This window comes from Mesorhizobium erdmanii USDA 3471, assembly GCF_000472705.1.
In the GTDB taxonomy this organism is placed as follows: Bacteria; Pseudomonadota; Alphaproteobacteria; order Rhizobiales; family Rhizobiaceae; genus Mesorhizobium; species Mesorhizobium erdmanii.
Window position 1 is genome coordinate 223,718 of record NZ_AXAE01000008.1, and the last position, 54,062, is coordinate 277,779.

A 54,062-nucleotide genomic window follows, 5' to 3' on the forward strand; every position below is an offset into this window, starting at 1 on the left:
CGATCCGCAGAAGGCGGTGATCTCCGCCAAGGCGTCGCTGAACGGCATTCCGGCCGAACTCGACCTTGTCGAACCGCTGGCCGATGATGGGCCGGCGCGCAGCCGCAAGGTGGCCCTGGTGCTAGACGACAAGGTCCGCGCCGCCGCCATGCCCGGCCTGACGCCGCTGCTGGGCGGAACGGTGAAAGTCGCTATCGACAAGAGCGGCACCGGCAATCAGAACGTCTCGGCCGATCTGACCAACGCCAGGCTGGACATTCCATGGGCCGGCTGGAGCAAGGGGGCAGGGGTCCCCGCCAACGTGACTTTCGTGATGACCAAGTCGGGCGATACCACGACGCTCTCCGATTTCAACCTCGACGGCAAGACATTCTCCGTCGACGGTAGCATCGTTTTGATCAACGGCGCCCTGTCATCGGCCAAATTCAGCAAGGTCACGCTGAACCGGGGGGACGATGTCGCCATTTCGGTGAAGCGGTCGGGCAAGGGCTATGCGGTCGACATCAATGGCAATGCGCTCGACGCCCGTTCACTGATCAAGCAGTTCACCTCTGATGTCGACGCCGCGACTAAGACGACCGGGACAGACAACATTTCCGTCAGCGCCGACGTCGAGCAGCTCACCGGTTTCCACGACGAGCAACTGTCCAACCTGAAGCTCGATTACAGCGCGGCCGGCTCAAGGGTGAATGGGCTGAAGGTCAGCGCCACGGCAAGCTCGGGCGCGGCAATCGCCGTGAGCAACACGACCGGCGACGGCCGGCGCTCGCTCAACGTGCAGTCGGCGGACGCCGGCGCGATCCTGAGATTCCTCAACATCTATGAGCATATGGAAGGCGGGTCGATCGCGCTGGCGCTGACTGGGGCCGGCGATGGGCCGATGAAGGGCAAGGTCGACACCAGCAACTTCTTCATCGTCAACGAACCGAAACTCGCCTCCATCGTCTCCACCACGCCGGCCGGTGACAACCGAAGCCTCAACCAGGCGGTCAAGGGCAATCTCGACACCTCGCGGGTGAAGTTCGAGCGCGGTTATGCCGAGATCGAGAAAGGCAGCGGCTATCTGAAGCTAGCCAACGGCGTGCTGCGCGGCCCGCGCATCGGCACGACCTTCCAGGGCATTCTCTACGACCAGAACAACAATATGGACATGACCGGCACCTTCATGCCGGTCTATGGTCTCAACCGCATCTTCGGCGAACTGCCCATCGTAGGCGCGCTTCTGGGCAACGGCCGCGACCGCGGCCTGATCGGCGTCACCTACCGGCTCAGGGGCAACGCCAACAAGCCGGTGCTCGACGTCAACCCGCTGTCGGTGATTGCACCGGGCATATTCAGGTCGATCTTCGAGTATCGATGAGCGGCCTCAGGCGGGCCGCACAAGGATGTGTTTTTTCTTGCCCAGTGAAAGCTTTACGACGTTTTCCGGACTCAGATCCTGAAGCGTGACCGCGCGGCGGTCGTCGCTGACCGGCTGATCGTTGATACGAACCGCGCCGCCCTGGATGTGCCGGCGTGCCTCGCCGTTGGACGATGCCAGCCCGGCCGTCACCAGCAGCGACAGGATACCGATGCCGGCTTCCAGCGCCGACCGGTCCGCGTCCACGGTCGGCAAGGTGTCGGCGAGCGCGCCTTCCTCGAAGGTTTTTCGCGCGGTTTCCTCGGCCTGGTTTGCCGCGTCTCGACCGTGGACGATCGCCGTCGTCTCCGTGGCCAGGACCTTCTTGGCCTCATTGATCTCGGAGCCGCCGAGCGCGGCCAGCCGCGCGATTTCGTCGAGAGGCAGGCGGGTGAATATCTTCAGGAAGCGCTCGACATCGGCATCCTCGGTGTTGCGCCAGTATTGCCAGAAATCATAGGGTGAGAAGAGGTCGCCGTTGAGCCACACCGCACCTTTCGCCGATTTGCCCATCTTGGCGCCGGAGGATGTCGTGAGCAGCGGCGTGGTCAGCGCGTAAAGCTGCGGCGTGCCCATGCGATGGCCGAGATCGACGCCGTTGATGATGTTGCCCCACTGGTCCGATCCGCCCATCTGCAGGCGGCAGTTCTGGCGCCGGGCGAGTTCGACGAAATCGTAGCCCTGCAGGATCATGTAGTTGAATTCGAGGAACGACAGCGACTGCTCGCGGTCGAGCCGCAGCTTGACGCTGTCGAATGTCAGCATGCGATTGACCGAAAAATGCCTGCCGACATCGCGCAGGAACTCGACATAGTTGAGTTTCATCAGCCAGTCGGCATTGTTGACCATGACGGCGTCGTTCGGGCTGTCGCCGAAACGCAGTATGCGGCCGAAGATGCGCTTGATGCCTTCGATGTTGGTGGCGATCGCCTCCGGCGTCAAAAGGCTGCGCTGGTCGTCGCGGAAGGACGGATCGCCGATCATCGACGTGCCGCCACCCATCAGCGCGATCGGCCGGTGCCCGGTCTCCTGCAGCCAGTAAAGCATGGTCGCCGAGATCAGGTTGCCGATATGCAGGCTGGTAGCGGTGGCGTCATAGCCGACATAGGCAGTGACCGTCTCCTTGGCGAAAAGCTGGTCGAGGCCGGTCTCATCCGAAATCTGGTGGATGAAGCCGCGCTCGCTCATCGTGCGCAGGAAATCGGATTTGAAGGCAGGCATGGTTTGTTTCCCGAAAGCGTCAGCCCGGTCTGGCGCGGGCGTATGTGAACGGGCGCGTTTAGCATCCAAGCGCGATCAGCAAAAGTGGAATCCGGTTTTGCGCCTGATCGCACGTCAACCAGGAGTTCGCGATCAGCGAAAGTGGAATCCGGTTTTGCGTCCGCTCGCCTGCGCGCGAAGGACCACAAGATGTCTTGATGATCACCGGTTGTTGAAACGGCACAACGGGCCGTCCGGCACCAATGCTTGCTTCATCGTTTCGGCTGGCGTAATGAGGCGCCGCGCCAAAGGGTCTTGCAGCCCACGACCTAGAGCGGCACCGCACGGCATCCACCAAATGCCATATTCGACGACAGAGCCCCGACGCGACATGCCGGACGCATTGATATCCATCGTCATTCCTTGCAGGAACGAGGCGGCAAACCTGCCGCTGCTGATCGATGAGATCGAGGCGGCGATGGCTGGGCGCGACTTCGAGCTGATCATCGTCAATGACGGCTCGACCGACGAGACGGCCGCCGTGCTCACCGAGCAGGCAGCGCTTCGTTCTTTCCCGGTACGGGAATTGCGGCACCAGAAATCCGCTGGCCAGAGCCTTTCGGTACGCTCGGGCGCCTGGGCGGCACGCGGCGGTATCGTCGCCACGATCGATGGCGATGGGCAGAACGATCCGCAATACATTCCGGTTCTGGTCGACGCCTTGCGGCAGGCCGGCCCCGATTTCGGCGCCGCCCAGGGGCAGCGCCTCAAGCGCCGCGACAGCAAGGTCAAGCAACTGGCGTCGCGCTTCGCCAACTGGCTGAGAAATGCCATCCTGCACGACGAGACGCGCGACACCGGCTGCGGCCTGAAGGCGGTTCATACCGATATCCTGCGCAAACTGCCATTCTTCGACGGCACCCATCGCTTCGTCCCGGCCCTGGTCATCCAGGAGGGCTATCGCGTCGTGCATTGCGACGTCGTCGACAGGTCGCGCCGGCATGGCAAATCGAATTACGGCATTTTCGACCGTGGCCTGCAGGGTGCGCTCGATCTTGGCGGTGTCTGGTGGCTGCGCCGCAGGCGCCGCAGAATGCCAAAAGTAGAGGAAATCAAGCGTGTTTAACGTGCTTCAGGAACTGGGGACCTGGCTCCACCAGGTTTTCATCAAGCAATTCGATGCCTGGATCCTGCTCGGCTTCGTGGCGCAGTTCTTCTTCACCATGCGCTTTGTCGTGCAGTGGCTGGCCTCGGAAAAGGCCAAGCGCAGCGTGGTGCCGGTCGCCTTCTGGTTCTTCTCGCTGTTCGGCGGCGGCCTGCTTCTGATCTATGCCATCCAGCGCCAGGATCCGGTGTTCATCGCCGGCCAGGCCATGGGCATGTTCATCTACATCAGGAATCTCTGGTTGATCGCCAATGAGCGCAAGGCGGCGATGACCAAGGTCGATTGAACGGCCCGCGACATCAAGACATGACCAGAGAGGCTCAAGCATGGCGTTGAACAGGAACTACATTCTTCTTTTCCTGTTCAGCCTGGTGATGACGGTTTCGGGGCTGGCATCGCTGCCGCCGATCGACCGCGACGAGTCGCGCTTCGTTCAGGCGACCAAGCAGATGGCCGAGAGCGGCGACTATGTCGACATCCGCTTCCAGGACGCCTCGCGCTACCAGAAACCCGTCGGTATCTACTGGCTGCAATCCGCCGCCGTGACTCTGAGCGGCAAAGGCGCCGAGGCGCCGATCTGGGTCTACCGCACGATCTCGACTCTGGGCATTGCCATTGCGGTGCTGGCGATAGCCTGGACGGGGACCAATCTCTTCGGCGCCAATGCCGGCATCGCCGCCGGCCTGGTAATGGCGGCGATCTTCGCCACCGCTTTCGAGGGCCGGGACGCCAAGACCGATGCGATGCTGCTGGCCTGCTGCGTGGCGGCGCAAGGTGCGCTGGCGCAGATCTATCTGGCAGCGCGCCGCAACCAACCTGTGGCCGGCCATCTCTGGTGGATTTTCTGGATCGCGCAAGGGGCGGCGATCCTGATCAAGGGGCCGATTGCGCCGCTGCTGTCAGCGCTGACCATCGCGGTGTTGTTTGCCTTCGAGCGTGACGGGCGCTGGCTGTCGAAACTCAGGATCGGTCGCGGTCTGTTACTGGTCGTGATCATCGCGTTGCCCTGGCTTGCCGCGATTACCTGGAAGAGCCACGGCGCTTTCCTGCAGCAGGCCGTCGGCAAGGATATGCTTGGCAAGGTTGCGTCGGGCGAAGAATCGCATGGCCTGCCGCCCGGCTTCTATATGCTGACCTATTCGCTGTTCATGTGGCCGTTCGGGCTGATCGCGGTCGGCGCTGGCCTCCAGGCCATCAACCGTCTGCGCGACGATGTCAGGCTGCGCTTCTGCCTGGCTTGGTACATCCCGTTCTGGCTAGTCTTCGAGCTCATTCCAACCAAGTTGCCGCACTACGTCCTGCCGGTCTATCCCGGCGCGGCGCTGCTGATCGGATGGCTGCTGACATTGCAGCCTGATGATGCCAACACCCCGCTGAAACGCTGGCAGCAATGGCTGTGGTGGTCGACGGCCTTCGGGCTGGTCATGGTCAGCCTCGGCCTGGCGGCGGTCTGTATCGGAGCGCCGATCTATCTCACCCACACTTTCTCTTGGTGGAGCATCCCGGCCGCCGCCGCGGCGCTCGGCACGGGCTATTTCGCTTTTTCGCGGCAGTTGCAGGTGCCGCTGCCCCGCATCGGAGCCACCGCCGCCTGTGCCGGTATCACCTATGCCTTGCTGTTCGGGGTCATCGCCCCGTCGCTGAAGCCGATCTGGCTGAGCCCGGCAATCAAGCAGGCGGTGATTGCCAACCAGCCTTGCGAGACGACGGTACTGGCCTCGTCGCGGTACCAGGAACCAAGTCTGGTGTTCCTGGTCGGCACCAACACTGTTCTGACCAATGTCGGCGGCGTGGCGGAACATCTGCTTGCCGATCCCGCCTGTGCTTTGGGCCTGGCGCCGATCGAAGACGAGCAGAAACTGAATGGCATGCTTTCGGTGCAAGGCAAATCGGTGAACCGCGTCGCCGAGATCGACGGCTTCAACTATTCGTCGGGAGACAAAATGTCGCTCGGCCTCTATCGTGTGGCTCCATGACGGCTCGTCGATGAATTCCCAATGCTCGTGAAACCGCGCTCTTCCGTTTCCGCCAGGCTCCTTGCGATGGGGCGCCGATCCCCTGACAATTTTCGCGACACCATGCGGATCGTGAGAAGGCGCTTTGCCGTTCGTCCCGCGCGTTACCCCAACATCGCATGGCCGGTATGGGGTCTGGCCTGGTTGTTGCTGACGGCGGCGGCATTTGTTCTCCTCGACGCGCCGGCAGGGATGGTTCACGGCCAATGGTCGGGCGCCAGGCTGGCCGAATTCCTGACCCAGTTCGCGCTCGGCGGCTGGTATCTGATCCCGTCAGCGCTTCTGCTGGTCGCTGCCAATCTGACCGATTGGCGCAGCCTTTCCCGGCGATCGCTGATGCTGGTCTACAACTGGACCTGTGTCGCTTTCCTGGTGCTGAGCTCGGTTGGGCTGTCCGGCCTGCTGGTCAATGTCCTGAAATACGCGATCGGCCGGGCGCGCCCGCTCTACTTCCAGGATTTCGGTGTCCTTGCGCTGCATCCTTTTGCCTTCGACGCGCGCTTTGCCGGTTTTCCTTCTGGCCATGCCACGACGATGGGGGCGGTGTTCGGTGTGCTTCTGCTTTTGTTTCCACGGCGCTGGACTATTGCCCTGGTGATCACCGCCTGTTTCGCCTCGACCAGGGTTTTCGTCGGCGCGCACTATCCAAGCGACACCGTCGCCGGCTTCGGCCTTGGCTGCGCCTTCGCGCTCGCTTGTGGGCTGGTTTTTGCCCGTCTCGGCTTCATCTTCCGCCCGACGCCGTCCGGATTGCCGGTCCGCAAAGCATCGTTCCGCCTGATTGCGCCGCAGAAATAGGTCCCTGCTACTTACCGTCCAGTCCGCCGTAGGACCTCACCAGCTTGACCATGTCGGAAGAGTTGGCCACTTCGCTTTCGAGCCCTTGCGCGACGCCGGCGCGATCGGCGACGGGCCGGTTCTGGCTGACCTTCCACTTGCCGTGGATCTCGCTGATCTCGATCTCCAGTCCGATGATGCCCTTGATCTGCGACTGGATAAAGGGCGCTGGCGCATCGGTGACCGCCCAGGGCGCCGCGCGAGGACCTTCCTGCGAGGCAGTCAGGTCGCCGATCTGCTGTGCCAGCCATTCCTGGTCGTCGATCACTTTGGCGCTGCCGCGCACCTGCACGATGGCATAGTTCCAGGTTGGCACCACCTTGCCGGTCTCGCGCTTGGTCTCATACCAGGACGGCGTCACATAGGCATCGGTGCCCTGGAAGACCACCAGCACGGGCGATAACGGGTTTTCCGCGATAAGCTTCCATTGCGGATTGGCCTTGGCCATATGAGCGCGCAACCTGCCGTTCGGCATGGCGGCCGCATCGAGCAGGAACGGGATGGCATTGGCCTCCGGCCCGTCGGGCCCGTTCGAGATCAGCATGCCGAGCGGATGCGCCCTTATCAGCCCGTGCAGGACATCGGGCCGCGTTTCCTGGAAATGGGAAGGCTCGTACATCGGCGCTCGCGCCTTTCTTCGCTTACCTCAGCCGCTTCGGTCGCGGGTCGGACAATTCGCCCGCCAGCCGGCGATCGAGATAGTCGGCGCATTCCTCGATCAGAAGATCGGCGTCGTTGGCGAAAAAGTGGTTGGCTCCAGGCAGGGTCTTCTGCGTGATGGTGATGCCCTTCTGCGTGTGCAGCTTGTCGACCAGGCCTTGTACATCCTTCGGCGGCGCCACCTTGTCGGCATCGCCATGGATGATCAGGCCCGATGACGGGCAGGGCGCCAGGAACGAGAAATCATAGGTGTTGGGCTGCGGCGCGATCGAGATGAAGCCCTCGATCTCGGGCCGGCGCATCAACAGCTGCATGCCGATCCACGAGCCGAACGAATAGCCGGCGACCCAGCAGCTCTTCGAATCCGGATGCAGCGACTGGACCCAGTCGAGTGCGGCAGCGGCGTCGGACAACTCGCCGGTGCCGTGGTCGAATTCGCCCTGGCTGCGGCCGATGCCGCGGAAATTGAAGCGCAGCGTGGTGAAATCGCGCTTCTGGAACATGTAGAAGAGGTCATAGACGATCTTGTTGTTCATCGTGCCGCCGAACTGCGGATGCGGATGCAAGACGATGGCGATCGGCGCGCTCTTTTCCTTGGAGGGCTGGTAGCGTCCCTCCAGGCGGCCGGCCGGACCGGTGAAAATGACCTCAGGCATGAAATACTCCACTTACGTATACGAATGCGCGGCGCCCGGAACGAACCTTCCTCTGGCCTTGACGCAGGGCGAGCGTCTTCTTAGAAGCTAGTTTAGAACTATTCAAAACTGAGTGGCCACACGTCGAGCCCGGCCACCCGCGCCGCAAGCCGCGTAAATAGGACGGCTCGCCTTGGAATTTCAAGGAAATAACGCCATACGACAACCGAATGGCTTCTGACGGGATCAACTGGACGAAAATGGCGGTAAAACGCGCCTATCTCGACTATAATGCCAGTGCTCCGCTGCTCCCAGCGGCGCGCGAGGCCATGGTCGCGGCGCTCGAGGTGATCGCCAACCCGTCATCGGTCCATGCCGAGGGCCGTGCCGCGCGGCGCTCGATCGAGACGGCAAGGCGCGAGGTCGCGGCTCTGGTGAATGCCAGGCCAGAACATGTCGTGTTCACATCAGGCGCGACGGAGGCCGCCTCGACGCTGCTGGCCCCCGATTGGCGGATGGGGCGCGGCAGCGTGCGCATGAGCCGGCTTTACGTCTGCGAGACCGATCATCCCTGCCTGCTGAATGGCGGGCGTTTCCCGGCGGCGCAGGTGACGCCCATCGGCGTCGATGCCAATGGCATTGCCGACCTTGCCGCCTTGGAGGGGGCGCTTACCCACCATGACAAGGCCGATGGCCTGCCGCTGGTGGCGATCCATGCCGCCAACAACGAGACCGGCGTCATCCAACCGATCGATCGGATCGCGGCGATCGTCAAGGCCGCGGGCGGCGTTCTTGTCGTCGACGCGGTTCAGGCGGCGGGTCGCGTTTCGATCGACATGTCAGCTGGATACGCCGATTATTTGATTCTTTCTTCGCACAAGATCGGCGGCCCCAAGGGTGTTGGCGCCATCGTCGCCGCCGCCGATCTGATGATGCCGAAGCCGCTGATTAATGGCGGCGGCCAGGAGAAGGGCCATCGCGGCGGCACCGAAAACCTCGCCGCCATGTCAGGCTTTGGCGTCGCGGCACGCGAGGCGCTGGCCGGGCTGCATAAGATCGAAGCGGTGCGCGAACGCCGCGACGAAATCGAAACTTTCATAAAAATGCTGGTGCCGGAAGCGGAAATCTTTGGAACCGGCGCGCCGAGGCTTGCCAACACGACATTCTTCGCTATTCCGGGCGTCAAAGCCGAAACCGCGCAGATCGCTTTTGATCTGGCCGGTGTCGCGCTGTCGGCCGGGTCCGCCTGCTCGTCGGGCAAGGTTGGGCCAAGCCACGTGCTGAAAGCCATGGGTTACGGCGACAGTCTGGGCGCCTTGCGCGTGTCGATCGGCATGGCGACCGGCGCTGAGGACATCGAACTGTTTCGCACCGCACTGGCGGGTATAGCAGCGCGGCAGGCCGCCAGGGAAAAGGCGGATAGGGAAAAAGCCGCTTAGCGGTTGAACGATTTTGGGCCTTCCGGCCTGGTAGAGCCGTGCGTTTCATGCTGGCCGGGTGAATTTCCGGTCGAAGCGCACTATATGGAACTTACGCTGCCGCGAGCGCTTCTTCGGTGTTCATTTCGGCGGTGCCATAGTTTGAAAACTGTCGGGCCTTGACCCCGGCGTGGATGGAGAACGCATATGCCTGCTGTGCAGGACACGATCGATCGGGTCCGAAAGATCGACGTCGACCAATACAAATACGGATTTGAGACCGAGATTGCTGTCGACAAGGCCCCCAAGGGCCTGAGCGAAGACATCATCCGTTTCATATCGGCCAAGAAGGACGAGCCGTCCTGGATGCTGGAATGGCGTCTGGAAGCCTATCGGCGCTGGCTGACGCTGGAAGAGCCGACCTGGGCGCGCGTTCACTATCCGAAGATCGATTTCCAGGACATCTACTACTACGCCGCGCCGAAAAGCACGCCCGGCCCGACTTCGCTCAGCGACGTCGATCCTGAAATCCTGAAAGTCTACGAGAAGCTCGGCATTCCGCTCAAGGAGCAGGAGATCCTGGCAGGGGTGCAGAAGACCGACGTCTCGGAACTCGAGGAAGCCAGCGACAACGTCTACAAGTCGGGCCGCGTCGCCGTCGATGCGGTGTTCGATTCCGTGTCCGTCGTCACCACCTTCAAGAAGGAGTTGGCGCAGGCCGGCGTCATCTTTTGCTCGATCTCGGAAGCGATCCGCGAGCATCCCGAACTGGTGCAGAAATATCTCGGCTCGGTCGTGCCGACATCGGACAATTACTACGCCACCCTGAATTCGGCCGTCTTCACCGACGGTTCGTTCGTCTTCGTGCCCAAGGGCGTGCGTTGCCCGATGGAGCTGTCGACCTATTTCCGCATGAACGAGAAGAACACCGGCCAGTTCGAGCGTACGCTGATCATTGCCGAGGAGGGGGCGTACGTCTCCTATCTCGAAGGCTGCACGGCGCCGCAGCGCGATGAGAACCAGCTGCATGCCGCGGTCGTCGAACTGGTGGCGCTCGACGATGCCGAGATCAAATACTCGACGGTGCAGAACTGGTACCCCGGCGACGCCGACGGCAAGGGCGGCATCTACAATTTCGTCACCAAGCGCGGTGACTGCCGTGGCGACCGTTCGAAGATCTCGTGGACACAGGTCGAAACCGGTTCGGCGATCACCTGGAAATACCCGAGCTGCATCCTGCGCGGCGACGACTCTTCCGGCGAGTTCTACTCGATCGCCGTGTCGAACGGTTACCAGCAGGTCGATAGCGGCACCAAGATGATCCATCTCGGCAAGAACACGTCGAGCCGCATCATCTCCAAGGGCATCGCCGCCGGCTTCTCGCAGAACACCTATCGCGGGCAGGTCTCGGCGCACCGCAAGGCGACCAACGCCCGCAACTTCACCAATTGCGACTCTCTGTTGATCGGCGACCAGTGCGGCGCGCACACCGTGCCCTACATGGAAGCCAAGAACTCGACGGCGCAGTTCGAGCACGAAGCGACGACGTCGAAGATTTCCGAGGACCAGAAATTCTACGTCATGCAGCGCGGCATTCCCGAAGAGGAAGCGATCGCGTTGATCGTCAACGGCTTCGTCAAGGACGTCATCCAGCAACTGCCGATGGAGTTTGCCGTCGAAGCGCAGAAGCTGATCGGCATCTCGCTTGAGGGCTCGGTCGGCTGACCGGACAGATATTCAGGAAACCAAAGAATGCTTGAGATCAAGAACCTGCATGCCCGCATCGTCGATGACGGCACCGAAATCATCCGCGGCCTCAACCTGACCGTGAAAGCCGGCGAGGTAGCCGCGATCATGGGACCGAACGGTTCGGGCAAGTCGACGCTGTCCTATATCCTCGCCGGCCGCGAGGACTATGAAGTCACCGAAGGCGACATCCTCTATAATGGCCAGTCGATCCTCGAAATGGATCCGGCCGAGCGCGCCACGTCAGGCATCTTCCTCGCCTTCCAGTATCCGATGGAAATACCGGGCGTGGCGACCATGGAATTCCTGAAGGTGGCGATGAACGAGCAGCGCAAGGCGCGTGGCGAGGAGCCGCTGAAGATCCCGGAATTCCTGAAGCGGGTGAAGGAAGCCGCCGCGTCGCTCAGCATGGACATGGCAATGCTGAAGCGACCGCTCAATGTCGGCTTCTCCGGCGGCGAGAAGAAGCGTGCCGAGATCCTGCAGATGAAGCTCTTGGAACCAAAGCTCTGCGTGCTCGACGAGACCGATTCCGGCCTCGACATCGATGCGCTGAAGATCGTTTCCGACGGCGTCAACGCGCTGCGCGCGCCCGACCGGGCATTTTTGGTCATCACCCACTACCAGCGCCTGCTCGAGCACATCGTGCCTGACAGCGTGCACGTGCTCTACAAGGGCCAGGTCATCAAGTCCGGCGACAAGTCGCTGGCGCTCGACCTCGAAGCCAACGGCTATGCCGGCGTGATCGGCGAAGCCGCGTGAGATGCCAGAAGGCAAGGTCAAACTGATGAATATGCACACACAACCGCAGCGGACACCGGCCGAGACCGCGTTGATCGACGCGTTCGGCGACCGGCTGTCGCTGTTGCCGGGCGACGGGGCGGTGATGCTGAAGCGCGACGACGCCATCGAAGCGATCAAGCACGGCCTGCCGACGCGGCGTATTGAATCCTGGCACTATACGGACCTGCGCCGGCTGTTGAACGTCGTGCCGGCCTTCGATCCGGCCGCCTTGGCCAAGGCCGTCGCGCCTATCGTCGAGGGCTCCGCCGTCCTGCCGGTGCTCAACGGCACATCCGATGCGAAGGCGCCTGCCATCGAGGGCGTTGCCGTGCAGCGCCTGTCGGAAAAGCTGATCGACGGCAGCATCGTGCTCGGGCTCGACCCCTATGGCAGCGATGATGCGATCGGTGCACTGAACACGGCTTTCGTCGCTGACGGGTATTTTGTCGACATCGCCGATGGCGTCGAGTTGGAAAAGCCGATCGAGCTGCAGAATTTGCAGGCCGGCGGCCAGACCCATGTGCGCCTGCCCGTCCGCGTCGGCGCCGGCGCCAAAGCGGTCATCGTCGAGCGTCAGGCGGGTGAGGGGGCTGCCCTGGTCAGTTCCGTCAGCCAGCTCGTGCTCGGCGAAGGCGCCGAGGTGACGTGGCTGATCGTCCAGGAGCAGCCGGACACGGCGACGCATCTGGCGCAATTCAAGGCCCATATCGGCAAGAACGCGAAATTGACGCTCTTCGTCATGAACGCAGGCGGCAAGCTCGTGCGCCAGGAGATCATGGTCAAGACGACGGGCGAAGGCGCCGACTTCAAGCTGCGCGGCATCAATCTTCTGGCTGGCGACGCCCATACCGATGTGACCATGGTGCTCGACCACGCCGTGCCGCACACCACCTCGACTGAGATCATCCGCAACGTGGTGACGGGCAAGGCGCGCGGCGTCTTCCAGGGTCGTATCAACGTCCATCAGTACGCGCAGAAGACCAACGCCAAGATGGCCTGCAACACGCTGCTTCTGTCGGACGACGGCGAGTTCTCGACCAAGCCGGAGCTCGAAATCTTCGCCGACGACGTCGTCTGCGGCCACGGCGCGACCGTCACCGAGATCGACCACGACCATCTGTTCTACCTGATGGCGCGCGGTGTCGACGAAAAGTCCGCGCGAGGATTGCTCGTCAAAGCCTTCGTCGCCGAGGTGATCGAGGAACTGGACGACGTTACGATTGTCGAGGCGCTGGAAGCACGGCTGGACGATTGGTTTTTGACACACGGGTGATATGATGAACGCTCCAGGCAAGATCGGAGATTTCTACGACGTCGAGGCGATCCGTCGCGACTTCCCGATCCTGTCGCGTGAAGTCTACGGCAAGAAGCTGGTCTATCTCGACAACGGTGCCTCTGCGCAGAAGCCGCAGGTGGTGCTGGATACGATTCAGCATGCCTATTCCCAGGAATACGCCAACGTCCATCGCGGCCTGCATTTCCTGTCCAACGCAGCGACCGACGCTTACGAAAAGGCGCGCGAAACGGTACGCCGCTTCCTCAACGCACCGAGCACCGACAACATCGTCTTCACCTCGAACACGACCTCGGCGATCAACACGGTTGCCTATGGCTATGGCATGCCCAATATCGGCGAGGGCGACGAGATCGTGCTGTCGATCATGGAGCACCACTCCAACATCGTGCCCTGGCATTTCATCCGCGGGCGGCAAGGCGCCAAACTGGTCTGGGTGCCGGTCGACGATCTCGGCGTCTTCCACATCGAGGAATTCGAGAAGCGTTTGACCGACCGCACCAAGCTTGTCGCCATTACCCAGATGTCGAATGCGCTGGGCACGGTGACGCCGATCAAGGAGATCGTGCGCATCGCGCATGCGCGCGGCATTCCGGTCCTCGTCGACGGCAGCCAGAGCGCCGTGCACATGCCGATCGACGTGCAGGATCTCGATTGCGATTTCTTCGTCTTCACCGGTCACAAGGTTTATGGTCCTTCGGGCATCGGCGTGCTCTACGGCAAGAAGGACATTCTCGCCGGTATGCGCCCGTTCATGGGCGGCGGCGAGATGATCGAGGAGGTGACGGAAGACATCGTCACATACAACGAGCCGCCGCATCGCTTCGAAGCCGGCACGCCGCCGATCGTCCAGGCGATCGGGCTGGGTGCGGCCCTCGATTACATGGAAAAAATTGGCCGCGAACGCATCGCCGCGCATGAGGAAGACCTCAAGATTTATGCCCACGAGCGGCTGCGCGCCGTCAATTCGCTGCGCATCTTCGGCGACGCACCCGGCAAGGGCGCCATCATCTCGTTCGAATTGCAAGGTATCCATGCCCATGACGTGTCGATGGTGATCGACAGGCAGGGCGTGGCTGTCCGCGCGGGCACCCATTGCGCCCAGCCGCTGTTGAAACGTTTTGGCGTAACCTCCACATGCAGGGCATCGTTCGGCATGTATAATACAAGGGCCGAAGTCGACGCTTTGGCCGAGGCGCTTGAAAAAGCGCGTAAATTCTTCGGGTGATGACGACCATGGACGATGTGAGCACGACCGCTGGGACCGCGCCGGAAACGGCTGCAAATGGCATTGTTTCGGCCTCGGCCATTCCCGCCGACGAACTGGCGCGGCTGACCGACGACATCGTTTCGGCGCTGAAAACCGTCTACGATCCGGAAATCCCGGCCGACATCTACGAGCTTGGCCTCGTCTACAAAATCGACATCGAGGACGACCGCTCGGTCAAGATCGACATGACGCTGACCGCGCCCGGCTGCCCGGTGGCCGGCGAAATGCCGGGCTGGGTGGAAAACGCCGTCGGCGCCGTCGAAGGCGTGTCTGGCGTCGAGGTCAACATGACCTTCGACCCGCCGTGGACACCGGACCGCATGTCGGAAGAGGCACAGGTGGCGGTAGGTTGGTACTAGGCAGGCAAAGGCTGGCGCACTTGCGCCTGTGGTAAAACTTCACCATTTTAGGTGAGGAATCATTCGGCAGGCCTTGAACCTGCATGGAATGGAGAAGGAAAAAGAATGGGACGCTTCGCCGTCATCACGATGACAGAAAAGGCCGCCGACCGGGTGCGCGAGATCGTCGCCACACGCGACAACGCGCATGGCATCCGTCTTGGCATCAAGAAGGGCGGCTGCGCCGGCATGGAATACACGGTCGACCTGGTGACCGAGCCCAACACCAAGGACGACCACATCGAGCGCGACGGCGCGCATGTCTATGTCGCGCCGGAGGCCGCCCTTTTCCTGTTCGGCACGCAGATGGATTTCGAGCAGACGACATTGCGCACCGGTTTCACCTTCCACAACCCGAACCAGAGTTCGGCCTGTGGCTGCGGCGAATCCGTCGAACTGAAGCCGGCCGACTTGAAGGCGCTGGCGGAAGCACGCGCCTCTGCCTGATCTTCCTTCGCCCCGTTTACGGGGAGGTGAGGAATGGTCCGCGTAGCGGACGAAAAGCCAATTGCTTGGCTTTTCGAATGATGAACGGTCCGAAGGGCCGGATGAGGGGCAGCGCCAAGTTCTGAGAAGCTGACGCCGCCCCCTGTCACTCCACCCACATGCCGGTCCGCTTGTGCCAGTCGGCGATCGACTCTTCCGGGTAGACATCGAACACCTTGTCGCGCTTGCCGATCACGGGTTCGACCCAGTTCGCCTTGTATTTCAGCATCAGATGCACCTTTTCAGGCGGCTTCGGCAGGTCGCTGTCGATCGCCGACGCGAAGGGATGCACTAGCTCCGGCCAGGTCGGGTCATAGAGCCACAGCGCCGACCCGCATTTCTTGCAGAAATTGCGCTCGCCGGTCGAGACCTCGCAGTTAGGATGCTCGTCATCCTCGATCTCGGCGCGGTAGACGCCGAGGCTCCTCTTGCCCCTGATGTTCAGCGTTTCGTAGTCGGCGCCGAGATTGATGGCGAAGCCGCCGCCGCCCTGTTGCTTGCGGCAGATCGAGCAGTAGCAGAGCATGAACGGCACCGGCGTGTGGCTTTCCACCTCGAAACGCACGGCGTTGCAGCGGCAGGATCCCTTGAGCAGAAGCGGCATGACAAACACTCCGACGGAATGACCTCAATCTGTCAGCATGATTTTGGTCGCGCGATGACAATGTCAAATGCCGATGCCATGATCGCGGCATGGACAATGAACGCATCGCCGAACTTTTCGAGGGCCTGGGCCCGGTCAGCATCCGCAAACTGTTCGGCGGCAAGGGCATCTATTTCGACAGCGTCATCGTCGCCATCGTGCTGCGCGGCGAATTGAAGCTGAAGGCAGACGAGGAGACGATCCCCGATTTCGAAGCCGCCGGTTGCCAGCAATGGACCTATACCGGGTCGCGCCACGGCAAACTGGTCGCCATGCCCTATTGGAGCATCCCCGACAGCGCTTTCGACGATCCGGACGAGATGACGGTGTGGGCACGCCGCGCCTATGAGGCGGGGCGGCGAGCCGGGAAGTAGTCGCGCTAACTACAGCGCCTTGGCGATCACGGCCGCCAGCCTTGCATTGTTTTCGACCAGCGCGATGTTGGTCTTCAGGCTCCGGCCACCGGTCAGCTCCAGGATTTTTCCCAGCAAATACGGTGTCACCGCCTTGCCCGTCACGTTGAGCGCCTCGGCGGCTTTCTGCGCGGCCTCGATGTAGCCGGCCATCTCGCCAGCCGGGATTTCGTGATTTTCCGGCACCGGATTGGCGACCAGCAGGCCGCCGCCGAGACCCAGCGCAACCCTGGTTTGGTAGAAATGCGCGATCTCTTCCGGTTTGTACAAGGTCAGCGGCGCGCGAAACGGCGACTGCCGTGACCAGAAAGCCGGCATGGTCTCGCAGCCGTGGCCGACGACGGGCACGCCGCGCGTCTCCAGGACTTCCAGCGTCTTTTCGATGTCGAGAATGGCCTTGGCGCCGGCCGACACGACGATGACCGGCGTGCGCGCCAGCTCGTCGAGGTCGGCCGAGATATCAAAGCTCTTTTCCGCGCCCTTGTGGACGCCGCCGATGCCGCCGGTGGCGAACACTTTTATCCCGACCATGTGGGCCGCGATCATCGTCGCGGCGACTGTCGTGCCGCCCGTGCGCCCCTGCGCGACGGCGAAGCCGAGGTCGGCGCGCGACAGCTTCATGGCGTCGCCGGTCATGGCCAGCGATTCGCGTTCGCCGTCGGAAAGGCCGATCTTGATGCGGCCTCCGACCACGGCGATCGTCGCCGGCACGGCGCCGCCGTCACTGATGATCTTCTCGACATTGGCCGCCATGGCGCCATTGTCGGGGTAGGGCATGCCATGGGTGATAATGGTGCTTTCCAGCGCCACAACCGGGCGTCCGGCTGCCAGGGCTTGCGCCACCGGCGCGTGAACGTCGATGAAGGGGCGGGCGGTCTCTGGCGTCATCTCTAATCTCCAACCCGGTGTGCGTGCATCCATCGGGACGCGCACGCGGCACTCCGGCACTATGAATTTGCCGGTCTCATGCCACTTCCCTGGCATCCGGCACAAGGGCCAGCGCTTCCGCGAAGCTTGCCGCGGTGAAATCGGCAACGGCGTCCGCGCTTTCGATGGCCAGCGTCGCCGCCGCGACGCCTTCCCGCAACGCCGCCCGCAAGGGCAAGCCGCGCAGCAGGGCCGCGATCGTTGCCCCCGCCAGTGCATCGCCGGCGCCGGTGACATCGGCAACTCTTCGCGGCGGCGGCGGCAGGATCGAGAAGACGCCGGCCGCGTCGAAACCCAGCACCGGTGCGCCGCCCGCCGTCACGACGCCACTGGTAAGGCCGCTGCATCGCAACCCGTCGACGAGATCTCGCTCGGTGACATTTGCATGAGCTCCGGCCAGCGCCAGGGCTTCCCGCCGGTTCATGAATAGCTGGGCCAATTCGCCGAGCACCGGTATCAGCCGCGTCACCTTGGCCGGCGAAATGGCGATGGCGAATACGGGTTTGCCGGCGGCAAGCGACACCAGGCGTTCCAGTGCCGCCGAAGGCAGATTGGCATCGCACAACACGGCGTCGGCGGCGGCGATCGCCTCGCGGACCTTGGAGCGCCTCATCTGCTTGGGGAACGCCAAATCGTACAGCGCCATGTCGGCAAAGCCGACGATCAGCTCGCCCTCGCGATCGATCAATGCCGTGTAGCTCGGCGTCGTACGGTCGAGAAAGACCGCCGACAGATCGGTAATGCCGGCTTGCGCGATGGCTCTCGAAATGCTGTCCGCCGCGGCGTCGCCGCCGCGCATCGACATCAGCGAGCCCGATACGCCGCGCCGCACCGTGCTGCGCAGCGCGTTGAAGACGCCGCCGCCGACATCCTCGCGCATCATGCCGGGATTGGACGCGGCCGGCACATAAGCGCCGGACACCTGGCCTCGCCGGTCGATATGGGCGCCGCCCACGGCGAGTATCTCTATGGATTTCAACATGCCGGCGATACGCCCATTGTTATTGCAGCCGCACAAGCGCCAGGCTGCAGGATGGTGTTCTCGCACGCAAGGCGGCGATTCGGCGAACCGAAACAGCGAAGCCCGCTGGACCAATGCTGGACGCATTCCTGTTCGATGGGATGTCTCCCCTTCGAACATGTAAAAATTGCTAGGAAAAGAAGCCCGCTCCCCGTTCGATTCGGATAGTGCGCTATTGCGCAGGATGGCGCTGCTGGCCCCTGCGTCGCACCCCCGAAACAATCCTGTCAAGATGCTATTCCCATCTGTTCACAAACTGTGGATAATGACTACAAGTGACACCATATGAAGAACGAGTCGTCGGGGGAGGCTATGCGGATATGGGGGCCGTTGTCGGCTGCGATCCACATCGGCTCGATAATAGCCATCGCTCTGCTGGTTTTCAGAGCGCAGCTCGTTGACCCGGCGCTCTACGCTGAAGCCAAGAGCCAAGCTGGCCTCGATGCAATCCATATCGCCTCTCAACTCGGGCGGCTTGATGTGGTGTCGCTTTGCTTGGCGATGTTTGGACTACTGATTGGCATTGCCGCCATCTTCGGCTTCATAGAAGTACGGTCTGGAGCCAGGGACGCGGCAAGCGATGTGGCTAAAGCAGAGGCTAAGGCGCATATGGACAAATACCTCAATGAGGAAGCCCCGACCATAATTCGGACCTACGTTGAGCTTATAATTCCTCCGAATAAGGGCCCCTCTGGGGATGATGTAGCGGAGGCATATAGCGAGAGGGAAAAGCCGAAAGAAAAGCCATGAGCAAGGTAACCGACATCATCAAAAAATATACGCTAACAGCGCCAGTCGATGTCGAGAGAATTGCGTCGGAGCTTGGCCTAGATATTGTTTTCAGCGCTCTCGGCGACAAGATTTCTGGAAAAATCCAGAAGGTGGACGCCGACCAATACCTCATCGTCGTGAACGACGATGAATCGCCCGTACGTCAGCGGTTCACAATCGCCCATGAGATCGGTCACTTCCTTTATCATCGCGATCTTATCGGCGATGGCGTAGCGGACAGTCCTGCCTACAGATCGCCAGACGAAAAGATTTACGAAACAACGCCGCTTGAGCGCCGGCACGAGACTCAAGCAAATCAGTTTGCGGCGAATATCCTCATGCCTCATGATCTTATCCGCCACATAGAGGCGAGACACCCGGGGATAACGTACCCCGAGTTGGCGAAGAAGCTTGATGTGTCATTGCCAGCCTTGCGCGTCAGGAAGGGCCTATCACCCTACCCGGATGCACTTGAGGAGTTTAACGTTGTCGAATGAAACTGAAATTGACCGCCGCTTTGATCGGCTTCTAAGAGCGATGGCTACCAAGCCAGCCCTCACCGTTCCGGGCGCGGGAACGATTGCAGCAAGAGGTCAAGCATCAGGTGCGGTTCCTGACGAAGGTTCTGCCGGTATTCGAACTCCCAAAGGTAAGTCTGCAACCACTTCTTCGAAACCGAAACGTAAGTCCCGGCCATCGAACGCCTAACGTGCGACCAGAAAGCTTCGATGTTGTTGGTGTGAACCTGCCCGTTCACGTACTCGCCGGCACTGTGATTGACGGTGCCGTGCATGTAGCCGTTTTCCGCCAATTCACCGTATGAGAGCATTTCGTCGGTAGCGATGCGCGAGCCCTGTTTAACCCACTTGAAAATGGCAGGCATGATGTGGCGAGCCTTGCGGCTGGGGAGAACTTGCGTAACCACATCGCCGCCGCGCTCGATGGCACCAAAGATAACCGCCTTATCGTCTTCGCCGCGCTTATCGACGCCGCCGAAAAACATCTCGTCGGCCTCCACAATGCCGCCATCCTTGCCGCCAAGTGGGTTGTCGCCATCGACATAGCCCATGTACTGGCGGATCAGGTTGCACATGCGCCAAGCCGTCTTGTAGGTCACGCCAATGGTGCGCTGAACTTCCTTCGCCGAGACGCCGTTGCGGGATGAGCAGAACAGGAACATGACGGTAAACCAGTCGCGCAATGACGTGCGCGTGGCTTCGAACGGCGTGCCAGCGGTCGGATAGACCTGCGCACCGCAGAAGTCGCACTCGTAGCAGCGGCGAGCCTTCACGCGGTGGAATTTGGCCACGCGATGGCACTTGGCGCATTCATGCCGTTCGCCGTACCGCGTCACCATGAGGTGTTCGAGGCAGGCGTCTTCAGAAACGAATCGCTCTTGGAACTGACGAAGGGTGGGGAGTTTGTTGCTCATGTCTGATTATGTAGCATTTCCCACTACATGTTTCAAGGGGATACATCCGTGTTCGATCATTTGGTACGAAAAAAGAACAAATCGGGATATCTTTTGTTTTTCAATTATTTGAGCCCTCTTGCCAAACGAGAACAAAAAAGGTACAAATTCACAGGGATTACGGATTGTCCGGCCTTCATTGACGACCAAGGGGTGATGTATCATGGCTCAGAATTCTTTGCGGCTTGTAGAGGACAAGGCAGTGGACAAATCAAAGGCTCTGGATGCGGCGCTGTCGCAAATCGAGCGGGCTTTCGGCAAGGGCTCGATCATGCGGCTCGGCGCGAACGAGCAGGTCGTCGAGATCGAAACGGTGCCGACCGGTTCGCTCGGCCTCGATATCGCGCTCGGCGTCGGCGGCCTGCCGCGCGGCCGCATCATCGAGATCTACGGCCCGGAAAGCTCGGGCAAGACGACGCTGGCGCTGCACACGGTGGCCGAAGCCCAGAAGAAGGGCGGCATCTGCGCCTTCGTCGATGCCGAACACGCGCTCGATCCGGTCTATGCCCGCAAGCTTGGCGTTGACCTTGAAAACCTCCTGATCTCTCAGCCCGACACCGGCGAGCAGGCGCTGGAAATCTGCGACACGCTGGTGCGTTCGGGCGCCATCGACGTGCTGGTGGTCGATTCGGTCGCGGCGCTGACGCCACGCGCCGAAATCGAGGGCGAGATGGGCGATTCGCTGCCCGGTCTTCAAGCGCGTTTGATGAGCCAGGCGCTGCGCAAGCTGACCGCCTCGATCTCGCGCTCCAACACCATGGTCATCTTCATCAACCAGATCCGCATGAAGATTGGCGTCATGTTCGGTTCGCCCGAGACCACGACCGGCGGCAATGCGCTGAAGTTCTACGCGTCGGTGCGCCTCGACATCCGCCGCATCGGCTCGGTCAAGGATCGCGACGAGGTCGTCGGCAACCAGACCCGCGTCAAGGTGGTCAAGAACAAGCTGGCGCCGCCCTTTAAGGTGGTCGAGTTCGACATCATGTATGGCGAGGGCGTGTCCAAGACCGGCGAACTGGTCGATCTCGGCGTCAAGGCCGGCGTGGTCGAGAAGTCGGGTGCCTGGTTCTCCTACAATTCGCAGCGTCTTGGCCAGGGCCGCGAAAATGCAAAGCTGTTCCTGCGCGACAATCCCGATACCGCACGCGAGATCGAACTGGCGCTGAGACAGAATGCCGGGCTGATAGCCGAAAAATTCCTCGAAAATGGTGGTTCTGAAGGGAACGGCGACGACGGTTTTGAGGACGAAGCCGGCGCGATGTAGGCAACGGACAGAGTTCGGCCATAAAGTCGGTCTATGATCTGAAGCTTAAGTAATTGAGTTCTTTGGTACCGCGTTCAAAACCGCCGGCCTCGCGCCGGCGGTTTTTGTTTTTGGGCGCCGTGAAGCCGGCCTGACAGCGCCTCGGTTGGCCCAATTTTGTGTTTCTGGACAGGCTCGGGCGTGCCCGCTAAAAGGCCAAGTCTATCTCTGGACAAGCAGGGACCAGTCTCCGCCGGCCTTGCCGGCGGTTTTCGCGAAAAGGCAGCAGTCATGAGTGGCGTGAACGAGATCCGGTCGACATTTCTCGACTATTTCCGCAAGGAAGGCCACGAGGTCGTGGCCTCGAGCCCGCTCGTGCCGCGCAACGATCCGACATTGATGTTCACCAATGCCGGCATGGTGCAGTTCAAGAACGTCTTCACGGGTCTGGAGAAGCGGTCCTATTCGCGCGCCACAACCGCCCAGAAGAGCGTTCGCGCCGGCGGCAAGCACAACGACCTCGACAATGTCGGCTACACCGCGCGCCATCTGACTTTCTTCGAGATGCTCGGCAATTTCTCCTTCGGAGACTATTTCAAGGAGCGCGCCATCGAGCTTGCCTGGAACTTGATCACCAGGGAATTCGGGCTCAAGAAGGACAAGCTGCTGGTCACCGTCTATCACACGGACGATGAGGCGGCCGGCTTCTGGAAGAAGATCGCCGGCTTCTCGGACGATCGCATCATCCGCATCCCGACCTCGGACAATTTCTGGGCGATGGGTGACACCGGACCTTGCGGACCGTGCTCGGAAATCTTCATCGACCGTGGCGAGCACATCTGGGGCGGCCCTCCCGGAAGTCCCGAGGAGGACGGCGACCGCTTCCTCGAATTCTGGAATCTGGTGTTCATGCAGTATGAACAGGTGACGAAGGAAGAGCGCGTCGACCTGCCGCGCCCGTCCATCGACACAGGCATGGGCCTGGAGCGCATGGCCTCCATCCTGCAAGGGGTGGAAAGCGTCTTTGAGACCGACCTGTTCCGGCACCTGATCGATGCGGCGTCCTCCGCCCTCGGGCGCGCTCCGGATGCGGAAACGGTCGCGTCCTACCGCGTCATCGCCGATCATCTGCGCTCGTCCTCCTTCCTGGTGGCCGACGGCGTCTTGCCGTCGAACGAAGGCCGCGGCTATGTGCTGCGCCGCATCATGCGCCGCGCCATGCGCCATGCACAGTTGCTCGGCGCCAACGAGCCGCTGATGTGGAAGCTGGTGCCGGCGCTGGTGCGCGAGATGGGCCAGGCCTATCCGGAACTGCTGCGCGGCGAACAGCTGATCACAGAGACGCTGAAGCTCGAGGAAACCAGGTTCCGCAAGACGCTGGTGCGCGGCCTCGGCCTGCTCTCGGAGGCGACGGAGACACTGCACGCCGGCGACATGCTGGACGGCGAGACGGCGTTCAAGCTCTACGACACCTACGGCTTCCCGCTTGATCTCACGCAGGATGCGCTGCGCCAGCGCAACATCTCGGTCGATCTTGCCGGCTTCACCAATGCGATGGAGCAGCAGAAGGCAGAGGCGCGCAAGCACTGGGCGGGGTCAGGCGAGGCCGCCACCGAGACAGTTTGGTTCTCGGTGCGTGAAAAGGCCGGCGCCACCGAATTCCTCGGCTACGAGACCGAACAGGCGGAGGGCCTGATCCAGGTGCTGGTCAAGGACGGCAAGGCGGTCGACAGCGCCGGCAAGGGCGACGCCGTCGCGGTGGTCGTCAACCAGACGCCGTTCTATGGCGAGTCCGGCGGCCAGATGGGCGACACCGGCATTATCTCGGGCGAAGGCTTCTCGATAGACATTTCCGACACGCAGAAGAAGGCCGATGGGCTGTTCGTGCATCTCGGCAAGGTGGCGAGCGGCACCGTCAAGACGGGCGCTGCCGTCGAGCTGAAGGTCGATCATGCACGCCGCACCAGGCTACGTGCCAATCACTCCGCCACGCATCTGATCCACGAGGCGCTGCGCGAGGTGCTGGGCACCCATGTCGCGCAAAAAGGCTCACTGGTGGCGCCCGAGCGCCTGCGTTTCGACATCTCGCACAACAAGCCGATCTCGGCCGAGGAGCTTGAGGAAGTCGAGCGCATGGCCAACGAGATCGTCGTGCAGAACAGCCCGGTGACCACGCGCCTGATGTCGGTCGACGACGCTATTGCCGAGGGCGCCATGGCGCTGTTCGGCGAGAAATACGGCGACGAGGTGCGTGTCGTGTCGATGGGCACGGGCCTGCATGGCGTCAAGGCCAAACGGCCCTATTCCGTCGAACTCTGCGGCGGTACGCATGTCAGGGCGACCGGCGATATCGGCTTGGTGCGCGTCGTATCGGACAGCGCGGTCGCCGCCGGCGTGCGCCGTATCGAGGCATTGACCGGCGAAGCCGCTCGCAAGCATCTCGACGAGCAGGACAGGCGTCTGAAGGCGGCGGCAGCCGTGCTGAAGATTTCACCGGCCGACGTGCCGGCGCGCGTCGAGGCGCTGCTCGACGAGCGCAAGAAGCTCGAGAAGGAACTGACCGAAGCACGCAAGAAACTGGCGCTGGGCGGCGGTGCCGCGGCCGGTGCGCCCTCGGAGAATGAGACGGTCGCGGGCGTCGGCTTCCTCGGCAAGTCGGTCTCCGGCGTCTCGCCGAAGGATCTGAAGCCGCTGGCGGACGCCGGCAAGACCTCGCTCGGCTCCGGCGTCGTCGTCTTCGTCGGCGCCGGCGAGGACAACAAGGCAAGCGTTGTGGTCGCCGTCACCGACGATCTCGTCGGCCGCTTCAGCGCCGTCGACCTGGTGCGTGTCGCCTCCGCCGCCTTGGGCGGGCAGGGCGGCGGCGGGCGCCCGGATATGGCGCAGGCCGGTGGCCCCGACGCATCGAAGGCCAATGATGCGATCGCGGCTGTAAAGGCGGCGCTCGAAGCCGCCTGAAAGCCATGACATGAAAATTCTCGTCCTCGGCGGCTATGGTTTGATCGGGGACGCTGTCGTTGGCCGTTTGCTTCGCGACGGTCACCATGTGACCGGTCTCGGTCGTGATATCAGGGATGCGCAACGGCGCCGGCCGGCGGCTCGCTGGATCGCGGTAGACATGTCGAAACTGCTTGCCGCCGAGGACTGGCTGCCGGTGGTCGCGGGCATGGACGCGGTGGTCAACGCGGCAGGCGCGCTGCAGGACGGTCCGCGCGACCGCCTCGACGCAGTCCACCGGGGCTCGGTGGTGGCACTCGTGGCGGCCTGCGAACAGACTGGTGTGTCCCGCTTTGCGCAGATCTCGGCGGTCGGCGCCGATCTCTCTTCGGCTGATGTGTTTTTCAGCACCAAGGCGCAAGGCGACAAGGCTGTCGCAAGTTCTTCGCTGGAGTGGACGATCCTGCGCCCTGGCCTGGTGATCGCGCCCGCCGCCTATGGCGGGACGGCACTGCTGCGTGCCCTTGCGGCATTTCCCGGTTTCATTCCGGCCGTCATGGCGCGACAGCCGATTCAGACCGTGGCGGTCGCTGACGTCGCCGAAGCCGTCTCGCGCGCGGTCACCGGATCGCTGCCGTTCCGTTCCGTTCTCGATCTCGTCGAAACCGAAGCGCGCTCGCTCGCCGATGTTCTCCTGGCCTTTCGCGGCTGGCTTGGCCTGCCACGGGTGAGGGTCGTGCCGGTGCTCGCCATTGTCGGCAGGCTTGCCTCCGTCCTTGCCGACGGCCTTGGCCGGCTTGGCTGGCGCTCGCCCTTGCGCAGCGCGGCCCTTGCCGCGCTGGCACGCGGCGTCACTGGCGACGCAGAGCCCTGGAACCAGGCCGTCGGCCAGCCGCTGCAACCGCTGGAGGCTACGCTGGCCGCCATGAGCTATGCTGGAATTTGGGTGACGAGGCTGATCAAGCGGCGCTCTGCGGCTTCATTTCGATGACCTCGATCCCGTCCTGGAACCTGGCACCTGCGAGCAGTTTCGGCAACTGATTTTGTCCCTTCAATCGACGCCAGGATTTGGCGGCGGCCATGACGAGCTTGAAGACCATCAGCCTGGCGGTCTTCGACGACAGGGATCCCTTCGTGCGCACCGTTCGGTGGCGAACGGTGGCAAAGACGCTCTCTATCGGATTCGACGTTCGCAGATGATCCCAGTGTTCGGCGGGGAAGTCGTAGAACGCCAGCAACGTCTCGCGATCCTTCGTCAGGCAGTCGACCGCCTTGTTGTACTTCGTGCCGTATTTCTCGGCGAACACATCGATCGCCATTTCGGCTGCTGAGCGTGTCGGCGCGCCGTAAATCTCGCGCAAATCCGTCTTCATGTTGGCCTGCACCGAGAGCGGCACCTTGTTCAGGACGTTGGCTGTCTTGTGCACCCAGCAGCGTTGGTGCCTGGTGCCGGGAAGGAGCTCGTCGAGCGCCTTCCAGAAGCCGAGTGCGCCGTCGCCCACGGCAATATCGGGCGCGATCTTCAGGCCACGCCGCTTCACGTCGACCAGCAACTCGCGCCAGCTTTGCGCACTTTCGCGAATGCCGGTCTGGAAACCGACGAGTTCTTTCCTGCCCTCGGGCGTGGCGCCGATCAGGACCAGCATGCATTCGGCTTGGTCTTCCATCCGCGCCTGCAGGTAGACCCCGTCCGCCCACACATAGACATAGCGGCGCGCCGAAAGATCGCGCTTTTGCCAACGCTCATAATCGGCGTTCCACTCTGCCGTCAGCCGCGTGATCACCGAGGGTGACAGGTTCGGCGCGTCCTTGCCCACAAGCGCGCTCAGCGCTTCCTGAAAATCGCCCGTCGAAACGCCGCGCAGGTAGAGAACGGGAAGCAGCGCATCCAGACTTCGCGTCCGACGCGCCCATTTCGGCAGGATCGATGAGGAGAACCGCACCCGGTCCGCTTCGCCGTTCGCGCCGCGATCCCGGACCTTCACCCGGCTGACAGGCACCGGCCCGATCCCCGTCTGGATGCTCCGCTCCGGGGCGTGACCATGCCGGACAATCCGGTCACGACCATCGGCAAGCTTGAGATCCTTCATCTCGGCAAGAAACGCCTCGGCTTCCATCTCGATCGCCTGCGCAAGCAATTTGCGCGCGCCGCTGCGAAGCACATCTGTCAGGGGATCATCGATTTCGTCGGGCTGACGAAGGCGAACAATGTTGATAGTCTCGTTCATGGCGTATCGCTCTCCTTGAGAGGTTCTGGCAGGCTTCATCACCCGCCTCGATACGCCGCTCTCCTCAAACCGTCATCACCCAGTTTCCGCCATAGCTCGCCGCCATGCCGGCCCACGTTCAGGAGCGATGGTTCGCCCGGCTTTGGTTGCTGAAGCCGATCGTGTTCGCGGTTCTTTCGCTGTTCTGGCTGGTTTCCGGCGTTGTCGGCCTGGCCAGGCTGGATGCGGCTGCCGACATTCTGGTCTCGCATGGCCTGTCGCCAACGCTTGCGCTCGCAATGGTTCTTGCCGGAAGTGTCGCCGACATCGCTGTCGGGGTCGCGGTTCTCGTGCGGTCCTTCGCGCACCTTGCGCTGGTGGCCATGATTGCCATCACCTTGCTTTATCTTGTCGGGGCGACCGTGTTTGCACCCGATCTGTGGCTCGATCCTTTGGGCGCCATCATCAAGGCCGTGCCGGCGCTGTGCCTTGTCCTCGTGGCGTTGGCGATCCTGGAAGAGCGATGAACCTTTGGCTCGACACTCTGCGCTGGCTGCATGTCATCGGCGCCACGGTTCTCTTCGGCACCGGCGCCGGCATAGCCTTCTTCATGCTGATGGCGCAGCGCACCGGCCGCGCCGATATCGTTGCCCATGTTGCCGGCACGGTCGTCATTGCCGACACCATTTTTACGGCAATGGCCGTCATCGTCCAGCCGAGCACCGGTGTGCTGTTGGCGCAGGCCGTGGGTTGGCCGCTCTCCGAAGGCTGGATCGTGCTGTCCCTGCTGCTCTATGTCGTGACCGGCCTGTTCTGGCTGCCGGTGGTCTGGATTCAGATCCGGATTCGCAATATGGCGCGGCAGGCGGCCATCGAGAATCGATCCTTGCCGCCTGAGGAAAAGCGCCTGTTCCGCATCTGGTTTGCGAGCGGCTTCCCGGCTTTCGCCGCCGTGCTTGCCATTCTCTGGCTGATGGTCACCCGGCCCGGGATAGGGCTTTAGCCGATCGCTTTCAGCCGGGCCCGTCTGGCCGGCTGCTCAATCTGCCTTTTCGGTCTTGGCGAAACTCGCGCGTTCGGCCATTCGCGCATACCAATCCTCAATATCCGCAAACCGCGCCAGCAGGCTTTGCCCCTCGGCGACCTTGACGAAATAGCCGATGATCGGCGCCGCGTGCAGGTCGGCCAGCGTCAGCTGGTCGCCGAGCAGCCATGGTCCCGGGGCTTTCAGCGAAGAGAGCGTCCGGAGCGCCGTGCTCGCATGCGAAAGCCCGCTGGCGATCATCGCCTCGTCGGGCGCCTCTTTCTCCAGCCGCTCGACGGCGACATCCCAGACCATCGATCGGTAGGCATAGGCATCAAGCATGCCGATAATCTGATTCATCCGCGCGCGGGCACGCGGGTCCTTCGGCTGCAACGCAGGGCCGTCGAAGGCCTCGTCGGCATAGCGTGTGATTGCACCGGTCTCGAACAGCCGAAACCCGTCATGCTCGAAGGCCGGGATGCGGCCGAACGGGTGATGTTCGAGATACCAGCCAGGGATGCCGTCGGCGGCAAAGACATCGACCGGCACGAGCTCGTAGTCGATGCCTTTTTCCTCCAGCGTCATCCGCGCGATGCGCACATAGACGCTATGGTCCGCGCCATAGAGGATTGGCTTGGTCATCGGTCACGGCCCCTTGCCTTCTCCCAAAAGAAGAAGGCTCCTCGCGGAGCCTTCGGTATGTCGAAAATCCAGATTACGCCATCGCTTTCTGCAAATTCTCGTCGATCTTGTCGAGGAAACCGGTGGTCGACAGCCAGGGCTGGTCCGGGCCGATGAGCAGCGAAAGGTCCTTGGTCATGAAGCCGCTCTCGACCGTCTGGATACAGACCTTCTCCAGCGTGTTGGCAAAGCGCGTCAATTCGGCATTGTCGTCGAGCTTGGCGCGGTGCGCGAGGCCGCGTGTCCAGGCGAAGATCGAGGCGATCGAATTGGTCGAGGTTTCCTCGCCCTTCTGGTGCTGGCGGTAGTGGCGGGTGACGGTGCCGTGCGCGGCTTCCGCTTCCACCGTCTTGCCATCCGGCGTCATCAGCACCGAAGTCATCAGGCCGAGCGAGCCGAAACCCTGCGCCACCGTGTCGGACTGCACGTCGCCGTCATAATTCTTGCAGGCCCAGACATAGCCACCCGACCATTTCAGGGCGGAGGCCACCATGTCGTCGATCAGGCGGTGCTCGTACCAGATTTTCTTTGCCTTGAACTCGGCCTCGAATTCAGCTTCGTAGACTTCCTGGAAGATGTCCTTGAAGCGGCCGTCATAGGCCTTGAGGATGGTGTTCTTGGTCGACAGGTAGACCGGATAGTTGCGCAGCAGGCCGTAGTTCAGCGAGGCGCGGGCGAATTCACGGATCGATTCGTCGAGATTGTACATGGCCATGGCGACACCCGAGCCGGGCGCGTCGAACACGTCGTGCTCGATCACCTGACCGTCCTCGCCGACGAACTTGATCGTCAGCTTGCCCTTGCCGGGGAAGCGGAAATCGGTGGCGCGGTACTGGTCGCCGAAGGCATGGCGGCCGACGATGATCGGCTTGGTCCAGCCGGGCACCAGGCGCGGCACGTTCTTCATGATGATCGGCTCGCGGAAGATGGTGCCGCCGAGGATGTTGCGGATGGTGCCGTTCGGCGACTTCCACATCTTCTTCAGCTTGAACTCCTCGACGCGCTGTTCGTCGGGGGTGATCGTCGCGCATTTCACGCCGACGCCGTATTTCTTGATGGCGTTGGCCGAATCGATCGTCACCTGATCGTTGGTGGCGTCGCGATGCTCGATGCCGAGGTCGTAATATTCGAGCTTCAGGTCGAGATAAGGGTGGATCAGCTTGTCCTTGATGAACTGCCAGATGATGCGGGTCATCTCGTCGCCGTCGAGTTCAACGACCGGGTTCGCCACCTTGATCTTCGCCATGGAAAGAATGCCTCGTTGCTGGGATATGGGACGGCCTTGCCCGCGTGGCGTTCGGCCGGGGGATGCCGCCCGTATATCAAAGCGCTTTTGGCCGCGCAAACGGCGATCGGTCACGAATGTGAGGCTGTCGCCGCCATCATTTGCGAATGCTTCATTTTCGCGGCCGAATATGGCAGGGGACGCTGAAATGCCGCAAACAGCAGTTCATTGACAATCATGCCCGTCACCAAAGATCCTGAGCGCATCCCATCCGCCGGCCCGGCCATCATCCTCGTCGAGCCGCAGCTCGGCGAGAACATCGGCATGGTTGCACGCGCCATGGCCAATTTCGGCCTGGCCGAACTGCGCCTCGTCAACCCGCGCGACGGCTGGCCGAGCGAAAAGGCGCGTGCCGCCGCTAGTCGTGCCGACCATGTCATCGACGCCGTGAAGGTGTTCGACGATCTGGCCTCGGCGCTTGCCGACCTGAATTTCGTTTTCGCCACCACCGCCAGGCAGCGCGACGGCTTCAAGGCCGTCCGTGGGCCGGTCGAGGCGGGCAGGGTGCTGCGATCCCGTCATGGAATGGGGCAGCGCACCGGCATTCTGTTCGGCCGCGAGCGCTTCGGCCTCTACAATGACGAAGTCGGCCTTGCCGACGAGATCGTCACCTTTCCCGTGGATCCGGATTTCTCTTCGCTCAACATCGCCCAGGCCGCCCTTCTGATGTCCTATGAGTGGATGAAGTCGGGTCTGGAGGACGAGACCAAGACCAATTTTGCCGGCCCGGAGATGAAGCCGGCCAGCAAGGAAGAACTGCACGGCCTGTTCGCCTATCTCGAAGGCGCGTTGGAAGCGCGTGGCTATTTCCGGCCGGCGCCGAAGAAGCCGAAAATGGTCGACAATCTGCGCGCCGTGCTGACGCGGGCCGGCTTTGCCGAGCCGGAGCTCAAGGTGCTGCGCGGCATCATTTCGTCACTGGACAGGTTTTCGCCGGCCATGCCTCGCGGCGACGGTTCCCCGGGCGACGATCCAAGGCGGCTTCCGGCCGCCGCCGCGCGCGCCGGCAAGGCCGAAGCCGAGCGCCAGACGCATCGGCCTGCCGGTGACGATGAGGACGCGCCGCCGCTGGGCGGCATGGGAACCGACAATGACTGACCAGCCGATCCTGATGTTCGATTCCGGCGTCGGCGGGCTGACCGTGTTGCGCGAGGCGCGCGTGCTGATGCCGGATCGGCGCTTCATCTATGTCGCGGACGATGCGGCTTTCCCCTTTGGCGCCTGGGAGGAACCGGCGCTGCGCACCCACATACTCGATCTCTTCGCCAGACTGCTCGACCGGTTTGCACCGGCGATTTCCGTCATTGCCTGCAATACCGCCTCGACGCTGGTGATCGATGCGTTGCGCGACAGATTTCCCGGCCACCCCTTCGTCGGCACTGTGCCGGCGGTCAAGCCGGCGGCGGAGCGCACGCGCTCTGGCCTGGTTTCGGTACTGGCGACACCGGGCACGGTGAAGCGGCAATACACGCGCGACCTGATCAGCAAATGGGCGCAGAAATGCCATGTCCGCCTGGTTGGCAGCGACAGGCTGGCGGGACTTGCCGAAGTCTATATGCGCGAGGGCTTTGTCGACGAGGAAGCCGTGCGCGCCGAGATCGCGCCCTGTTTCATGGAACATGACGGGCGCAGGACCGACATCGTCGTGCTGGCCTGCACGCATTATCCGTTCCTGGTCAACCGCATGAGAAAGACCGCGCCCTGGCCGGTCGACTGGATCGATCCGGCCGAGGCGATCGCCCGGCGCGCCCTTTCGCTGTTGCCGCCGATCGAGCCGCTGTCGCAAGGCGAACCCGACATCGCCGTCTTCACCTCAGGCAAGGCGGATTTCGCCGTCAGCCGGCTGATGCAGGGCTTTGGACTGGTCGCGGAAACATCCGCCCGCTCAAACAGCCTCGAAGGCGATGCTGCGTTGATCCGGGTCGGCCAGGACCAGCCTTAGCGTGAGACCGTCGCCCTGTCTGAGCCCGGAGGCCTTTACGGTGGCAACGACAGGCATATCGGCAAGCTGAACGCGCACGCCATTCTCGACGAAGTCGGTGGCAACGGCCTTGAACGTTTCCCCCTCGCGTCCCCTGAGCATCACCGCCTCGGCAAGGTCGATGGCCGCATGGTTGATCTGCGAGGCACGGGCATCAGCGCGCCCCATCACCTTCGGCAATCCGGTGAACGCCTCGGTCACAGCCTGCGGAACCGGCAGGCCATTGGCGATAGCCAAAACGCAGCGCACGACGTAGCGATCGGCCAGCCGCCTGAGCGGCGCGGTGGCGTGGGCATAGGTTGCCGCCATCGCCTCATGCCAGGGAACGACGCCTTCCTGATAGGGGTGGTAGGAGGCGCCGTTGCCTGCGCGGCGGATTTCCAGCATCAGCGCGGCCTGTTTCGGATCGGTTGGATCAAGCGTCCGCTGATAGTCGCGCAAGTCGATGGAGGCCGGCCAGGACAGCCCGAGAGCCTGTGCCGCGTTGCGCAATCTTTGCACTTTGGACGCATCCGGCCCGGACATCACCCGGAACAACCCGGTCTTGTGCGCCAGCATGGCGTCGGCAATCGCCATGTTGGCAGCCAGCGAGAGCGCGGCGTTGTCCTGCTCGGTTTGCAGCACCGGCCTGAACGAAAGCCGGAATGTGCCATCGGCGAGCCTTTCCACCTCTTGCTCGGGCGGGTCTACGCGCGAAGCGCCGCGGCGCTCTTCGTTTGCCGCCATGCGCCGCGCCAGTTCGGCGAAGCCGGGCGGGACGTCGGAGGCCTTTACGCTGTCATAGGCGAGCTTGGCGCGGCTTTGAATGATGGCCCGCTCCGCCCCATCCAGTTTCACCGCACCGTCCTCGGCGACCCGGACGGTGAAGATGACCGCCGGACGTGGTCCATCCGGCAGCAGGCTTGCCGCACCTTCGGCAATTGTCGGTGGGTAGAGCCCGGCCTTGCCGTCCGGCAAGTAAAGTGTCTCGCCCCGCGTCCAGGCTTCGCGATCGATGGCGTCGCCGTCCTCGACGAACCAGCCCACGTCGGCAATGGCGTAATGCAGCAGAAGATCACTGCTGCTCGCCTCGATCGAGAACGCCTGGTCGAGATCGGTGGAGGCCGCTGGATCGAGCGTCACGAACGACATCGCCCTTCGGTCGGCATGCTGGTTCGGCACTCGTCTGGCCGCGGCCTCCGCCGCGGCCATTACGTCAGCCGGAAACCCATCCGGCACGTGGAATTCGGTGCGGATTTTCGCCAGGCCGGTCGAGAGGGCTTGTGAGGGGTCTGTCAGGGACTTCATGCCGCCGTCCTACACTGGCGCTCTGGACACGGGAAGGGAACCGCCGCCGAAGCGCGGCGTTTCTCGTGACAGCAAAGGAGAAACCGTCATGCCAGCCACCTCGAAAGCCCAGCAGAAAGCCGCCGGCGCCGCTCTCTCCGCCAAGCGCGGCGAGACGAAGAAGAGCGAACTCAAGGGCGCATCACGCGATATGTACGAATCGATGAGCGAGAAACAACTGGAAGAATTCGCCGAGACCAAGCGCAAGGGTCTGCCGGAGAAGAAGTCCTAAGGCATGTCGCCCAAAAGTGGCCCCTTTTGGGAGAATGACATGCGTAAAAACAAAGAGCTGAAGCGCGGCCCATGAATTCGTTCAGACGCGACGCGCTGTAGCGCGGCCATTATTGATGGTGGTGGAAACAGCGCTTCACCTTCGTCGTCACATTGTGTACGCGGCCGTTGCGCCAGACCCGCCTGGTGACCGTCTGCCAGTGACAGTCCTTTTTTGCGCCGGCGACCGCCAATTCCGGCGAAACAAGTACGGTCGAGCCTGCAAGCAGCGCGACCAAAAGCAAGGCTGCGGTCTTCATAGGGCTGCTTCTCCATTGCGGACGCTCGATTTCTAGCGAATTGCGGCGATCCTCCCCAATCACGAAGTCGGGAACGTCAGTGGATGTGCTGGCTGAGCCTAAATTAGGCGTCGTTCGCTTCGTGGTAGGCAGCCGTTCAATGCGAAAGGGCCAGCGACGGATCGCTGGCCCTTCCTGGGATCTTGGTATCTTCCAAGATATCAAAGCATGGTCCCGGCCAGAGCCGGTTTCACCAGCGGTGGCAGCGCCGTATCCTCTCGACGATCACCTTGCGGTGGCCATGCCGCCACACCACTCTCTTCTTCACGATGATACGGCAGACTTGTTTGTGGCCGTGCCAGTGACGCGCCATGGCCGGTTCCGGCGCCACCGCCATCGAACCTGCAAGCACCGCAGCGCCCGCCAAGGTAAGGAAAAACTTCTTCATGCTGATTGGTCTCCTCTAGCGACAGATCCCTTCCTGGTGCCGTTGGCGCAAAACCTCCCGCTACATCCGGCATCGCTCAACGTCGTGGACGCTATAGGGTTGCGTTGCGCTGCGCCACTCACAAGCTTGACACCGGTTAAATCTCGGTTTAACCAGCCGCCAACGCCGGGCAGCGATGTCCGGTGTTTGTTTTATATGCGCAAGACCGGTTGCCTTGGTTCCTGGTCTTGTTTGAACTGACGTGTCCCGTGGGTTTTCCGCCGCGTTGCGTGGGAAAGCCCTGTCAGGTCTCGAAAACGGAGGCCAGAGGAGGGCGCGTTTCCTTCACCCGGACCATGAGGTGCCGGGTGTATTGTCTTGAAAAGGGAATGCGATGAGCAAGCGCGAATCCGCGAAATACAAGATCGACCGCCGTCTCGGCGAAAACATCTGGGGCCGCCCGAAGTCCCCGGTCAACAAGCGTGAATACGGCCCCGGCCAGCACGGCCAGCGCCGCAAGGGCAAGCTTTCCGACTTCGGCCTGCAGCTGCGTGCCAAGCAGAAGCTGAAGGGTCACTATGGCGACGTTTCGGAAAAGCAGTTCCGCAAGGTCTATGAAGAGGCCGACCGCCGCAAGGGCGACACCTCGGAAAACCTGATCGGCCTGCTCGAGTCGCGTCTTGATGCGGTCGTTTACCGCGCCAAGTTCGTGCCGACCATTTTCGCAGCGCGTCAGTTCGTCAACCACGGCCACGTCAACGTCAACGGCAAGCGCGTCAACATCGGCTCGTACCGCTGCAAGCCGGGCGACGTCGTCGAAGTGCGTGAAAAGTCGAAGCAGCTGGTCATCGTGCTCGAATCGGTCGGCCTCGCCGAGCGTGACGTGCCGGACTACATCGAAGCCGATCACAACAAGATGGTCGCGACCTTCTCGCGCATTCCTGGCCTGGCGGACGTTCCGTTCGCCGTCCAGATGGAACCGAACCTGGTCGTCGAATTCTATTCGCGCTAAGCGAACGCTTTTCCGCGATACCGAAAGGCCGCCCTTCGAGGCGGCCTTTTTGTTTCGTACTTCCGCTTTGCCGTTTCGATTCTCCGGCCGATGCGCTAATCCGGGCGGACATTACATTCCCGGGGCCGCCGCGCCATGAACATGCAGCCAGACATAGAGACGCTCGAGCCGGTCGCCGAAGGCGGCTCCCATCCGCTGTTTGCCGATGTGCCCTCCTCGGTCGAGTTCAACAAATTGCGCAAGCGGCTGCTGCGCCTGACGCGTCAGGCGATCGAGGACTTCTCGATGGTGGAACCGGGCCAGCGCTGGCTGGTCGCCCTGTCGGGCGGCAAGGATTCTTACGGCCTGCTTGCCTTGCTGCTCGACCTCAAATGGCGCGGGCTGCTGCCGGTCGAACTCTTGGCCTGCAATCTCGACCAGGGCCAGCCGAATTTCCCAAAACACATCCTGCCCGACTATCTCAACGCCAACGGCATTGCGCACCGCATAGAGTACCAGGACACCTATTCGGTGGTCACCGACAAGCTGCCGCAGGGCAGCACTTATTGCTCGCTCTGCTCGAGGCTGCGGCGTGGTCATCTCTACCGCATCGCGCGCGAGGAGGGGTGTTCGGCGCTGGTGCTCGGCCATCACCGCGAAGACATCCTCGAAACCTTCTTCATGAACCTCTTCCATGGCGGCCGTCTCGCCGCCATGCCGCCAAAGCTGCTCAACGACGAAGGCGACGTCATGGTGCTGCGGCCGCTGAGCTATTGCGCCGAGATCGACCTCGAAAAATTCGCCGTGGCGATGCGGTTCCCGATCATCCCTTGCGACCTCTGCGGCAGCCAGGAAGGCCTTCAGCGCAACGCCATGAAGGCGATGCTGGACGACATCGAGAAGCGCATGCCCGGCCGCAAGGACACGATGTTGCGTGCGTTGTCCAACACCAGGCCGTCGCATCTGCTCGACAGGAAGCTGTTCGATTTCGCCGCCCTGAACCAGACCCTCATCACAGGACAAGACCCATCCGATGACATTTGACGATACCGCGATTGACTGGCTGGCCAGCCTGCTGGCCGAGGCCGCCGACACCGAGATCATGCCCCGCTTTCGCCGGCTGGGCGATGGCGACATCAGACAGAAGACCTCCGCCGCCGACCTGGTTACGGAAGCCGATGTCAACGCCGAGCGGCTGATCACGGCCAGGCTGCGCCGGCGCTATCCCACGGCCATGGTCGTCGGCGAGGAAGCCTGTCCGACGATCCGGCGCTGCTCGATGGTCTGGGCGATGCCGACCTGGCCTTCGTCATCGACCCGGTCGACGGCACCTTCAATTTCGCCTCCGGCGTGCCGCTGTTCGGCGTCATGCTTGGCGTCGTGGTCAAGGGTGAGACGGTCGCCGGCATTATCCATGATCCCGTCGGCAAGGACTGGCTGATCGGCGCCAAGGGCGCCGGCAGCCATATTCGCCATGCGCATGGCACGCTGGAGACGGTGCGGGTTGCGGCGAGCGCACCGATCTCCGAGATGACCGGCGCGGTCTCCTGGCAATACATGGCCGAGCCTGATCGCACGCGGCTCGCCTGCAACCAGACCAAGACGCTGTCGCAGTTCAACTACCGCTGTGCCGCCCACGAATACCGTTTGCTGGCGAGCGGCCATGGCCATTTCGTCGTCTACAACAAGCTGATGCCGTGGGACCACCTGGCCGGTGTGCTGATCCATGCCGAGGCCGGCGGTCATGCCGCGCGCTTCGACGGCAGCGCCTACCTGCCGTCGCATGTCGGCGGCGGCCTGCTGGTCGCTCCCGACCGGGAGAGCTGGCAGGAGTTGCGCCGCGAACTGTGGGCCAAATAGGATTGATTCCAGCGCCGGTGTTCAAATAGCCGCGCATCCGGCCTGCAAGCAAAAATCAATGCAGGTCGGTGACATGCCCTGAGACCGGTGGGTTGTGCGGCTGGAACATCTTGCCGCGCTCGGCGATCAGGATCATCAGCAGCGCCGCGACCGAAACGCTGCAAAAGCCGGCGGCAAGCGGCGTCACCGTGCCGTTGAAAGCCTGGCCGATCAGCGTGCCGAGGATGCCGCCGAGAAACGTCTGCATGAAACCCAGGATGGACGACGCCGTGCCGGCCAGTTGACCAAGCGGCTCCATGGCCAATGCGTTGAAGTTGGCGCCAAGCGCGCCGAAGGGAAGCATGGCGCCTGCAAAGAAGGTGATGAACAGCCAGAGCGGCATCTTGATTTCCAGCGAGACCACCAGCCAGGCCAGGCTGATCACCAGGAACAAAAGCAGCGCGCTCTGCGACAGGCGACGCATGCCGATACGACCGACGAGGCGTGAGTTCAGAAAATTGGAGAAGGCGAGTACGCCGGCGACGCCGGCGAAGATGACCGGGAACATCTCGCCGACGTCGAAGATGTCGACATAGATCTGCTGTGCCGAGGCGATGAAGCCGAACATGGCGGCAAAGATGAAGGTGCTGGCAAAGGCGTAGCAGAGCGCGATGCGGTTGGTGAGCACGATGCGGAATCCACCGAGGACCGAGGCGACCGTCAGGGACCGGCGATATTCGGGGCGCAGCGTTTCAGGCAGGCGCAGCAGCGACCACGCCGACACGATCAGCGCGCCAACGGCCATGGTGACGAAGATGTAGTGCCAGGTCGCGAACAGCATGATGAACTGGCCGATCCCTGGCGCAATGACCGGTATCGCCATGAACACCATGAAGATCAGGGACATCACTTCGGCCATACGCCGGCCTTCGAACGTGTCGCGCACGATCGACACCGCTATGACGCGCGTCGCGGCCGCGCCGATGCCTTGCACGGCGCGACACATCAGCAGCGTTTCAAAGCTTGGCGCGATGGCTGCGGCGGCGGCTGCCGCCACATAGATGATCAGCCCGGCGACGAGCGGTGAGCGGCGGCCGAAACGGTCGGAGATAGGCCCGAAAAACAATTGGCCGCCACCAAAGCCAAGGATGTAGGCGGTGACCACATATTGCCTGTGGTTTTCATTCTCGACGCCCAGCGAGGCGCCGATCTGCTGCAGCGCCGGCAGCATGATGTCGATGGCCAGCGAATTCAGCGCCATCAGCGCGGCGCAGAGCGCAATGAACTCCCAGCGCGGAATAGGCAGTTTGCTTGCCGATTGCGGCGTTGACGATTGCTGGTCCACGGCAAATCCGATCTCTCAAGCAAAATGCGCCGGCGGGCCGGCGCACTGGCTCGTCTGGTCCCGATATCGGGACGTAAAGAAATTGCCGAGGTGGGGCTGCCCCGGTGTTCAGTGCAGTCGTAACGACATGCCCAAAACCGAAATCAGGCGGCGCCTTTGACGCTGACGCCCTTTTCGACCAGGAAGGTTTGCAATTCGCCGGCCTGGAACATCTCGCGCACGATATCGCAGCCGCCGACGAATTCGCCTTTGACGTAGAGCTGCGGGATCGTCGGCCAGTTGGAGTATTCCTTGATGCCCTGGCGCAGCTCGGCCGAGTCCAGGACGTTCACGCCCTTGTAGTCGGCGCCGATATAGTCGAGGATCTGGACGACCTGGCCGGAAAAACCGCACTGCGGAAAACCAGGCGTGCCCTTCATGAAAAGCACGACGTCGTTGCCCTTCACTTCATTGTCGATGTAGTCGTTGATACCGCTCATGGAATATCCTTTCACGCCCGTGGGAGTCAGGCTCGAAGCATGTCCTTCAAATAAACCCATAGATTGCCCGAAACAAGACATTAGCCGCGCCATGGCCGAAATGGCGCAAAGGATGGGCGGGTTTGGGCCAAGCGGTTGTTGGCGGGAACTGCCTCAGTCGGGAACGCTGGTCTGGAGGGCGAGTGCGTGCAGCACACCGCCCATATTGCCCTTCAGCGCGTCATAGACCATCTGGTGCTGCTGGACGCGGCTCTTTCCCCGAAAGCTCTCGGCCACGACCTCGGCCGCGTAATGGTCGCCATCGCCGGCGAGGTCGCGGATCGTCACGCGGGCGTCCGGTATGCCATCCTTGATCAGTTTTTCAATGTCGTGGGCATCCATTGCCATGGCAGAATTCCTGTTTCGGGCGGGCGGCGGCGCCCGTGCGACGAGAGTCGTGACAAACCTAAAGCCTTTCCGGCCGCGATTGAAGCCGTTCCGTCCCGCACCGGCGTGATTGTCACCTACGACGTGGTCTCATCCGGGTGGACTGCATCGGCGGCCGGGTCGTCATCGCGCATCGAGAAGGCGCGGCCAAGGCTGAAGACCAGTATGTAGAGCGGGATGTTGACCGCCAGGTTGGCGATGGGGAGATAGCTCGTCATCTGCCAGGCGGGTGAGAAGAACGGCCGGCCGTAGCCGTCGCAGAGCAGCGAAGAGCCATACTCCCACAGGGCTCCCAGGATGGCGCCCACGGCGAAAAGCTTGATGCAGATGACGACCCGGCCTGTCCTTGCGGGGTCCGGCAAGAGCCGGCTCCAAAGCACGAGACAGACGATCGGAACCGCATAGATAAGATTCTGCAGCACCAACATGGGCAGCGTGCCATTGGCCGAAGCCAGGAACTGCTCGCGCCTTTCCAACAGCGGGCAAACCTCGCTCGACGTCGTCGACAACAGGAAAAAGACGAATGGGCCGAGAAACCAGAAGAAGAACAGCGACGGCCAGAAAACGACTGCAAGCAGCGCCCGGACAGCCAGTTTCCTGCGATTGAGCATGATCTTTTTCCGAAAACCGGGTTCCACTTTTCGGGATCATGCTTCAGTCAACTGGCCTGATCCATGAAGCGGGGGAACCAGCCTTCGTGGGCCGCGGTCAAGTCGCCGACCGGGATGGCCCTGGCGTCGCCGAGCTTCAGAGCGTCGCCGCCGGTCGAGCCGATCCACGGCGCGAAGATGCCCAGCTTGCTTTGGTCCTCGCGGATGGCGTCCCATTCCTTGCTCTGCGGGTCGAGCGACAGGGTGAGGAGATAGCGGCCCTGGTCCTCGCCGAACCAGACCGGGATCGGGTCGGTGCCGGCCAGACCCGGAATGGTGGCTCCAATGCCGGATGCCATCGCCATTTCGGCCAGCGCCACGGCAAGACCGCCGTCGGAAAGATCATGCGCCGCTGTCACCACGCCCGACGCGATCAGCGCGCGCACGTGGTCGCCAACGCGCTTTTCATGCGCGAGGTCGACAGGTGGCGGCGGTCCGTCGGTACGGCCATGGATGTCTCTGAAATAGGCGGACTGGCCGAGATGGCTGCCCCATGTCGCCGGTGCGCCGACCAGCAGGATCATTTGACCCTCTGCGGCAAAGCCGATCCGCGCCATCTTTGACCAGTCTGATATCAGCCCGACGCCGCCGATCGTCGGCGTCGGCAGAATGCCCTGGCCATTGGTTTCGTTGTAGAGCGAAACATTGCCCGACACGATCGGGAAGCCGAGCGCGCGGCAGGCATCGCCAATGCCTTTTACCGCGCCGACCAGCTGGCCCATGATCTCGGGCCGTTCGGGATTGCCGAAATTGAGGTTGTCGGTCGCCGCCAGCGGCAGCGCGCCGGTGGCGGTGAGATTGCGCCAGCATTCGGCCACCGCCTGCTTGCCGCCCTCATAGGGATCGGCCTCGCAATAGCGCGGCGTCACGTCGGACGAGAAGGCGAGCGCCTTGGTCGCATGGCCTTCCACCCGCACCACGCCGGCATCGCCGCCGGGAAGCTGCAGCGAATTGCCCTGGATCAGCGTGTCGTACTGCTCCCACACCCAGCGGCGCGACGACAGGTCCGGTCCGCCGAGCAGTTTAAGCAGCGCATCGGCGACATCGGCCTGCGGAACGTCATTTGCGGCCAGCGGCGCCGGCTTCTTCGGCTCGATCCAGGGCCGGTCATATTCCGGCGCCTTGTCGCCAAGGTCCTTGATCGGCAGGTCGGCGACCTGATCGCCTTGATGCAGCACGCGAAAACGCAGATCGTCGGTGGTTTTGCCGACGATGGCGAAGTCGAGGCCCCACTTGTGGAAGATCGCCTCGGCTTCCTTCTCCTTCTCGGGACGCAGCACCATCAGCATGCGCTCCTGGCTTTCCGACAGCATCATTTCATAGGCGCTCATGCGCTCTTCGCGCACCGGCACCTTGTCGAGGTCTAGCTCGATGCCGAGGTCGCCCTTGGCACCCATCTCGACCGCCGAACAGGTGAGGCCGGCCGCGCCCATGTCCTGGATGGCGATGACGGCGCCCGAGGCCATCAGTTCGAGGCAGGCTTCCAGCAGGCACTTTTCGGTGAAGGGATCGCCGACCTGCACGGTCGGGCGCTTCTCATCGATCTTGTCGTCGAATTCGGCGGACGCCATGGTGGCGCCGCCGACGCCGTCGCGGCCGGTCTTGGCGCCCAGATAGACGACCGGCAGGCCGACGCCCTTGGCTTCCGACAGGAAGATGGCATTGCTTTTGGCGAGGCCCGCGGCAAAAGCGTTGACCAGGATGTTGCCATTGTAGCGGGCGTCGAAATTGACTTCGCCGCCGACCGTCGGCACGCCGAAGGAATTGCCATAGCCGCCAACGCCTGAAACCACGCCGGCGACGAGATGCCGGGTCTTGGGGTGATCAGGCGCGCCGAAGCGCAGCGCGTTCATTGCCGCGATGGGCCGGGCGCCCATCGTGAAGACGTCGCGCAAAATGCCGCCGACGCCGGTCGCGGCGCCCTGGTAGGGTTCGATGAAGGAGGGGTGGTTGTGGCTTTCCATCTTGAAGACGACGCAGTCGCCGTCACCAATGTCGACCACGCCGGCATTTTCGCCCGGCCCCTGTATGACCTGAGGTCCCGTGGTGGGCAGCGTGCGCAGCCACTTCTTAGAGGATTTGTAGGAACAGTGCTCGTTCCACATCGCCGAGAAGATGCCGAGTTCGGTAAAGCTAGGTTCGCGTCCGACGAGATCGAGGATGCGCTGATACTCGTCCGGCTTCAGCCCATGGGCGGCAATGAGCTCGGGGGTGATCGGCACGGAATTGGAAATGGTCATGGGCGGCGATTTGTGTCCATGGGAGTGTTGGGATTTGAGTCCCCTCTTATCGCAAGCTTTGCACCCGATACACCCGTCGATCGACGAAAAAAGACAGAAAGCACAAGGTGACGACCGGGATGGCCTTCGCAACGGGGAATGCACGGCCCAATGGAACGCCACGATGTGCCGGCCGTTAGGTTTCAATCACTCAGGAGAACGGACCATGGCTACCAAGCAAGGCAAGAAAGACAACCGCCTCTCGGATAAAGAGGCCATGCATATCGCGGAGACCACCGACGTTTCGCCTGGGCAGGCCAAGGAACTGGCCAAAAAGCACGGCAAGGACAAGGCCAGGAAGGAAGCCCGCAACTTCAAGGCCGAAGGCTGAGCCGAGCTTAGGCTCCCTAGGAGAAGCTGTCGTAGCCGGCACGGCCCTCGTCGAGAAGGCGCCGCAGGACCGCAACACCGTCGGCGACATCCCCGCGATGCCTCGGCTGCGAAACGCCGAAGCGGATGCCGTGAAAGACCTGCTCGGAGCGGCCGGCCTTGAACTCGTCCTCGTCGTCGATCAGCACACCGTGTTCCTGGCAGGCATTCTTGAAGGTGCCGGAAAGCCACGGGTCGGGCAAAGTCAGCCAGACAAAGGGCACCTTGTCGTGTGACTTGAACGCGAAGCCGGCCAAAGTGTCGCGCACGATCGCGATGCGGGCGCTGATTTCGGCGATGCTGCGTTTGCGGATATCGCTGGCCTGGCCGGACAGCACCAGACGGGCATTCACCTCCGCGAGCAGGAAAGGCATGCCGCCGGTCATCATCTTGTGGGCGACGCGGATGCGGTGGCGATAGGCGGGAGGGCAGGAGAGCCAGCCGCCGCGCACGCCGGCCGCCACCGATTTCGAAAGGCCGCTGGCGACGATGGTGCGTTCGGGCGCGAATTCGGCAAGCAACGGTGTCGGGTCGTCGGTAAGGTTGCCGTAAAGGTCGTCCTCGACCAGGACGACATTGTATTCGCGCGCTATGCCGGCAATCGCCTCGCGGCGCGCGTCCGACAGCGTCACCAGCGTCGGATTTTTGGCCGTCGGCATCAGGAAGATCATCCTGGGATGTTTTTGCGCGCAGACGCGCTCGAAGTCGGCCGGGTCGAGACCTTCGTCATCCGATGCCACCAATGTCGTCCGCCGGCCGATCAACCCGGCACTGCGCGAGATCTGCGAATAGGTCAGGTGTTCGAAGGCGACATAATCGCCCGGCGTGGTCAGTGCCGCGATCGCCGCCATTACCGCGGCATGCGTGCCGAGCGTCGGAACGATGCTGTCGGCGGCCGGGCGGAAGGCGTTGCGCGACAGCCAGCGGGCGCCGGCTTCGTACCAGCGCCCAGGGAAATCGCGCGTATAGCTCGAGATTTCATGGGGGTGATCCTGCGCGGTGCGCGACAGCACATCGGCGATAATGACGCCCTGGCCGACATCGGGCGCGGCTGTGCTGTCGAAACGCAGCTTGTCTTGTGGCGCATCGACGTAGCGCGTGCCTTCCATGCCGACGTCGGGCGCTTCCGGCTTCACGCCGCCGGCGGGCTGGCCGAGCACATAGGTTCCACGGCCGACTTCGCCGCTCACCAGGCCGCGCTCGCGCAGCAATTGATAGGCCCGGCCGACCGTCCCGACGGTGGTGCCAATGTCGTAGGCGAGGTCGCGCTGCGGCGGCAGTTTCGTTCCGGCGCCGATCACGCCCTTGTCGATGCCCGCTTCGACCGAATCTGCAAGGCGTTGATAAAGCGGCCCGGCGCCCGCTGTCAGATCTGGAAGCCAATTTGTCATGGTGACAATTTTCTATATTGCACCGAAAGATGAGTCAATACATGTCAGTCGCGCGCCAAAAGGGTGCAATTGCGACATTTGGTAGGAAGAAAATGGATACAATCGCGACAATCCATCATGCAAGGGCCGCGTTTCCCGGCGAGGCCCTGCGCCCGTCCGGCCAGCGCGGCTTTGTCGGCCGCCTGGTGCGCGTGGTCAGGTCGCTGGCACGATGGCTCGACCATTTGCTGGAGCGTCGGCGCAGCCGGCTGGCATTGCTGGAGATGACCGACGATCAGCTCAAGGATATCGGCATTTCCCGCTGCGATGCTCATCGCGAGGGCATTAGGCGTTTGTGGGACTAGAGACCAGCTTAACGCACGCGTCTGGCCCCGATGCCGCGATCGATAAAAACGGCGACGACGCAGATCACCAGGAACAGCGTCATGATGGCCAGCGCCGCAATGGCGACACTGGCTGCGCCGTTCTTGGCGACGTCAAGGAAGGGGTAGGGCACCTCGCCGGCGATCGGCGCCCGCGCCAGCGCATAGGCCAGATAGGCGATGGGATAGAGCACCCACCAGGAAATGTCGCTCCATCTCGTTCTGCCGTCGGCGCCTGCCGTCAGCCACCATAGCACGAACAGCACCGGCGCCACATAATGCAGCAGGACGTCGCAGAGCAGGAACAGGCCCTGCGGCTGCCAGAGGCGCGCCAGGACCGTGGCATAGACGATGCAGACCACAGTGATCGAAACCGCGAGACCCGCTCGCATCCGGGGGGCGGCGAAGGCCGGCAGCCACGCATAGCCGGTTGACGAGAGCAGCGAGGTGTGCACCAGCACCGCGCCGATATTGGTCAGGATGGTGAAGAAGCTGAAGTAGAAGACGACCGAGCCGAGCAGGCTGCGCCCAGCCTCCATCGACGCCGGAATGGTAATGCTAAACTGCAGGACGAGGCCGGCCAGACCGACGGCCAGGCCCACCACCTGCAGGAAGCGACCCATGGTCAGGCGGTCGCGGCGCAGGCCGGATTGCCGGCTTGCCAGCGGGCAATGTCGGAGCCGATGCGCGCACCGAGCGCATCGTTCATCAGTGGTCCGAACACATCGACGCGGCTCGAATTGCCTTGCGCCTGGACGACCAGCAACGGCTTGCCGCCATAGTGCTTGGCCGGCACCAAGAGGAAACGCGGCGTGCCGCTGTACGAATTCAGCTCGTTTGCCATCTGATACTGCTTGAAGGCCGGGTCCTTGCTGGCGATCCAGCATTTGTGGGCTGAAATCGCCACCTGTTCCATTGCCAGCAGCGCGGCACTCTTGCCCGAGGGCACCGGCGTGCTCTTCGGGCTCGATTGGCACGACGCCAGGGCAAAGCCTGCCGCGGCGACGAGTACAATTGTCTTGCTCTTGATCAAGCGGCACCCATCTCGAGTTCGGACAGGAAGATTTTCAGGCCGTCGGTCATCTCGCCCCATACGCGCGACAGAGCCGGATGCTGCGATGCGATCTGTTCATAAGCATCGAATTTGGGATAGGCGTCGAGCAGGTCGGCGCGGCCAGTCATGGCCCGGAAATTGTTGAAGATGAACCGCGTTGGCGTCAGCCAGGCATCGGCGAAGCTGATGTCGTTGCCGAGCGCGAAGGGGCCTTGCGCCATGCGCGCCTCGATCGCCGCCAGCCCGTGGTGCAGGCGGACGAACTGGGCGTCGATCTCGGCATTGTTGCGCTTCGGCACGAAATGCAGCTCGAAAAGCTTCATCATCGGCGTCAGCACGTCGAGATCGGTGATGCGGGCAAACATGCGCACCAGCGCGCGATCCTTGGAATCGGGCGGCAGCAGCGCCGGCTCCGGAAACCGCTCCTCGAGATATTCGGCGATGACCACCGATTCGACGATGGTTTCACCCGAGCCGGTGATCAGCACCGGGATCCGGTTCATCGGCGAGATGGCACGAAATTCTTCGGGGATCGGAAAGCCCGGCGGCGGGGCCATGATCTTGAGCGGCACGTCCTTGATATAGGCCAGCGCCCGCACGATCGATGAGTAGGGCGACAACGGCCGCGAATAGAGTTTCATGACCGTCTCTCCCTGAAATTATCATTTTGAATCACCGCAATTCTTAAGGTTGCGGCTGCAAACTTCAAGCGGCAATGCCCAAAGCGCCTTCGAAGAGCGCACGACCGTCGCTGCCGCCGTGAGCAGCCTCGATCAGGTTTTCGGGATGCGGCATCAGCCCAAGCACATTGCCCTGTTCGTTGATGATGCCGGCAATGTCGTTGATTGAACCGTTGGGATTGGTCCCTTCCGCATAGCGGAACACCACTTGGCCTTCGCCTTCGAGGCGGGCAAGGGTTTCGGCGTCGGCGAAGTAGTTGCCGTCATGGTGCGCCACTGGCGAGCGGATGATCTGGCCCGGCCGATAACGGCGGGTGAACATCGTGTTGGCGTTGGTGATCTCGAGCTTGACCTGCCGGCAGACGAACTTCAGCGAGGTGTTGCGCATAAGCGCGCCCGGCAGCAGGCCGGCCTCGACCAGAATCTGAAAACCGTTGCAGACGCCGATCACCATAACGCCCTTGGCGGCCTTTTCGGCGACCGCCCGCATCACCGGCATGCGTGCGGCTATCGCGCCGCAGCGCAGATAATCACCGAAGGAAAAGCCGCCAGGAATGGCGATGAGGTCGACATCGGGGATTTCGGTATCGGTCTGCCAGACGGTGACCGGCGGTTTGCCCGAAATCTTGGTCAGCGCCGCGATCATGTCGCGGTCGCGGTTGAGACCAGGCAGGAGGACGACGGCTGATTTCATATCAGGCGATCTCCACCGCGTAATTCTCGATGACCGTATTCGCCAGCAGCTTGTCGCACATGGCTTTCAGGTCGGCCTCGGCCTTGGCCTTGTCGCTTTCCGCCAGTTCGACATCGAACACCTTGCCTTGCCGCACCGCGCCGACGCCGTCGAAGCCCAGGCCGGACAGTGCGTGTTCGATCGCCTTGCCTTGCGGGTCGAGGACGCCGTTCTTGAGGGTGACGGTAATGCGGGCCTTGATCATGCTGGGCAGGTTCCTGTTCCAATTCTCGGTTAGTGCGGTTTGCCCTTGAGGCCGTCGGTCGAGGCGACAAGCACCGGGCCGGTCGGGCGTGGCGGCTCGTTCTCGTTCATGATGCCGAGGCGGCGGGCGACTTCCTGGTAGGCTTCGACCAGGCCGCCCATGTCGCGGCGGAAACGGTCCTTGTCGAGCTTATCCTGCGTCGCCACGTCCCACAGGCGGCAGGAATCCGGCGAAATCTCGTCGGCGACGACAATGCGCATCATGTCGCCCTCGAACAGGCGGCCGCACTCGATCTTGAAGTCGACGAGCTGGATGCCGACGCCCATGAACAGACCGGAAAGGAAGTCGTTGACGCGGATGGCCAGCGCCATGACGTCGTCGATCTCCTGCGGGCTTGCCCAGCCGAAGGCGGTGATATGTTCTTCCGACACCATCGGATCGTCGAGCGCATCGGCCTTGTAATAGAATTCGATGATCGAGCGCGGCAGAACAGTGCCTTCCTCGATGCCGAGGCGCTTCGACAGCGAGCCGGCGGCGACATTGCGCACCACCACTTCGAGCGGGATGATCTCGACTTCCTTGATCAACTGCTCGCGCATGTTGAGCCGGCGGATGAAGTGGGTCGGAATGCCCATGCGGTTCAAATGATTGAAAATGTACTCGGAAATGCGGTTGTTGAGCACACCCTTGCCGTCGATGACCTCGTGCTTCTTCTTGTTGAACGCGGTCGCGTCGTCCTTGAAGAACTGGATCAGGGTACCGGGTTCCGGTCCCTCATAGAGGATCTTGGCCTTGCCTTCATAAATGCGGCGGCGATTTTTCATCTGATTTTTTCTCTGGATTTGCGGGCAGGCGGCAAGCGACCAGTTCCTGTCCGTCCGCCTAAATTAGTGCGGCGACGGCGGGGTTCAATGCCGGGTCTATCCCAATCACATCGTTTGCTCAATCGGCAAATCCTTCCAATCAACCGCTTTCGGGACTGAAATGCCGCAGCGCAGCATATGACGAAGCGTATTGACCGGCTCGCGACCTTTTGGTTTGTGCTTTGGCAACACACATATCACCTTGCCAACGAATCGGATTTGACCCGGAGGGACGCCATGAGCAGCATGAAAGACCGCGAAGAGGGCTTCGAGCGCAAATTTGCATTCGACGAGGAGCTCCGGTTCAAGGCTTCGGCGCGCCGCAACAAGGCGCTCGGCCTGTGGGCCGCCGAAAAGCTCGGAAAGTCGGGCGTCGACGCCGACGCCTATGCCAAGGAAGTCGTTGTTTCCGATATCGAGGAAGCCGGCGATCACGACGTGTTCCGCAAGATCCGCAAGGATTTCGATGCCGCCGGTATCGAGCAGTCGGACCATCAGATCCGTCGCACTATGGACGAACTGATGGCGCAGGCGATCGAGCAGATCAAGAACACCTGATCCCGGCCGGAGCAGCTTCCGCAAAAGCGTCCCACGGTTTTACGACGGAACCTGCGACAAACAAAAGAGAAGCAGGTTCCGCAAAAGGATGACTGGACCAATCGACCGCCCGGCCAAGCCGGGCGGTTTTTCTTTGCCTTTGCCTTGGTTTCCGGCTGAAACTGCATTGGAGCGGCGTGCGCCCTTTCGGGCGCACAAAGGACGCTAGCGCCATTCGCGTTTTTGCATCTCCGAAGATCGATCCGGTTCTCGGGCCGATGCGACGTTAACGAGGAAAGAGATTAGATGTCACTGAAGTCCCGCCTTGCCGCTGATGAAACGCTGGTCACCGCCTGGTCGGGCGTGCCGGACGCGCTGACCGTCGAAATCCTCGCCAAACAGGGCTTCGATGCCGTCACGCTCGACATGCAGCATGGCGGCCATCACGAGGACAGCGTGCTGCGCGGTCTGATGCCCGTGCTTGCCGCCAACAAGCCGGCGTTGGTGCGCATCCCGGTTGGCCGTTTCGACATGGCGAGCCGGGCGCTCGATTTCGGGGCCGAGGCGGTCATCGCGCCGATGGTGAACTCGGTGGCCGACGCAAAGCTGTTCGCAGCGGCGATGAAATATCCGCCGCTTGGCGAGCGCTCGTGGGGGCCGACCTATGCTTTTCCGCGCCACGGCAAGGGCGACTATGCCGAATGGCTGCGTGACGCCAATCAGCGCACCATGGCCTTCGCCATGGTCGAGACGCGTGCCGCGCTTGACGCGCTCGACGGCATTCTCGACACGCCGGGCATTGACGGCATTTTCCTCGGGCCCTCTGATTTCTCGATCGCCTGGAGCAACGGTGAGATCGTCAATTCGACGCTTGAAAGCATGATGGAGACGATAGCATCGGTCGCCGAGCGCACCCGCAAGGCCGGCAAGCATGCCGCGATCTATGTCGTCGAGCCGGCGATTGCAGGCCGCGTCGTGTCGATGGGCTATCGCCTGCTCGCCACCGGATCCGAGCATGCGCTGATTTCGCTGGGGGCAAAAACCCTGCTGAAGGGCATACGGGACTCGATCGGATCCTGAGTTCCGGCAGGGCGAACGATCGTCACAGCCCCGGATGCTCAGGCGCTCGCCGCGGCAGGTGTCGCGGCGAGCGTGCCGTCGCGCCTCAGCCTGTTGAACAGGGCGCCGAGCGCTCGGACCCACCAGTTGTTGAAGGCCATCAGCGGCAATGCCGCGAGGAGCGAACCCAGTATGGCTGCGGCGGCGCCGAGAGCGGCGGAACCGCTGACCAACAGGACCCATGAAGCCAGTGAGCAGATAACAGGTACATGCACCAGGTAGAGGGGGAACGAGAGGTCGCCGAGGAAACGTGCCGTCTTGCCCGAGAGCCATGATGGCGGCTGATCCGCACTCAGCACCGCATAGACCAACATGATGCTCGCCGGGATGGCCACGCAGGCTTGCCGCAGGCCGACATCATCCGAGACCGTGGTCTCGAGCACGGCAAAGGGGCGGTATATGCCGACGGCATCCCCCGCATAACCCAGCAAGGCCAGGGAGATCGTCACCATGGCACCTCGCACCCACCAATTCGGGCGAAATCCCAGGGCGAGAAGCGGATAGAGCAGCAGGCTGGCCGGAAAGGCACAAAAGAAGAAACTGGCTTGCAGTGCCAGGAACACGCCTGTTGCGATGCAAAACCATGAGAACAATGCCCAGCGATCTCGGAGGAAAAAGAAGATCGGGGCGAGGGCGAAGGTCAGCATGCTGCCCCAGAACTCGACCGTCATGGTCCACAGGCTGCTGTCATAGTATTTGTCGCCGTAGATGAACGTCCGCCAGGCCCCTTGCAGGAACGCGTCGGCGAAACTCGCTGTCTCCGGCGACAGCACCTTCGTGGCATTGCCGAATCCGCCAAGCCACCCGGATTGGGTGACCGCGGCCGCATCCTCGAAGAAATACAGATCGAGCTTGAAGATCGCGCAGGATGCGAGGACCGCGACAAGCACGGGTCCGGCCAAACGCGGCAAGCGCTTTATCGCACCCAACAGCAAGTCCTGCGCCTTGCGCGATTGGAAATAACGGCCGACGAGCACGTAGGACGAAAGGACGAAAAACAAGTAGACGGCGGAGCCGCCATTGAAGGCGATGAAACCTGGACTTGTCTTGAGGGATTGCGCGGCACCCGCTGCACCCTCCGCCGACGGCGCAAAAGCACGCAAAGTATGCCCACTCAGAACGACCAGCGCTGCGACACCTCTCAAGAATTCGAGTGAAGCGTCCTTGCGCAAGCGCTTGCCTTCGTTTTGAGCGTGAGGAATTTTTCTTTAGCAATATTGAATATGTACGCACGACGAAAAGTGTTCGCTGCGCGTCATGAAATTATCGCGAGTCACCTTAATTTATTGTTTATCGGAACTCGACGGTTTCTTCGGGAATTCTCTGCGCCGACTTTGGGTCCGTATCACAGGTCCGTCAGGAACTTGGCGAAGGTCATCGATCCTTCGGGCCAGGGGCCGAAGCCTGAATCCTGGTTGAGATGGCCGGTCTCGCCAGCATCGATGAACAGCGATCCCCAAGCGCCGGCAATGTCCTCCGCGACATCGAAGGCGCAGAACGGGTCGTTGCGGCTGGCGATCACGATCGACGGAAAAGGCAGCGGGTCGCGCGGGTAGGGGCCGAACGTCATCAGGTGCCGTGGCCTGATTTCTGGGTTGGCGACGTCGGGCGGCGCCACGAAGAAGGCGCCAGCCACCGGCTTGACGAATTGTGGAATGGCCTGCACGGCTGCGGCGACGCCCAGCGAATGCGCGACGATGACGACCGGCCGCTCGGCTTCGTTGACCGCTTTGGCAACGCTCGCCGTCCAGTCCTCGCGCACCGGCTTCGACCACTCCGCCTGCTCGACACGCCTTGCCGTCGACAGTTTCGACTGCCAACGGGTCTGCCAATGCTCTGGCCCCGAATTGGTGTAACCCGGAACGATCAGGATATCTGTGTCTTTGACTTTCATGGCGCTGAGATAGCGAGCGCGATTGCCTCATGCAACCGTCGACGGACAAGCTTCTGCGCATAACGGTGAACACCATGTTCGCTTTTTGCCGTCTTGTGTGAACAATCGCGATGGACGATCTATCGTCGGGAGAGAAACAGCCGTGGAGGACCGCGATTTTGGCGCTGACACGACGTACAATGATCGGCGGCGCCGGGCTCCTGGCATTGGGAGCTTCATCAAGCGTTGCCGCAACGGAGACAATGATGAGCGAACTGCCATTTGCCGCCACCAGGCCGGTGAGCGTTGCCCGCGTCGGGCTGAAGGCGCGTGATACCGAAGGCCTCGCCGCCTATTACCGCAGGGTCGTCGGCCTGCAGGAATTGAGCCGTGCCGATGGCGCGATCACCCTGGGCGCTGGCAGCCGTCCCCTGCTGGTGCTCGAGCCGGATGCTTCCGCCAAGCCGGACGATCCGCGCAGCGCCGGCCTGTTCCACACGGCCTTCCTGCTGCCCAGCCGCGCCGATCTCGGCCGCTGGATCAACCATGCAATATCGGACAAGATCGCCATCGAGGGCGCTTCGGACCATCTGGTCAGCGAAGCGCTGTACCTGACCGATCCTGAAGGCAACGGCATCGAGATCTATGCCGACCGTAATCCGCGGGACTGGAAGTGGAACGGCGACAAGGTCGCCATGGCGACAGAGCGGATGAACGTTCCTGCTGTCGTCGGCGAAGTGCCGGCCGGCGATGCGGGCTGGCAGGGCGCGCCGGAAAACAGCATTGTCGGCCACGTCCATCTGCGTGTCGGCAGGCCGGAAGAAGCCGAGGCCTGGTGGAACCAGGAATTCGGCTTCGACACGGTGGCCAAATATGGTGGCCAGGCCGTGTTCCTGTCGTCCGGCCACTACCACCACCACATCGGCGCCAATGCCTGGCAAAGCGCCGGCGCCGGGCGCCGCGACCCGGCCCGTTCGGGCCTCGCCTGGGTCGAGATGCGTTCGGACAATGTGGCCGGTGAGATCACCCGCGAGGATCCGTGGGGCACAGTGATCAGGACCGTGCCGGGCAAGGCCTGATTTGGGCGCAGACACAGCTTCCTTCTCTCCGTAAAACGGGGAGAAGGAAGATCAGGCTTCCCCGAACACCCGCCTGAAGATCGTGTCGACATGCTTGGTGTGGTAGCCAAGGTCGAATTTCTCGCGGATTTCCGCCTCCGGCAGGGCAGCGGTCACTTCCTTGTCGGCCAAAAGTTCCTCAAGAAAATCAGCGCCTTGCTCCCACACCTTCATGGCGTTGCGCTGCACCAGCCGGTAGGAGTCCTCGCGCGACAGGCCAGCTTGCGTCAGTGCCAGCATGACGCGCTGCGAATGCACCAGGCCGCGGAACTTGTTCATGTTCTTCAACATGTTCTCGGGATAGACGACCAGTTTGTCGACGACGCCGGTCAGCCGTGACAGCGCGAAATCGAGCGTCACAGTGGCGTCCGGCCCGATCATGCGCTCGACCGAGGAGTGCGAGATATCGCGCTCATGCCAGAGCGCCACATCCTCCATTGCCGGCAGCGCCATGGAGCGCACCATGCGGGCAAGGCCGGTGAGGTTTTCCGTCAGCACCGGATTGCGCTTGTGCGGCATCGCCGACGAGCCTTTCTGGCCGGGCGAAAAATACTCTTCCGCTTCCAGCACCTCGGTGCGCTGCAGATGCCGGATCTCGGTCGCCAGCCGTTCCATCGACGAGGCGACGACGCCGAGCGTGGCAAAGAACATGGCATGGCGGTCGCGCGGGATGACCTGCGTCGATACTGGCTCCGGCTTCAGCCCGAGCTTTGCCGCGACGTGCTCCTCGACGTAAGGCTCGATGTTGGCGAAGGTGCCGACCGCCCCGGAAATGGCGCAGGTGGCGATATCCTCCCGCGCATGCACCAGCCGCTCGCGGCAGCGCGAGAATTCGGCATAGGCCTGCGCCAGCTTGATGCCGAAGGTTGTCGGTTCGGCATGAATGCCGTGGCTGCGGCCGATGGTGACGGTGTCCTTGTGCTCGAAGGCGCGGCGCTTGAGCGCGGCAAGCAGGCCATCGATGTCGGCGAGCAGGATATCGCTGGCGCGCGTAAGCTGGACGGCAAAGCAGGTGTCGAGAACATCCGAAGACGTCATGCCTTGGTGGATGAAACGCGCGTCCGGTCCGACGAATTCGGCGAGATGGGTCAGGAAGGCGATGACGTCATGCTTGGTGACGCGCTCGATCTCGTCGATCTTCTCGACGTCGAATTTCGCGGCACCGCCCTTTTCCCAGATGGTCTTCGCCGCTTCCTTCGGGATGACACCGAGTTCGGCCAGCGCGTCGCAGGCATGGGCCTCGATTTCGAACCAGATGCGAAACCGGGTTTCCGGCGACCAGATGGCGACCATTTCCGGTCGGGAATAGCGAGGGATCATCGGTCAGTCCTGATGTGTCTAGGGCAATTCCAGGAAAAGTGTGCAGCGGTTTTCCGTCCGGAATTGCGAAAAAAGGAGTTAGAGCGGTTCGGCGGTTCTGCCAAACGCTGAACCGCTCTGGGTTAGCCCGCGTCCTAACAGAGGCGGACAAAATGCTCAACGCCACTGCTGCGTAAACCAGAGGCTGACGGCAGCCAAGGCGATGAAACCGAGCGGAAAATAGAGCCTGATACCCAGCACCACGAACTGGTAGAGCG

General features: G+C 62.3%; 59 protein-coding genes and 1 pseudogene (2 of these 60 running past the window's edge). 31 read left to right on the forward strand and 29 right to left on the reverse strand.

Annotation, left to right across the window (positions count from 1 at the left end; all coding sequences use genetic code 11):
• Nucleotides 1-1,360, forward strand: the 3' end of a protein-coding gene (locus tag A3AU_RS0103690) for a YhdP family protein (RefSeq protein WP_027051597.1). 2,021 nt of this gene lie to the left of the window's left edge; only the last 1,360 of its 3,381 coding nucleotides appear in the window; the start codon falls outside the window, past its left edge; it ends in the stop codon at nt 1,358-1,360.
• A gap of 6 nt (nt 1,361-1,366) precedes the next feature.
• On the opposite strand, the gene tyrS is transcribed toward A3AU_RS0103690, so the two are convergent.
• Nucleotides 1,367-2,620: a tyrosine--tRNA ligase gene (gene tyrS / locus A3AU_RS0103695; RefSeq protein WP_027051598.1), complete on the reverse strand. Its 1,254-nt coding sequence runs from the start codon at nt 2,618-2,620 to the stop codon at nt 1,367-1,369.
• A 370-nt stretch (nt 2,621-2,990) separates the two neighbouring features.
• Between tyrS and A3AU_RS0103700 the strand changes: the two genes are divergently transcribed.
• From A3AU_RS0103700 to A3AU_RS0103715, 4 genes are all read left to right on the forward strand, one after another.
• Nucleotides 2,991-3,725: a glycosyltransferase family 2 protein gene (locus A3AU_RS0103700; RefSeq protein ID WP_027051599.1), complete on the forward strand. Its 735-nt coding sequence runs from the start codon at nt 2,991-2,993 to the stop codon at nt 3,723-3,725.
• Nucleotides 3,718-4,050, forward strand: a complete 333-nt coding sequence (locus tag A3AU_RS0103705; protein WP_010909058.1) for a lipid-A-disaccharide synthase N-terminal domain-containing protein — start codon at nt 3,718-3,720, stop codon at nt 4,048-4,050. Before A3AU_RS0103700 ends, A3AU_RS0103705 begins: the two co-directional genes overlap by 8 nt.
• Nucleotides 4,051-4,090: 40 nt before the next feature.
• Nucleotides 4,091-5,740, forward strand: coding sequence for an ArnT family glycosyltransferase (locus tag A3AU_RS0103710; protein ID WP_027051600.1), 1,650 nt, complete (start codon nt 4,091-4,093; stop codon nt 5,738-5,740).
• 66 nt (nt 5,741-5,806) lie between these two features.
• Entirely contained in the window at nt 5,807-6,577 is a 771-nt protein-coding gene (locus tag A3AU_RS0103715) for a phosphatase PAP2 family protein (RefSeq protein ID WP_245235408.1), read from the forward strand.
• Nucleotides 6,578-6,584: 7 nt separating this feature from the next.
• On the opposite strand, the gene A3AU_RS0103720 is transcribed toward A3AU_RS0103715, so the two are convergent.
• Complete coding sequence (locus tag A3AU_RS0103720) at nt 6,585-7,235, reverse strand: FMN-binding negative transcriptional regulator (RefSeq protein WP_027051602.1); 651 nt, start codon at nt 7,233-7,235, stop codon at nt 6,585-6,587.
• Nucleotides 7,236-7,257: 22 nt separating this feature from the next.
• A complete protein-coding gene (locus A3AU_RS0103725) occupies nt 7,258-7,932 on the reverse strand; it encodes an alpha/beta hydrolase (RefSeq protein WP_027042409.1) in 675 nt (224 codons plus the stop codon).
• Nucleotides 7,933-8,171: 239 nt separating this feature from the next.
• Here A3AU_RS0103725 and A3AU_RS0103730 point away from each other — a divergent pair, with 239 nt between their 5' ends.
• The 7 genes from A3AU_RS0103730 (at nt 8,172) to sufA (ending at nt 15,267) form a co-directional block, all read left to right on the forward strand.
• Nucleotides 8,172-9,350, forward strand: coding sequence for a cysteine desulfurase family protein (locus tag A3AU_RS0103730; RefSeq protein ID WP_032916845.1), 1,179 nt, complete (start codon nt 8,172-8,174; stop codon nt 9,348-9,350).
• Between the two features lie 186 nt (nt 9,351-9,536).
• A complete protein-coding gene (sufB, locus tag A3AU_RS0103735; protein ID WP_027051604.1) occupies nt 9,537-11,054 on the forward strand; it encodes a Fe-S cluster assembly protein SufB in 1,518 nt (505 codons plus the stop codon).
• A 27-nt stretch (nt 11,055-11,081) separates the two neighbouring features.
• Complete coding sequence (gene sufC / locus A3AU_RS0103740; RefSeq protein ID WP_015318168.1) at nt 11,082-11,837, forward strand: Fe-S cluster assembly ATPase SufC; 756 nt, start codon at nt 11,082-11,084, stop codon at nt 11,835-11,837.
• Nucleotides 11,838-11,862: 25 nt separating this feature from the next.
• Nucleotides 11,863-13,131 (forward strand): Fe-S cluster assembly protein SufD, encoded by a 1,269-nt coding sequence (gene sufD, locus A3AU_RS0103745; protein ID WP_051355277.1) that lies wholly within the window; start codon nt 11,863-11,865, stop codon nt 13,129-13,131.
• Between the two features lie 4 nt (nt 13,132-13,135).
• A complete protein-coding gene (locus tag A3AU_RS0103750) occupies nt 13,136-14,380 on the forward strand; it encodes a cysteine desulfurase (RefSeq protein WP_027051606.1) in 1,245 nt (414 codons plus the stop codon).
• Nucleotides 14,380-14,781 (forward strand): SUF system Fe-S cluster assembly protein, encoded by a 402-nt coding sequence (locus A3AU_RS0103755; protein WP_418001059.1) that lies wholly within the window; start codon nt 14,380-14,382, stop codon nt 14,779-14,781. Before A3AU_RS0103750 ends, A3AU_RS0103755 begins: the two co-directional genes overlap by 1 nt.
• A gap of 105 nt (nt 14,782-14,886) precedes the next feature.
• A complete protein-coding gene (gene sufA, locus A3AU_RS0103760) occupies nt 14,887-15,267 on the forward strand; it encodes a Fe-S cluster assembly scaffold SufA (RefSeq protein WP_027051608.1) in 381 nt (126 codons plus the stop codon).
• Between the two features lie 145 nt (nt 15,268-15,412).
• On the opposite strand, the gene A3AU_RS0103765 is transcribed toward sufA, so the two are convergent.
• On the reverse strand, nt 15,413-15,910 hold the full coding sequence (locus A3AU_RS0103765) for a GFA family protein (protein ID WP_027051609.1): 498 nt from the start codon (nt 15,908-15,910) through the stop codon (nt 15,413-15,415).
• A gap of 89 nt (nt 15,911-15,999) precedes the next feature.
• On the opposite strand from A3AU_RS0103765, the gene A3AU_RS0103770 reads away from it, so the two are divergent.
• Complete coding sequence (locus A3AU_RS0103770; protein ID WP_027051610.1) at nt 16,000-16,323, forward strand: TfoX/Sxy family protein; 324 nt, start codon at nt 16,000-16,002, stop codon at nt 16,321-16,323.
• 9 nt (nt 16,324-16,332) lie between these two features.
• On the opposite strand, the gene A3AU_RS0103775 is transcribed toward A3AU_RS0103770, so the two are convergent.
• Both A3AU_RS0103775 and A3AU_RS0103780 read right to left on the reverse strand, forming a co-directional pair.
• Nucleotides 16,333-17,250 (reverse strand): pseudouridine-5'-phosphate glycosidase, encoded by a 918-nt coding sequence (locus A3AU_RS0103775; protein WP_027051611.1) that lies wholly within the window; start codon nt 17,248-17,250, stop codon nt 16,333-16,335.
• 76 nt (nt 17,251-17,326) lie between these two features.
• Nucleotides 17,327-18,271 carry a carbohydrate kinase family protein gene (locus A3AU_RS0103780; protein WP_027051612.1) on the reverse strand — a complete coding sequence of 315 codons (945 nt, stop codon included), beginning with the start codon at nt 18,269-18,271 and terminating at the stop codon, nt 17,327-17,329.
• A gap of 324 nt (nt 18,272-18,595) precedes the next feature.
• Here A3AU_RS0103780 and A3AU_RS0103785 point away from each other — a divergent pair, with 324 nt between their 5' ends.
• Both A3AU_RS0103785 and A3AU_RS01000000134885 read left to right on the forward strand, forming a co-directional pair.
• Nucleotides 18,596-19,060: a hypothetical protein gene (locus tag A3AU_RS0103785; RefSeq protein ID WP_027051613.1), complete on the forward strand. Its 465-nt coding sequence runs from the start codon at nt 18,596-18,598 to the stop codon at nt 19,058-19,060.
• Nucleotides 19,057-19,578 carry an ImmA/IrrE family metallo-endopeptidase gene (locus A3AU_RS01000000134885; protein WP_051355273.1) on the forward strand — a complete coding sequence of 174 codons (522 nt, stop codon included), beginning with the start codon at nt 19,057-19,059 and terminating at the stop codon, nt 19,576-19,578. Before A3AU_RS0103785 ends, A3AU_RS01000000134885 begins: the two co-directional genes overlap by 4 nt.
• Before the next feature lie 59 nt (nt 19,579-19,637).
• Here the strand turns inward: A3AU_RS01000000134885 and A3AU_RS0103795 are convergent, their stop codons facing one another.
• Nucleotides 19,638-20,513, reverse strand: a complete 876-nt coding sequence (locus A3AU_RS0103795; RefSeq protein ID WP_027051614.1) for an IS1595 family transposase — start codon at nt 20,511-20,513, stop codon at nt 19,638-19,640.
• A gap of 202 nt (nt 20,514-20,715) precedes the next feature.
• On the opposite strand from A3AU_RS0103795, the gene recA reads away from it, so the two are divergent.
• From recA to A3AU_RS01000000134890, 3 genes are all read left to right on the forward strand, one after another.
• Complete coding sequence (gene recA, locus A3AU_RS0103800) at nt 20,716-21,816, forward strand: recombinase RecA (RefSeq protein WP_013895892.1); 1,101 nt, start codon at nt 20,716-20,718, stop codon at nt 21,814-21,816.
• 270 nt (nt 21,817-22,086) lie between these two features.
• Nucleotides 22,087-24,753: an alanine--tRNA ligase gene (gene alaS, locus A3AU_RS0103805; protein WP_027051615.1), complete on the forward strand. Its 2,667-nt coding sequence runs from the start codon at nt 22,087-22,089 to the stop codon at nt 24,751-24,753.
• A gap of 10 nt (nt 24,754-24,763) precedes the next feature.
• Entirely contained in the window at nt 24,764-25,723 is a 960-nt protein-coding gene (locus A3AU_RS01000000134890) for an NAD(P)H-binding protein (RefSeq protein WP_245235409.1), read from the forward strand.
• Here A3AU_RS01000000134890 and A3AU_RS0103815 read toward each other — a convergent pair.
• Nucleotides 25,692-26,960 (reverse strand): IS256 family transposase, encoded by a 1,269-nt coding sequence (locus A3AU_RS0103815; RefSeq protein ID WP_027051616.1) that lies wholly within the window; start codon nt 26,958-26,960, stop codon nt 25,692-25,694. The genes A3AU_RS01000000134890 and A3AU_RS0103815 overlap by 32 nt on opposite strands.
• A 161-nt stretch (nt 26,961-27,121) precedes the next feature.
• On the opposite strand from A3AU_RS0103815, the gene A3AU_RS0103820 reads away from it, so the two are divergent.
• Both A3AU_RS0103820 and A3AU_RS0103825 read left to right on the forward strand, forming a co-directional pair.
• Nucleotides 27,122-27,466 (forward strand): DoxX-like family protein, encoded by a 345-nt coding sequence (locus tag A3AU_RS0103820; protein ID WP_245235410.1) that lies wholly within the window; start codon nt 27,122-27,124, stop codon nt 27,464-27,466.
• Nucleotides 27,463-27,942, forward strand: a complete 480-nt coding sequence (locus tag A3AU_RS0103825) for a DUF2269 family protein (protein ID WP_027051618.1) — start codon at nt 27,463-27,465, stop codon at nt 27,940-27,942. Before A3AU_RS0103820 ends, A3AU_RS0103825 begins: the two co-directional genes overlap by 4 nt.
• Nucleotides 27,943-27,978: 36 nt before the next feature.
• Here A3AU_RS0103825 and A3AU_RS0103830 read toward each other — a convergent pair whose 3' ends face one another.
• Entirely contained in the window at nt 27,979-28,605 is a 627-nt protein-coding gene (locus A3AU_RS0103830) for a glutathione S-transferase family protein (RefSeq protein WP_027051619.1), read from the reverse strand.
• Between the two features lie 73 nt (nt 28,606-28,678).
• Nucleotides 28,679-29,890 carry an NADP-dependent isocitrate dehydrogenase gene (locus tag A3AU_RS0103835; RefSeq protein WP_027051620.1) on the reverse strand — a complete coding sequence of 404 codons (1,212 nt, stop codon included), beginning with the start codon at nt 29,888-29,890 and terminating at the stop codon, nt 28,679-28,681.
• A 216-nt stretch (nt 29,891-30,106) separates the two neighbouring features.
• Between A3AU_RS0103835 and A3AU_RS0103845 the strand changes: the two genes are divergently transcribed.
• A complete protein-coding gene (locus tag A3AU_RS0103845; RefSeq protein ID WP_027051621.1) occupies nt 30,107-31,027 on the forward strand; it encodes an RNA methyltransferase in 921 nt (306 codons plus the stop codon).
• Complete coding sequence (gene murI / locus A3AU_RS01000000134895) at nt 31,020-31,871, forward strand: glutamate racemase (protein ID WP_032916777.1); 852 nt, start codon at nt 31,020-31,022, stop codon at nt 31,869-31,871. Before A3AU_RS0103845 ends, murI begins: the two co-directional genes overlap by 8 nt.
• On the opposite strand, the gene A3AU_RS0103855 is transcribed toward murI, so the two are convergent.
• Entirely contained in the window at nt 31,815-33,197 is a 1,383-nt protein-coding gene (locus tag A3AU_RS0103855; RefSeq protein ID WP_027051622.1) for an RNB domain-containing ribonuclease, read from the reverse strand. The genes murI and A3AU_RS0103855 overlap by 57 nt on opposite strands.
• A gap of 88 nt (nt 33,198-33,285) precedes the next feature.
• On the opposite strand from A3AU_RS0103855, the gene A3AU_RS0103860 reads away from it, so the two are divergent.
• Nucleotides 33,286-33,468, forward strand: coding sequence for a DUF3008 family protein (locus A3AU_RS0103860; RefSeq protein ID WP_027051623.1), 183 nt, complete (start codon nt 33,286-33,288; stop codon nt 33,466-33,468).
• Nucleotides 33,469-33,577: 109 nt separating this feature from the next.
• Here A3AU_RS0103860 and A3AU_RS0103865 read toward each other — a convergent pair whose 3' ends face one another.
• Together A3AU_RS0103865 and A3AU_RS0103870 are read right to left on the reverse strand one after the other, a co-directional pair.
• On the reverse strand, nt 33,578-33,766 hold the full coding sequence (locus A3AU_RS0103865) for a hypothetical protein (RefSeq protein WP_027051624.1): 189 nt from the start codon (nt 33,764-33,766) through the stop codon (nt 33,578-33,580).
• A 229-nt stretch (nt 33,767-33,995) separates the two neighbouring features.
• Nucleotides 33,996-34,193: a hypothetical protein gene (locus tag A3AU_RS0103870; RefSeq protein ID WP_027051625.1), complete on the reverse strand. Its 198-nt coding sequence runs from the start codon at nt 34,191-34,193 to the stop codon at nt 33,996-33,998.
• A 373-nt stretch (nt 34,194-34,566) separates the two neighbouring features.
• Between A3AU_RS0103870 and rpsD the strand changes: the two genes are divergently transcribed.
• The 3 genes and pseudogenes from rpsD to A3AU_RS1000000136765 all read left to right on the forward strand — a co-directional run bounded on the left by rpsD (nt 34,567) and on the right by A3AU_RS1000000136765 (nt 37,023).
• Nucleotides 34,567-35,184, forward strand: coding sequence for a 30S ribosomal protein S4 (gene rpsD / locus A3AU_RS0103875; protein ID WP_013895883.1), 618 nt, complete (start codon nt 34,567-34,569; stop codon nt 35,182-35,184).
• A 135-nt stretch (nt 35,185-35,319) separates the two neighbouring features.
• Nucleotides 35,320-36,207, forward strand: coding sequence for a tRNA 2-thiocytidine(32) synthetase TtcA (gene ttcA / locus A3AU_RS0103880; protein ID WP_027051626.1), 888 nt, complete (start codon nt 35,320-35,322; stop codon nt 36,205-36,207).
• Nucleotides 36,197-37,023: pseudogene (locus A3AU_RS1000000136765) on the forward strand (inositol monophosphatase family protein). The gene ttcA and the pseudogene A3AU_RS1000000136765 overlap by 11 nt, the downstream one beginning before the upstream one ends.
• 55 nt (nt 37,024-37,078) lie before the next feature.
• Here the strand turns inward: A3AU_RS1000000136765 and A3AU_RS0103890 are convergent.
• The 5 genes from A3AU_RS0103890 to purL form a co-directional block, all read right to left on the reverse strand.
• Entirely contained in the window at nt 37,079-38,263 is a 1,185-nt protein-coding gene (locus A3AU_RS0103890) for a multidrug effflux MFS transporter (protein WP_418001061.1), read from the reverse strand.
• Between the two features lie 227 nt (nt 38,264-38,490).
• The gene (grxD, locus tag A3AU_RS0103895) at nt 38,491-38,826 is read right to left on the reverse strand and encodes a Grx4 family monothiol glutaredoxin (RefSeq protein ID WP_013532137.1); all 336 of its coding nucleotides are present in this window, start codon (nt 38,824-38,826) and stop codon (nt 38,491-38,493) included.
• Nucleotides 38,827-38,979: 153 nt separating this feature from the next.
• The gene (locus A3AU_RS0103900; RefSeq protein WP_015318146.1) at nt 38,980-39,213 is read right to left on the reverse strand and encodes a BolA/IbaG family iron-sulfur metabolism protein; all 234 of its coding nucleotides are present in this window, start codon (nt 39,211-39,213) and stop codon (nt 38,980-38,982) included.
• Nucleotides 39,214-39,329: 116 nt separating this feature from the next.
• Nucleotides 39,330-39,863 carry a hypothetical protein gene (locus A3AU_RS0103905; RefSeq protein ID WP_032916781.1) on the reverse strand — a complete coding sequence of 178 codons (534 nt, stop codon included), beginning with the start codon at nt 39,861-39,863 and terminating at the stop codon, nt 39,330-39,332.
• 47 nt (nt 39,864-39,910) lie between these two features.
• Nucleotides 39,911-42,142 (reverse strand): phosphoribosylformylglycinamidine synthase subunit PurL, encoded by a 2,232-nt coding sequence (gene purL / locus A3AU_RS0103910; RefSeq protein ID WP_027051629.1) that lies wholly within the window; start codon nt 42,140-42,142, stop codon nt 39,911-39,913.
• Nucleotides 42,143-42,347: 205 nt separating this feature from the next.
• Between purL and A3AU_RS1000000139700 the strand changes: the two genes are divergently transcribed.
• Nucleotides 42,348-42,512, forward strand: a complete 165-nt coding sequence (locus A3AU_RS1000000139700; protein ID WP_167335221.1) for a hypothetical protein — start codon at nt 42,348-42,350, stop codon at nt 42,510-42,512.
• Between the two features lie 16 nt (nt 42,513-42,528).
• On the opposite strand, the gene A3AU_RS0103920 is transcribed toward A3AU_RS1000000139700, so the two are convergent.
• The gene (locus tag A3AU_RS0103920) at nt 42,529-43,941 is read right to left on the reverse strand and encodes an aminotransferase-like domain-containing protein (RefSeq protein WP_027051630.1); all 1,413 of its coding nucleotides are present in this window, start codon (nt 43,939-43,941) and stop codon (nt 42,529-42,531) included.
• Between the two features lie 92 nt (nt 43,942-44,033).
• On the opposite strand from A3AU_RS0103920, the gene A3AU_RS0103925 reads away from it, so the two are divergent.
• Entirely contained in the window at nt 44,034-44,285 is a 252-nt protein-coding gene (locus tag A3AU_RS0103925) for a DUF1127 domain-containing protein (RefSeq protein ID WP_027051631.1), read from the forward strand.
• A gap of 8 nt (nt 44,286-44,293) precedes the next feature.
• Here the strand turns inward: A3AU_RS0103925 and A3AU_RS0103930 are convergent, their stop codons facing one another.
• From A3AU_RS0103930 to purC, 6 genes are all read right to left on the reverse strand, one after another.
• Entirely contained in the window at nt 44,294-44,926 is a 633-nt protein-coding gene (locus A3AU_RS0103930) for a Pr6Pr family membrane protein (protein ID WP_027051632.1), read from the reverse strand.
• Nucleotides 44,927-44,928: 2 nt separating this feature from the next.
• The gene (locus A3AU_RS0103935) at nt 44,929-45,336 is read right to left on the reverse strand and encodes a hypothetical protein (RefSeq protein WP_027051633.1); all 408 of its coding nucleotides are present in this window, start codon (nt 45,334-45,336) and stop codon (nt 44,929-44,931) included.
• The gene (locus A3AU_RS0103940) at nt 45,333-45,998 is read right to left on the reverse strand and encodes a glutathione S-transferase family protein (RefSeq protein ID WP_027051634.1); all 666 of its coding nucleotides are present in this window, start codon (nt 45,996-45,998) and stop codon (nt 45,333-45,335) included. Before A3AU_RS0103940 ends, A3AU_RS0103935 begins: the two co-directional genes overlap by 4 nt.
• A 64-nt stretch (nt 45,999-46,062) precedes the next feature.
• Nucleotides 46,063-46,731 (reverse strand): phosphoribosylformylglycinamidine synthase subunit PurQ, encoded by a 669-nt coding sequence (purQ, locus tag A3AU_RS0103945; protein ID WP_027051635.1) that lies wholly within the window; start codon nt 46,729-46,731, stop codon nt 46,063-46,065.
• 1 nt (nt 46,732) lies between these two features.
• The gene (purS, locus tag A3AU_RS0103950) at nt 46,733-46,975 is read right to left on the reverse strand and encodes a phosphoribosylformylglycinamidine synthase subunit PurS (protein ID WP_027051636.1); all 243 of its coding nucleotides are present in this window, start codon (nt 46,973-46,975) and stop codon (nt 46,733-46,735) included.
• 29 nt (nt 46,976-47,004) lie between these two features.
• The gene (purC, locus tag A3AU_RS0103955) at nt 47,005-47,799 is read right to left on the reverse strand and encodes a phosphoribosylaminoimidazolesuccinocarboxamide synthase (protein ID WP_013532127.1); all 795 of its coding nucleotides are present in this window, start codon (nt 47,797-47,799) and stop codon (nt 47,005-47,007) included.
• Between the two features lie 276 nt (nt 47,800-48,075).
• Between purC and A3AU_RS0103960 the strand changes: the two genes are divergently transcribed.
• Both A3AU_RS0103960 and A3AU_RS0103965 read left to right on the forward strand, forming a co-directional pair.
• Complete coding sequence (locus A3AU_RS0103960) at nt 48,076-48,396, forward strand: DUF1476 domain-containing protein (protein ID WP_027051637.1); 321 nt, start codon at nt 48,076-48,078, stop codon at nt 48,394-48,396.
• A 285-nt stretch (nt 48,397-48,681) separates the two neighbouring features.
• Nucleotides 48,682-49,455 (forward strand): HpcH/HpaI aldolase family protein, encoded by a 774-nt coding sequence (locus A3AU_RS0103965; RefSeq protein ID WP_027051638.1) that lies wholly within the window; start codon nt 48,682-48,684, stop codon nt 49,453-49,455.
• 38 nt (nt 49,456-49,493) lie between these two features.
• On the opposite strand, the gene A3AU_RS0103970 is transcribed toward A3AU_RS0103965, so the two are convergent.
• Both A3AU_RS0103970 and A3AU_RS0103975 read right to left on the reverse strand, forming a co-directional pair.
• Complete coding sequence (locus A3AU_RS0103970) at nt 49,494-50,666, reverse strand: acyltransferase family protein (protein ID WP_027051639.1); 1,173 nt, start codon at nt 50,664-50,666, stop codon at nt 49,494-49,496.
• Nucleotides 50,667-50,839: 173 nt separating this feature from the next.
• A complete protein-coding gene (locus A3AU_RS0103975; protein ID WP_027051640.1) occupies nt 50,840-51,388 on the reverse strand; it encodes an RBBP9/YdeN family alpha/beta hydrolase in 549 nt (182 codons plus the stop codon).
• Between the two features lie 245 nt (nt 51,389-51,633).
• Between A3AU_RS0103975 and A3AU_RS0103980 the strand changes: the two genes are divergently transcribed.
• Complete coding sequence (locus A3AU_RS0103980; protein ID WP_027051641.1) at nt 51,634-52,446, forward strand: VOC family protein; 813 nt, start codon at nt 51,634-51,636, stop codon at nt 52,444-52,446.
• Nucleotides 52,447-52,497: 51 nt separating this feature from the next.
• Here the strand turns inward: A3AU_RS0103980 and purB are convergent, their stop codons facing one another.
• Both purB and A3AU_RS0103990 read right to left on the reverse strand, forming a co-directional pair.
• Entirely contained in the window at nt 52,498-53,805 is a 1,308-nt protein-coding gene (gene purB / locus A3AU_RS0103985; RefSeq protein WP_027051642.1) for an adenylosuccinate lyase, read from the reverse strand.
• A 156-nt stretch (nt 53,806-53,961) separates the two neighbouring features.
• On the reverse strand, nt 53,962-54,062 hold the 3' portion of the coding sequence (locus A3AU_RS0103990; protein WP_418001060.1) for a hypothetical protein. The gene runs 313 nt beyond the window's last position; 101 of the gene's 414 nt are visible here — the last part of the coding sequence; the start codon falls outside the window, past its right edge; its stop codon occupies nt 53,962-53,964.

Bases quoted from the DNA above. Each gene is read 5' to 3' on its own strand.
- tyrS (WP_027051598.1), bottom strand. From the start codon at position 2,620: ATGCCTGCCTTCAAATCCGATTTCCTGCGCACGATGAGCGAGCGCGGC.
- A3AU_RS0103700 (WP_027051599.1), top strand. From the start codon at position 2,991: ATGCCGGACGCATTGATATCCATCGTCATTCCTTGCAGGAACGAGGCG.
- A3AU_RS0103710 (WP_027051600.1), top strand. From the start codon at position 4,091: ATGGCGTTGAACAGGAACTACATTCTTCTTTTCCTGTTCAGCCTGGTG.
- A3AU_RS0103715 (WP_245235408.1), top strand. From the start codon at position 5,807: ATGGGGCGCCGATCCCCTGACAATTTTCGCGACACCATGCGGATCGTG.
- A3AU_RS0103720 (WP_027051602.1), bottom strand. From the start codon at position 7,235: ATGTACGAGCCTTCCCATTTCCAGGAAACGCGGCCCGATGTCCTGCAC.
- A3AU_RS0103725 (WP_027042409.1), bottom strand. From the start codon at position 7,932: ATGCCTGAGGTCATTTTCACCGGTCCGGCCGGCCGCCTGGAGGGACGC.
- A3AU_RS0103730 (WP_032916845.1), top strand. From the start codon at position 8,172: ATGGCGGTAAAACGCGCCTATCTCGACTATAATGCCAGTGCTCCGCTG.
- sufB (WP_027051604.1), top strand. From the start codon at position 9,537: ATGCCTGCTGTGCAGGACACGATCGATCGGGTCCGAAAGATCGACGTC.
- sufC (WP_015318168.1), top strand. From the start codon at position 11,082: ATGCTTGAGATCAAGAACCTGCATGCCCGCATCGTCGATGACGGCACC.
- sufD (WP_051355277.1), top strand. From the start codon at position 11,863: ATGAATATGCACACACAACCGCAGCGGACACCGGCCGAGACCGCGTTG.
- A3AU_RS0103750 (WP_027051606.1), top strand. From the start codon at position 13,136: ATGAACGCTCCAGGCAAGATCGGAGATTTCTACGACGTCGAGGCGATC.
- A3AU_RS0103755 (WP_418001059.1), top strand. From the start codon at position 14,380: ATGACGACCATGGACGATGTGAGCACGACCGCTGGGACCGCGCCGGAA.
- sufA (WP_027051608.1), top strand. From the start codon at position 14,887: ATGGGACGCTTCGCCGTCATCACGATGACAGAAAAGGCCGCCGACCGG.
- A3AU_RS0103765 (WP_027051609.1), bottom strand. From the start codon at position 15,910: ATGCCGCTTCTGCTCAAGGGATCCTGCCGCTGCAACGCCGTGCGTTTC.
- A3AU_RS0103770 (WP_027051610.1), top strand. From the start codon at position 16,000: ATGGACAATGAACGCATCGCCGAACTTTTCGAGGGCCTGGGCCCGGTC.
- A3AU_RS0103775 (WP_027051611.1), bottom strand. From the start codon at position 17,250: ATGACGCCAGAGACCGCCCGCCCCTTCATCGACGTTCACGCGCCGGTG.
- A3AU_RS0103780 (WP_027051612.1), bottom strand. From the start codon at position 18,271: ATGTTGAAATCCATAGAGATACTCGCCGTGGGCGGCGCCCATATCGAC.
- A3AU_RS0103785 (WP_027051613.1), top strand. From the start codon at position 18,596: ATGAAGAACGAGTCGTCGGGGGAGGCTATGCGGATATGGGGGCCGTTG.
- A3AU_RS01000000134885 (WP_051355273.1), top strand. From the start codon at position 19,057: ATGAGCAAGGTAACCGACATCATCAAAAAATATACGCTAACAGCGCCA.
- A3AU_RS0103795 (WP_027051614.1), bottom strand. From the start codon at position 20,513: ATGAGCAACAAACTCCCCACCCTTCGTCAGTTCCAAGAGCGATTCGTT.
- recA (WP_013895892.1), top strand. From the start codon at position 20,716: ATGGCTCAGAATTCTTTGCGGCTTGTAGAGGACAAGGCAGTGGACAAA.
- alaS (WP_027051615.1), top strand. From the start codon at position 22,087: ATGAGTGGCGTGAACGAGATCCGGTCGACATTTCTCGACTATTTCCGC.
- A3AU_RS01000000134890 (WP_245235409.1), top strand. From the start codon at position 24,764: ATGAAAATTCTCGTCCTCGGCGGCTATGGTTTGATCGGGGACGCTGTC.
- A3AU_RS0103815 (WP_027051616.1), bottom strand. From the start codon at position 26,960: ATGAACGAGACTATCAACATTGTTCGCCTTCGTCAGCCCGACGAAATC.
- A3AU_RS0103825 (WP_027051618.1), top strand. From the start codon at position 27,463: ATGAACCTTTGGCTCGACACTCTGCGCTGGCTGCATGTCATCGGCGCC.
- A3AU_RS0103830 (WP_027051619.1), bottom strand. From the start codon at position 28,605: ATGACCAAGCCAATCCTCTATGGCGCGGACCATAGCGTCTATGTGCGC.
- A3AU_RS0103835 (WP_027051620.1), bottom strand. From the start codon at position 29,890: ATGGCGAAGATCAAGGTGGCGAACCCGGTCGTTGAACTCGACGGCGAC.
- A3AU_RS0103845 (WP_027051621.1), top strand. From the start codon at position 30,107: ATGCCCGTCACCAAAGATCCTGAGCGCATCCCATCCGCCGGCCCGGCC.
- murI (WP_032916777.1), top strand. From the start codon at position 31,020: ATGACTGACCAGCCGATCCTGATGTTCGATTCCGGCGTCGGCGGGCTG.
- A3AU_RS0103855 (WP_027051622.1), bottom strand. From the start codon at position 33,197: ATGAAGTCCCTGACAGACCCCTCACAAGCCCTCTCGACCGGCCTGGCG.
- A3AU_RS0103860 (WP_027051623.1), top strand. From the start codon at position 33,286: ATGCCAGCCACCTCGAAAGCCCAGCAGAAAGCCGCCGGCGCCGCTCTC.
- A3AU_RS0103865 (WP_027051624.1), bottom strand. From the start codon at position 33,766: ATGAAGACCGCAGCCTTGCTTTTGGTCGCGCTGCTTGCAGGCTCGACC.
- A3AU_RS0103870 (WP_027051625.1), bottom strand. From the start codon at position 34,193: ATGAAGAAGTTTTTCCTTACCTTGGCGGGCGCTGCGGTGCTTGCAGGT.
- rpsD (WP_013895883.1), top strand. From the start codon at position 34,567: ATGAGCAAGCGCGAATCCGCGAAATACAAGATCGACCGCCGTCTCGGC.
- ttcA (WP_027051626.1), top strand. From the start codon at position 35,320: ATGAACATGCAGCCAGACATAGAGACGCTCGAGCCGGTCGCCGAAGGC.
- A3AU_RS0103890 (WP_418001061.1), bottom strand. From the start codon at position 38,263: ATGGCGCTGAATTCGCTGGCCATCGACATCATGCTGCCGGCGCTGCAG.
- grxD (WP_013532137.1), bottom strand. From the start codon at position 38,826: ATGAGCGGTATCAACGACTACATCGACAATGAAGTGAAGGGCAACGAC.
- A3AU_RS0103900 (WP_015318146.1), bottom strand. From the start codon at position 39,213: ATGGCAATGGATGCCCACGACATTGAAAAACTGATCAAGGATGGCATA.
- A3AU_RS0103905 (WP_032916781.1), bottom strand. From the start codon at position 39,863: ATGCTCAATCGCAGGAAACTGGCTGTCCGGGCGCTGCTTGCAGTCGTT.
- purL (WP_027051629.1), bottom strand. From the start codon at position 42,142: ATGACCATTTCCAATTCCGTGCCGATCACCCCCGAGCTCATTGCCGCC.
- A3AU_RS1000000139700 (WP_167335221.1), top strand. From the start codon at position 42,348: ATGGCTACCAAGCAAGGCAAGAAAGACAACCGCCTCTCGGATAAAGAG.
- A3AU_RS0103920 (WP_027051630.1), bottom strand. From the start codon at position 43,941: ATGACAAATTGGCTTCCAGATCTGACAGCGGGCGCCGGGCCGCTTTAT.
- A3AU_RS0103925 (WP_027051631.1), top strand. From the start codon at position 44,034: ATGGATACAATCGCGACAATCCATCATGCAAGGGCCGCGTTTCCCGGC.
- A3AU_RS0103930 (WP_027051632.1), bottom strand. From the start codon at position 44,926: ATGGGTCGCTTCCTGCAGGTGGTGGGCCTGGCCGTCGGTCTGGCCGGC.
- A3AU_RS0103940 (WP_027051634.1), bottom strand. From the start codon at position 45,998: ATGAAACTCTATTCGCGGCCGTTGTCGCCCTACTCATCGATCGTGCGG.
- purQ (WP_027051635.1), bottom strand. From the start codon at position 46,731: ATGAAATCAGCCGTCGTCCTCCTGCCTGGTCTCAACCGCGACCGCGAC.
- purS (WP_027051636.1), bottom strand. From the start codon at position 46,975: ATGATCAAGGCCCGCATTACCGTCACCCTCAAGAACGGCGTCCTCGAC.
- purC (WP_013532127.1), bottom strand. From the start codon at position 47,799: ATGAAAAATCGCCGCCGCATTTATGAAGGCAAGGCCAAGATCCTCTAT.
- A3AU_RS0103960 (WP_027051637.1), top strand. From the start codon at position 48,076: ATGAGCAGCATGAAAGACCGCGAAGAGGGCTTCGAGCGCAAATTTGCA.
- A3AU_RS0103965 (WP_027051638.1), top strand. From the start codon at position 48,682: ATGTCACTGAAGTCCCGCCTTGCCGCTGATGAAACGCTGGTCACCGCC.
- A3AU_RS0103975 (WP_027051640.1), bottom strand. From the start codon at position 51,388: ATGAAAGTCAAAGACACAGATATCCTGATCGTTCCGGGTTACACCAAT.
- A3AU_RS0103980 (WP_027051641.1), top strand. From the start codon at position 51,634: ATGAGCGAACTGCCATTTGCCGCCACCAGGCCGGTGAGCGTTGCCCGC.
- purB (WP_027051642.1), bottom strand. From the start codon at position 53,805: ATGATCCCTCGCTATTCCCGACCGGAAATGGTCGCCATCTGGTCGCCG.